The organism is Duncaniella sp. (genome assembly GCF_029056165.1).
Lineage (GTDB): Bacteria > Bacteroidota > Bacteroidia > Bacteroidales > Muribaculaceae > Duncaniella.
The window spans coordinates 106,703-148,565 of record NZ_JAIDBW010000034.1 but is presented as its reverse complement, the minus strand read 5'-3'; the positions used below and the strand labels follow the sequence as shown (position 1 = coordinate 148,565).

The 41,863-nt window shown below is 51.5% G+C and carries 37 protein-coding genes (1 of these 37 only partly in view); 16 read left to right on the top strand and 21 right to left on the bottom strand.

Translation table 11 applies throughout. From position 1 onward, the window contains the following. The 4 genes from K2G41_RS07460 to K2G41_RS07445 all read right to left on the bottom strand — a co-directional run. Nucleotides 1-637, bottom strand: a 637-nt coding sequence (locus K2G41_RS07460; RefSeq protein WP_300116895.1) for an ABC transporter permease, incomplete at its 3' end; no start/stop codon positions are given. 217 nt (nt 638-854) lie between these two features. Next, nucleotides 855-1,190, bottom strand: coding sequence for a 30S ribosome-binding factor RbfA (rbfA, locus tag K2G41_RS07455; RefSeq protein ID WP_300116894.1), 336 nt, complete (start codon nt 1,188-1,190; stop codon nt 855-857). 175 nt (nt 1,191-1,365) lie between these two features. Next, nucleotides 1,366-2,637, bottom strand: a complete 1,272-nt coding sequence (serS, locus tag K2G41_RS07450; protein WP_300116893.1) for a serine--tRNA ligase — start codon at nt 2,635-2,637, stop codon at nt 1,366-1,368. A gap of 28 nt (nt 2,638-2,665) precedes the next feature. Next, complete coding sequence (locus tag K2G41_RS07445; protein WP_300116892.1) at nt 2,666-3,118, bottom strand: GatB/YqeY domain-containing protein; 453 nt, start codon at nt 3,116-3,118, stop codon at nt 2,666-2,668. A 671-nt stretch (nt 3,119-3,789) separates the two neighbouring features. Here K2G41_RS07445 and K2G41_RS07440 point away from each other — a divergent pair. Beyond that, on the top strand, nt 3,790-4,275 hold the full coding sequence (locus tag K2G41_RS07440) for an Lrp/AsnC family transcriptional regulator (RefSeq protein WP_300116891.1): 486 nt from the start codon (nt 3,790-3,792) through the stop codon (nt 4,273-4,275). Between the two features lie 113 nt (nt 4,276-4,388). Here K2G41_RS07440 and K2G41_RS07435 read toward each other — a convergent pair whose 3' ends face one another. The 7 genes from K2G41_RS07435 to K2G41_RS07405 all read right to left on the bottom strand — a co-directional run bounded on the left by K2G41_RS07435 (nt 4,389) and on the right by K2G41_RS07405 (nt 10,255). Next, nucleotides 4,389-4,757, bottom strand: coding sequence for a YraN family protein (locus K2G41_RS07435; protein ID WP_300116890.1), 369 nt, complete (start codon nt 4,755-4,757; stop codon nt 4,389-4,391). Nucleotides 4,758-4,763: 6 nt separating this feature from the next. Continuing rightward, nucleotides 4,764-5,969: a GTPase ObgE gene (obgE, locus tag K2G41_RS07430; RefSeq protein WP_300116889.1), complete on the bottom strand. Its 1,206-nt coding sequence runs from the start codon at nt 5,967-5,969 to the stop codon at nt 4,764-4,766. Nucleotides 5,970-6,115: 146 nt separating this feature from the next. Continuing rightward, complete coding sequence (locus tag K2G41_RS07425) at nt 6,116-7,171, bottom strand: sugar phosphate nucleotidyltransferase (RefSeq protein ID WP_300116887.1); 1,056 nt, start codon at nt 7,169-7,171, stop codon at nt 6,116-6,118. Continuing rightward, complete coding sequence (locus K2G41_RS07420) at nt 7,161-7,880, bottom strand: acylneuraminate cytidylyltransferase family protein (RefSeq protein ID WP_300116885.1); 720 nt, start codon at nt 7,878-7,880, stop codon at nt 7,161-7,163. The genes K2G41_RS07425 and K2G41_RS07420 overlap by 11 nt, the downstream gene beginning before the upstream one ends. Then, nucleotides 7,864-9,033, bottom strand: coding sequence for a UDP-N-acetylglucosamine 2-epimerase (neuC, locus tag K2G41_RS07415; protein ID WP_300116883.1), 1,170 nt, complete (start codon nt 9,031-9,033; stop codon nt 7,864-7,866). Before neuC ends, K2G41_RS07420 begins: the two co-directional genes overlap by 17 nt. Before the next feature lie 49 nt (nt 9,034-9,082). Then, a complete protein-coding gene (locus K2G41_RS07410) occupies nt 9,083-9,757 on the bottom strand; it encodes a YggS family pyridoxal phosphate-dependent enzyme (RefSeq protein WP_300116882.1) in 675 nt (224 codons plus the stop codon). Between the two features lie 51 nt (nt 9,758-9,808). Next, nucleotides 9,809-10,255 (bottom strand): DUF4494 domain-containing protein, encoded by a 447-nt coding sequence (locus tag K2G41_RS07405; protein ID WP_300116880.1) that lies wholly within the window; start codon nt 10,253-10,255, stop codon nt 9,809-9,811. Nucleotides 10,256-10,498: 243 nt separating this feature from the next. Here K2G41_RS07405 and K2G41_RS07400 point away from each other — a divergent pair, with 243 nt between their 5' ends. The 3 genes from K2G41_RS07400 (at nt 10,499) to K2G41_RS07390 (ending at nt 12,446) form a co-directional block, all read left to right on the top strand. After that, a complete protein-coding gene (locus K2G41_RS07400; RefSeq protein ID WP_300116878.1) occupies nt 10,499-10,882 on the top strand; it encodes a DUF805 domain-containing protein in 384 nt (127 codons plus the stop codon). A gap of 203 nt (nt 10,883-11,085) precedes the next feature. Further along, on the top strand, nt 11,086-11,910 hold the full coding sequence (locus K2G41_RS07395) for a DUF3822 family protein (RefSeq protein ID WP_300116876.1): 825 nt from the start codon (nt 11,086-11,088) through the stop codon (nt 11,908-11,910). Then, nucleotides 11,901-12,446, top strand: a complete 546-nt coding sequence (locus tag K2G41_RS07390; protein ID WP_300116875.1) for an RsmD family RNA methyltransferase — start codon at nt 11,901-11,903, stop codon at nt 12,444-12,446. The genes K2G41_RS07395 and K2G41_RS07390 overlap by 10 nt, the downstream gene beginning before the upstream one ends. 257 nt (nt 12,447-12,703) lie before the next feature. On the opposite strand, the gene K2G41_RS07385 is transcribed toward K2G41_RS07390, so the two are convergent. The 4 genes from K2G41_RS07385 to K2G41_RS07370 all read right to left on the bottom strand — a co-directional run bounded on the left by K2G41_RS07385 (nt 12,704) and on the right by K2G41_RS07370 (nt 15,592). After that, nucleotides 12,704-13,513: a hypothetical protein gene (locus K2G41_RS07385; RefSeq protein ID WP_300116874.1), complete on the bottom strand. Its 810-nt coding sequence runs from the start codon at nt 13,511-13,513 to the stop codon at nt 12,704-12,706. Nucleotides 13,514-13,591: 78 nt separating this feature from the next. Then, nucleotides 13,592-14,035: a biopolymer transporter ExbD gene (locus tag K2G41_RS07380; RefSeq protein WP_300116872.1), complete on the bottom strand. Its 444-nt coding sequence runs from the start codon at nt 14,033-14,035 to the stop codon at nt 13,592-13,594. 57 nt (nt 14,036-14,092) lie between these two features. Then, the gene (locus K2G41_RS07375; RefSeq protein WP_300116906.1) at nt 14,093-14,758 is read right to left on the bottom strand and encodes a MotA/TolQ/ExbB proton channel family protein; all 666 of its coding nucleotides are present in this window, start codon (nt 14,756-14,758) and stop codon (nt 14,093-14,095) included. A gap of 120 nt (nt 14,759-14,878) precedes the next feature. Continuing rightward, nucleotides 14,879-15,592: a pyridoxine 5'-phosphate synthase gene (locus K2G41_RS07370; RefSeq protein WP_300116870.1), complete on the bottom strand. Its 714-nt coding sequence runs from the start codon at nt 15,590-15,592 to the stop codon at nt 14,879-14,881. 134 nt (nt 15,593-15,726) lie between these two features. On the opposite strand from K2G41_RS07370, the gene K2G41_RS07365 reads away from it, so the two are divergent. The 8 genes from K2G41_RS07365 to K2G41_RS07330 all read left to right on the top strand — a co-directional run bounded on the left by K2G41_RS07365 (nt 15,727) and on the right by K2G41_RS07330 (nt 28,392). Beyond that, nucleotides 15,727-16,110, top strand: a complete 384-nt coding sequence (locus tag K2G41_RS07365) for a hypothetical protein (RefSeq protein WP_300116868.1) — start codon at nt 15,727-15,729, stop codon at nt 16,108-16,110. A 101-nt stretch (nt 16,111-16,211) separates the two neighbouring features. Beyond that, entirely contained in the window at nt 16,212-17,102 is an 891-nt protein-coding gene (locus tag K2G41_RS07360; RefSeq protein WP_300116866.1) for an NAD kinase, read from the top strand. A gap of 20 nt (nt 17,103-17,122) precedes the next feature. Beyond that, the gene (locus tag K2G41_RS07355) at nt 17,123-17,869 is read left to right on the top strand and encodes a M48 family metallopeptidase (protein WP_300116864.1); all 747 of its coding nucleotides are present in this window, start codon (nt 17,123-17,125) and stop codon (nt 17,867-17,869) included. A gap of 581 nt (nt 17,870-18,450) precedes the next feature. Then, nucleotides 18,451-21,531: a TonB-dependent receptor gene (locus K2G41_RS07350; protein WP_300116863.1), complete on the top strand. Its 3,081-nt coding sequence runs from the start codon at nt 18,451-18,453 to the stop codon at nt 21,529-21,531. Nucleotides 21,532-21,559: 28 nt separating this feature from the next. Then, nucleotides 21,560-23,227 carry a RagB/SusD family nutrient uptake outer membrane protein gene (locus K2G41_RS07345; RefSeq protein ID WP_300116861.1) on the top strand — a complete coding sequence of 556 codons (1,668 nt, stop codon included), beginning with the start codon at nt 21,560-21,562 and terminating at the stop codon, nt 23,225-23,227. A 28-nt stretch (nt 23,228-23,255) separates the two neighbouring features. Further along, nucleotides 23,256-24,560 (top strand): SusE domain-containing protein, encoded by a 1,305-nt coding sequence (locus tag K2G41_RS07340; protein WP_300116859.1) that lies wholly within the window; start codon nt 23,256-23,258, stop codon nt 24,558-24,560. Nucleotides 24,561-24,643: 83 nt separating this feature from the next. Next, nucleotides 24,644-26,113 carry a hypothetical protein gene (locus K2G41_RS07335; protein ID WP_300116857.1) on the top strand — a complete coding sequence of 490 codons (1,470 nt, stop codon included), beginning with the start codon at nt 24,644-24,646 and terminating at the stop codon, nt 26,111-26,113. A gap of 302 nt (nt 26,114-26,415) precedes the next feature. Next, nucleotides 26,416-28,392, top strand: a complete 1,977-nt coding sequence (locus tag K2G41_RS07330; RefSeq protein ID WP_300116855.1) for an alpha-L-arabinofuranosidase C-terminal domain-containing protein — start codon at nt 26,416-26,418, stop codon at nt 28,390-28,392. Between the two features lie 163 nt (nt 28,393-28,555). Here K2G41_RS07330 and K2G41_RS07325 read toward each other — a convergent pair whose 3' ends face one another. Next, complete coding sequence (locus K2G41_RS07325) at nt 28,556-30,004, bottom strand: glycoside hydrolase family 28 protein (protein ID WP_300116853.1); 1,449 nt, start codon at nt 30,002-30,004, stop codon at nt 28,556-28,558. A 259-nt stretch (nt 30,005-30,263) separates the two neighbouring features. Here K2G41_RS07325 and K2G41_RS07320 point away from each other — a divergent pair, with 259 nt between their 5' ends. From K2G41_RS07320 to K2G41_RS07305, 4 genes are all read left to right on the top strand, one after another. After that, nucleotides 30,264-31,997 carry a glycosyltransferase gene (locus tag K2G41_RS07320; RefSeq protein WP_366145408.1) on the top strand — a complete coding sequence of 578 codons (1,734 nt, stop codon included), beginning with the start codon at nt 30,264-30,266 and terminating at the stop codon, nt 31,995-31,997. 185 nt (nt 31,998-32,182) lie between these two features. Further along, nucleotides 32,183-34,741, top strand: a complete 2,559-nt coding sequence (glgP, locus tag K2G41_RS07315; RefSeq protein ID WP_300116851.1) for an alpha-glucan family phosphorylase — start codon at nt 32,183-32,185, stop codon at nt 34,739-34,741. Between the two features lie 350 nt (nt 34,742-35,091). Further along, nucleotides 35,092-35,871 (top strand): phosphatase PAP2 family protein, encoded by a 780-nt coding sequence (locus K2G41_RS07310; protein ID WP_300116902.1) that lies wholly within the window; start codon nt 35,092-35,094, stop codon nt 35,869-35,871. 186 nt (nt 35,872-36,057) lie between these two features. Then, nucleotides 36,058-37,230, top strand: a complete 1,173-nt coding sequence (locus K2G41_RS07305) for a porin (RefSeq protein WP_300116849.1) — start codon at nt 36,058-36,060, stop codon at nt 37,228-37,230. A 100-nt stretch (nt 37,231-37,330) separates the two neighbouring features. Here the strand turns inward: K2G41_RS07305 and K2G41_RS07300 are convergent, their stop codons facing one another. From K2G41_RS07300 to K2G41_RS07280, 5 genes are all read right to left on the bottom strand, one after another. After that, a complete protein-coding gene (locus tag K2G41_RS07300; RefSeq protein WP_300116847.1) occupies nt 37,331-38,614 on the bottom strand; it encodes an L-serine ammonia-lyase, iron-sulfur-dependent, subunit alpha in 1,284 nt (427 codons plus the stop codon). Between the two features lie 288 nt (nt 38,615-38,902). Continuing rightward, nucleotides 38,903-39,787, bottom strand: coding sequence for a GTPase Era (era, locus tag K2G41_RS07295; protein ID WP_300116845.1), 885 nt, complete (start codon nt 39,785-39,787; stop codon nt 38,903-38,905). Nucleotides 39,788-39,901: 114 nt separating this feature from the next. Next, the gene (locus tag K2G41_RS07290; RefSeq protein ID WP_300116843.1) at nt 39,902-40,885 is read right to left on the bottom strand and encodes a beta-ketoacyl-ACP synthase III; all 984 of its coding nucleotides are present in this window, start codon (nt 40,883-40,885) and stop codon (nt 39,902-39,904) included. Nucleotides 40,886-41,029: 144 nt separating this feature from the next. Beyond that, nucleotides 41,030-41,215, bottom strand: a complete 186-nt coding sequence (gene rpmF / locus K2G41_RS07285) for a 50S ribosomal protein L32 (protein WP_107032267.1) — start codon at nt 41,213-41,215, stop codon at nt 41,030-41,032. A gap of 104 nt (nt 41,216-41,319) precedes the next feature. Then, a protein-coding gene (locus K2G41_RS07280; RefSeq protein WP_300116841.1) for a DUF177 domain-containing protein crosses the window boundary here: on the bottom strand, nt 41,320-41,863 show its 3' portion. Its footprint extends 62 nt past the window's final position; only the last 544 of its 606 coding nucleotides appear in the window; its start codon lies beyond the right edge, outside the window; the stop codon is at nt 41,320-41,322.

Below are 41,863 nucleotides of genomic sequence, written 5' to 3'. Positions count from 1 at the left end.
GGAGCGGAAGATAGATCATGGCGTTGTCAAACTCAGGCTGATTTGTCCGATATACTCCGCTGACCATGAGCGTGTCCGTTATAAACGCCGACATGGGGAAGGCCGGATTTATGCGTCCGAGACGGCGGGGGACGGTGAGCTGAAGGTCAGGTATCATCGATGGACGTGCGCCGAGCTGCACGGCTGTACCCACGCCGATCACCGCTCCGCCAAGCTCATTGGTGATCGTGTCCATGACACCGTCGATCATGAGCGAACTCAACGCCGAAACTTCTCCAAATCCGTCAGGCACTCCGGCTATGCGCACCGGTAGCTGTACGCCGTCATAGATGGCAAGTGCCTCGGCCTGAATGGTCGGCACGGCCACGCGCACACCGTCAATATTGCTGATAACAGCCGCAAGCGAGTCGGCATCGGCTATCATATAGTTATTGGCCGGGGTGACTTTTACATCCGGATCCACAAACGAAAGCCTGTCGGAAGCAAGCTCCGTGAAACCGTTGAACACCGAGAGCACACATACCATAGCCATAGCCGCTACAGCTATGCCGGCCATGGAGATGTAGGAAATGATATTGACTGCCGTATGGCTTTTCTTTGCCAGAAGATAGCGGAGGGCAATTCTGAATGCAGGCATTTGTGATCCGATGTGGTTTAATTATATATTAAGAATCCTCCCTTAAACAGCGGGGGAGATGGACGGGGGGATTCCCTGCCCGAAAAAGCGACGGCAGGGACGCTGCCTGAAAGCCTCCACCTGACACCGGGCCGTGATTAAGCCCGAACAGTCAATGGAAACTCCGGAGAGCGTCCCTGCAATCACGCTGAATCAGTTGCTGATTCATTCCTGTCCCTTACTTGGTCAGGAGTTTGTCGATATTGTCAATATAGTCCAGCGAGTCATCCAGATAGAAACTTAATTCAGGACATTTCCTGAGCTGGAAACGTACCCTCTGCGCAAGTTCATAACGGATGGTCTTCGCACTGTCGCGGATACTTTCAAGAAGTTCCTGAGACCGCTCCGAGGGGAAGATCGAAAGATAGACCTTGGCCACACTCAGGTCGGGGGATACACGAACTATGCTGACGGACACGAGAGTGCCGTGGGTCTTGGCCGTCTGCAGACGGAATATTTCACTGAGTTCCTTCTGTAACAGACGCGATATTTTTGCTTGACGTGTTGATTCCATAATTTTATAATAGTTTTAAGTGATCGTGAGGTTGCGGCCAAGGAAAAAAGGTGGAATGCGGATGTCGTCACGGCAAATCCGGAGACCCGTCCATGACCGCTGTCACTTATTACAACGCGCCGACCGCATCAAAGGTTGGCAGGCCGGAATGAATCCGGCCACCAACAGCAAGTTATCAGTCGATTATATCAAAACCGGTGTATTTGCGCAGACATTCGGGGACGACGATGCCCTGCGGAGTCTGGTTGTTCTCAAGCAGCGCGGCCATGATGCGAGGGAGTGCGAGAGCCGAGCCGTTGAGAGTGTGGCAGAGATGGGTTTTCTTATCCTCACCACGGTAACGGCATTTCAGACGGTTGGCCTGATAAGTCTCGAAGTTGGAGACGGACGACACCTCAAGCCAGCGGCCCTGTGCGGCTGAATAGACTTCAAAGTCAAATGTAATGGCTGAAGTGAAGCTCATGTCGCCACCGCAGAGACGGAGTATGTGCCAAGGCAGACCGAGTTTTTCAAGAAGGCCCTGTACATGATCCTTCATTTCTTCAAGAGCTGCATAGGAGTTCTCCGGTTTTTCAATACGGACAATCTCGACCTTGTCGAACTGGTGGAGGCGGTTGAGACCACGGACATCCTTGCCGTAAGAACCTGCCTCACGACGGAAACATGCCGAATAAGCACAGTTCTTGATCGGAAGCTGATCAGCGGGGATGATGACGTCGCGGTAGAGATTGGTGACGGGGACTTCAGCCGTCGGGATGAGATAGAGTTTGTCCTCGTTGATGTAATACATCTGTCCTTCCTTGTCGGGAAGCTGTCCTGTACCGTAGCCGGACGCCTCGTTGACCACGTAGGGGGGCTGAATCTCAAGATAGCCTGCCTGACCAGCCTCATCGAGGAAGAACTGGATGAGAGCACGCTGCAGACGTGCACCCTTGCCGATATATACGGGGAAACCCGGACCGGTGATCTTCACACCGAGATCAAAGTTGATGAGGTTATATTTCTTGGCGAGTTCCCAGTGGGGAAGCGCGTCGGCGGGAAGATCGGGCATCGGTCCACCGGTTTTCTCCACGACATTATCCTCGGCAGTCTTGCCTTCGGGGACTGCGTCGCAGGGGATGTTGGGCATACCGAGAAGAATGTCACGGATAGCATTCTCAGTTGCCGTCAGACGATCGGAAATCTCCTTCTGTTCAGCCTTGATTTCAGCCACCTCGGCTTTTGCCTTCTCAGCCTCGTCGCGCTGACTGGCTTTCATCAGCATACCTATCGAATCGGCCTTCTTCTTGAGTTCGGCTGCGAGGTTATCATACTGGAATTGCAGACTGCGTCGCTGATCATCAAAATCAATCACATCGTTGACTCCCTGCTTTCCGTCAAAGCCCTTGACGGCGAGGCGCGCTATGATGCGTTCGGGATCCTCTTTGATTTGCTGTAGGGTAAGCATTTTCCTTTATTGTATCTATGTCTTAAATTCAATTGTTGAGAAGTTCGCGCACCTTGGCAGAGATGACTTTACCGTCGGCACGTCCGGCGAGAACTTTGGAAGCCACGCCCATCACCTTGCCCATTTCCTTTGCGGAGGTCGCACCGGTCTGCTCGATGATCTTCTTGAGTTCGGCTGTCAGTTCCTCCTCGGAGAGCTGCTTGGGAAGATATTCTTCGATCACGGCAGCCTCGGCAAGCTCATTGTCGCGCAGTTCGGGGCGGTTCTGCTCCTCGTAGATCTGCGCAGTCTCGCGGCGTTGCTTGGCCATCTTTGCGAGAATCTTTGTCGCGGCTTCGTCTGAAAGCGAACCGTCGCCACCCTTGGCGGTCTTGGCTTCAAGAAATTCCTTCTTGATACCACGGAGAGTCTCAAGGCGCACTTTCTCGCGTGCGAGCATCGCACTCTTTATATCGGCGGAAATTTTTTCAAATAAATCCATATCTATCAATATTATTTAGGTTTATTTATTCCGCACAGCCACCCGTAATGAAATTGCGGACCAAACTCCGGCAACGACATAGGCAGTCAGTGCGTATCACCTTGCAAAGTTACAAGATTTTTAAGTATTTTCAACGCAAGGAGCTAATAAAATGAAAGCCTGAGGAGCCCGACCTTATAAATAAATGCTCTCCGGACATGAAGGCATCCCCTCTTCAGGGATCGGCTTCCTTAATCCGGAGAGTATGATAGTCCACTGACAGGTGACTACTGAAGTGATCGGATGAAATCATCGGAATCTTTCCACTTTCACAAGTGAAACGGAGATGCTCAGGCCATCTGCCCTCAATCTCTCCGATTCCGCCGGTAAGACGGACACTCGACATCAATCCTGATGACATTCATGCCGCATTACCGTTAAGAGAAAAATGTGTTTCTGTTAATGTAAGCGAAAACTTAGTACTAATGACTTAATGATTACCTAATGCGTACCTGACTCACACTTTGGTAAGCCTGATACATTCACAAAAGTAATAAAATTTAATGTTTTCCATCTATCTGTTGCATGGATTTAGAAAATATCACTATTTTTGCATCCAAATTAATACTTTTATTCTTATATCACCGGACAGCACCCTCTGTTAAAGAATAATATTCTAAAGCCCGCACACCATGAAGTCATCATCAACATCGCTTGACGCAATCGACATACGCATCCTCAAAGTCCTGCAGGAAAATTCCCGGCTCACCGTAAAGGAACTTGCAGCCGCCGTCCATCTCTCCCCTACCCCAACATTCGAGCGTGTCAAACGCCTCGAACGCGAGGGCTATATCACAAAATACATGGCTGTCCTCGATGCCGAGAAAATCGATTGCGGTTTCCTTGCGTTCTGCTATCTGAAGATGAAACAGCAGTCATACGAAAATGCCATACGGATCATGACCGCAGTCAAGAGCATACCGGAAATAGCCGAGTGCTATAACGTGTCAGGAGATCATGATTTCCTCCTCAAGATCTACACCAAGGACATGAGGTCCTATCAGGAATTCATCCTCCGCATCCTCGGTGAGCTTGACTGCATCGGATCACTCAACAGCTCTTTTGTTCTCGATGAGGTCAAGAACACCCATCAGCTTCCGCTCCCTGACGAAGAATAAAGAGATCGGTGCACATACTCTTATAAAAAGAGATAATCCAAGATTCCGTCATCATGCAGAATCTTGGATTATCCCTTTTTCTAAAATATCATGCCGGATGCTATACCTCCATATCACCTGTTGTTGAGACTTGGCAGGAAAGCATCAGGAATGTGTTCAATCGTATAGGAAGCGGGAGAACCGATGACAAGCACAAGATCAAAACGAGGTTCAAGCGGAACATCGTAGGAACGGATATATGTATCGGCCGCACGCACGATCCTCGCTCTCTTTCGTTTATCAACGGCATCAGCCGGATCTGAAAAATCTGTCGAACGTGTCTTGACCTCGACAAAACAGATCATGTCATCCTTCATGGCTATGAAGTCAATCTCGACACCGGCTATACGGATATTCTCACCACCGATGGCATAGCCCTGCGTCAGCAGATACTCCTTGGCAACCTGTTCGCCCCACTGGCCGAGCTGATTGTGGTCAGCCATGACGGATCACTTTTCGTCTTCGACGTAACCGTCCTCATCGAGCATTCCGTAGTCGAAATCTTCGCCCTCGAAATCCTCATCGTCAAAATATTCTTCCTCCTCGACCTCATCGTCAGGTGCGTCGGGAGCATTCTCGAAGATAAACTCATCCTCCTCGCGCACACGGTGATGACCGTCAAGCGGACGGTGGGTGATGGGGTTGTCCTCGATACGGTTACGCTCATCGGTGATCTCACGCCACAGCATATCCTTCAGTTCCGTAAGGCCCATACCGGTAACAGCCGAGATGAAAATGTGGGGAACACCTTCAGGCAGGGTCGATTCGATTTCCTTCATCAGCTCCTCGTCAAGCATATCGCTCTTTGAGATGGCGAGCACACGAGGTTTGTCGGACAGCTGCGGGTTGAAACGTTCAAGCTCACCGACAAGAATGTCATACTGCGCCTTGATGTCATCCGCATCAGCGGGAACCATGAACAGCAGGACGGCATTGCGCTCGATGTGGCGGAGGAAACGCAGGCCGAGACCCTTACCCTCGCTCGCACCCTCGATGATACCGGGAATGTCGGCCATCACGAAAGATTGGTTTCCACGGTAGGAAACGATACCGAGCTGTGGTTCCATCGTCGTGAACGGATAGTCGGCAATCTTCGGACGGGCTGCGGAGATTGATGACAAAAGGGTGGATTTACCGGCATTCGGGAAACCTACGAGACCCACGTCAGCAAGAAGCTTCAGCTCAAGAATGATGGATTTCTCTATGGCGGGTTCACCCGGCTGGGCATAGCGCGGAGTGCGGTTGGTGGCACTCTTGAAGTGCCAGTTGCCGAGTCCGCCACGTCCGCCGCGAAGGAGCTTTACTTCCTCGCCGTCGGATGTCACCTCACACAGATACTCGCCTGTCTCCGCATCGAAGACCACTGTTCCGCACGGAACGTCAACGATCACATCCTCTCCGTCCTTACCGAACGAACGTCCGCCCGATCCGCTCTGGCCGTTACCGGCAAATATGTGGCGGCGATAGCGCAGCGGAAGGAGTGTCCACATGTGGGAGTTGCCACGGAGGATTATATGACCTCCACGGCCTCCGTCACCACCGTCAGGACCTCCTTTCGGAATATATTTAGCACGATAGAAATGCCGCGAACCGGCACCGCCTTTACCCGAACGGCAGAGGACTTTGACGTAATCTATGAAGTTGGAATCAGCCATACAACAGGGATGATTATAGTGTTAGAATTGATGATTATAATTGCGGAACGTGAGATCCACATTAAATATAACAATGCTTTAGGCCGAATGGATTTATACAGGCCTGATTTCAACAGCGTCGGCAGCCGGCTGAGAGAGCCGCAGCATCATGAATCAAGAGTCTGACGCAGATGGCACATCAGCTCACGCGCATGGGCGAAGTCGGCGGGCGAACCTATGTCGATCCACGTACCGTTGATCGGGAAGTAACACACTCGTTTCTTCCTTGCAATGGCTCTTTCGATCAGATCGGTCGCATCCGTGCGTTCATCCGCGCTAAGAGTATGCAGAAGTTCGTTTGAGAAGATGTATATCCCCGCATTGGCATAATAGGAATATGACGGTTTCTCCTCAAGAGCCGTCACACATTCACCATCGGTGTCGAGTATAGCGTAAGGAACGGAGACATTGTAAGGCACGGCCGCAATAGTGATGTCGGCTTTCTGCGCACGGTGATGGAGATAGAGATCCTCGAATGAGATGGTCGTGAGCAGGTCGGAATTCATCACTATGGTATCACCCGTCGATGGAATATCCACGAGAGCAACAGACCCTATGGTGCCGAGCGGACGATCCTCACGCACACACTTTACGCTGACATCAGCCACGGGTTTTGAGAAATGCTCTTCAAGCTGCTCGGCCAGATAGTTGACAGTCACGGTTATGTCCGTCACGCCTACCGCTGCAAGTGCCTCTATATTATAGTCGATTATGGCTTTGTCGGCTATTTTTAGCAGTGGCTTGGGAGTTGAGAGCGTCATAGGTCTTAACCGTTCGCCCTTACCGCCGGCCATGAGTATGGCACTCACCGGAAGTATGGTCTTGGTCACGCGGGTGTCGATTATCCGGCTTATATGTCCGTTCCTATCGAGCACCGGAATGAGGGCGAAGCTATGACTGCGCAGACGGCGCAGAGCTGCCGGATCAACCTCGTTTTCCAAAAGGTAACGGAACTTGCGGAACATGGCATCCGAGACCGGAGCGTCAAGCCCTACGCCACGCAGAAGCGCACGGCGGACATCTCCATCAGTGAGCGTTCCGACCATACGGCCCGTTTCATCCGTGACAAGGAGAGTCATCACTCCCCCCGAAAGTTCATTAAGTCGGCCGAGTGCGTCGATGAGCCTCGCATTGTCGGCAATCCGATGACGGTCAATTTTCATGTGACATAAGGTGTTCGGTTATAATCCAGTCAAGAGGGGTGTCGAGATCCACGGAACGTGACCGTGGCATCACAGAGGGAATGCGACGGGGAAACTCACCGAGCGTCATGGAGCGGATGGAATCAGGATTGATCACATAGACCGCACCATTGTACTGCCAAGCGGGAGGGGCATCCTGCCGGCGCGTCAGCTTTCCGTCGCCTTTCGATACGTGGAGTGTACCGTCAGCCGCTGTCTCGAAGCAGTCATAATATGGATTACATGATGCCTCGGTCACAGTCACGACCATGTCTGTCCGCGGGGTGTAGAGATCGAGTGCCGACTTTACGTCACCGACCGTACGCAATGGAGAGGTGGGCTGCAGAAGAACCACGCAGTCATATTCGATCCCCGACCGCGAGGCCCAGTCCATAGCATCAAGGATCACTTCGCGCGAACCGATCTTGTCTCCACCCAATTCGGCAGGACGCATGTAAGTGACAGGGAGACCGGTCGCTTCGGCTACATTACGGATCTCTTCATCGTCAGTGGAGACAATGACATGGGTGTCCGGGGCAAGAGCACGGGCCACGTCAATTGAATAGTGTATGAGCGGACGTCCGCACAGAGCTTTGATGTTCTTACGCGGGATACCCTTGCTTCCGCCACGCGCCGGTATGATGAACAGCGGGCGGAGCGATGCGGTGCGGTCGTCAGTCGGTGATGTCATGAAATTTCTTGGTTCTGAGGGTTTCGAGAGGGGTCTCGGCTATTGCCGTGACCATTATTGAAAGAGTTGATGGCTGGAAATAGGGATTTCCGGCCTCACGTGCCATGCACTGACCTTCCGGAGAAAGGGCATAGGCTATGGTATCAGCGATCTCATCAGTCGAATCACCGCAATGAATCACGCTCGGCCCGCTGAGACGTCCGCGCTGACGGATGCCTATATCAACGGTAGGGATATGCATCGACGGGACTTCCACAATACCGCTCGATGAATTTCCGACCACGGCACTGACACAGCGGAGAGCCGAGAGGTAACGGAGCTTACCGAGCGAGGGAATGACACGCACACGCTCCGGATTACGCCTGCCGTAAGCCTCGATACGGTCAATGATCACACGTCCGCGTGAATCATTATTAGGATAAGTGATGATGACGTTGGACGAGGGGAAACGGTCAAGCGCGGCAAGAAGATTGTCGCACAACTCGCCCGGATCAGAATCGTCAAGCGTAGCGGGATGATAGGTGACGAGCATCGAGCCTGCCGGAAGTTTTATTCCCACGGACTTCTCAAGCTCGTCGCGCGACATCAAGGGTTCGTGCATGATATTATAGACCCCTATCGCTCCGGTATTTATGACGCGTGATGGTTCTTCGCCCATCGCTATCACCCTTTGGCGATAAGGCTCGGTGGCTGTCAGATGCAGTGACGACATCTTTGTTATGGCATGACGGATGCTGTCATCGACAGCCCCCTCGGAAATCTCGCCACCGGCTATATGCACTATAGGCACGCGGAGCATCAGGGCGGCTGTGGCAGTGGCAAGCATTTCAAAACGGTCACCGAGTATCACTATCAGGTCAGGCTGGACGGTCGTCAGTGCTTCGGCCATACCCGTCATGCACTCGCTCATCGCCCGGACCGTCCCCAAAGGAGAATCAGTAGCCTCCGACATCGGGATGCACACCGGATGAGTGAAACCATCGGCAATTATCTCGTCAATTGTGTGGCCATAATTATGGCTGAGGTGCATATTCGTAGCCAAGATATCCACACGGCAGTCTGCGTGGGCGGCAAGAGCCTTCGCAATCCCGCTGAGAAGTCCCCAGTCGGCACGTGTGCCTGTGGCTATGGCTATGCGACGTGTTTCTGTCATTGGGCTATCGGCTGATTTTTCAGTCATGCACTTTAAACAATATTCAAGATCAATATTCGCGCTCGCCGAAAATAGATGTTCCGACACGGATCATGTTCGCACCCTCTTCCACGGCCAATGGCCAGTCATGACTCATACCCATGCTGACCACGTTAAAGTCCGGAGAGCCGGCCATCACGCCTGAACGCAAGCTGTCAAAGGCCGCACGGATCTCGCGGAAGTCATCGCGAATGCGCGCGTCATCATCGACATTCGAAGCCATACCCATCACTCCGCGGACATCGACTGCTTTAAGCGACGAGAGAAGTTCGGGAGTCACGAAAGCCAACAGTTCCTCAGGAGTAAAGCCAAATTTGGTTTCCTCCTTTGCGACGTGGAGCTGCAGGAGCACTCCGATCCTGCGACCTGCCTTCTCAGCCTCCTGATCAACGGCTCGGAGCAGACGTTCGGAATCAATGCTATGGATGAGGGAGGCGTGATTGACGACCTTGCGCACCTTGTTTGTCTGCAGATGGCCGATGAAATGCCACACTATATCGGCCGGCAGTTCAGCAGCCTTGGCTTCCAGTTCAAGCGCACGGCTCTCGCCAAACACTCGCTGACCGGCCGAATAAGCTTCCATCAATGCTGATGCAGGATGAAATTTGGACACAGCCACAAGTTCCACCCCTTCGGGAACGGTCTTGCGGAGTTCGATGAGACGCTTGCTTACAGAGCCTGCCATAATTTTATCAGATTATTTTTCCGAATGTAAGATTATGACCGATTTCTTCAATCAGCCTTCCTTGTTTTCGCCACCGAGATTGGCATCATAGACATCCATGATAAGGGTTTCCTGAATGGTGTTGATCTCGAAATCAGCCATCGTACCCTTCATGCCTTCCATGAAATTGTCAAATGCCTCCTTGAAGCTGTCAGCAGCGACAAGAATCTGAGAAATTGATTTTTTCTCCACGGCAGTCTTTTCATCGAGTGTGATGAAAGCCACCTTGACAAGATACCACTTGTCGCCGGTGCGCTCACGGAAAATCTCGGCGATCTTAGTACGCTTGACTGCCGAAACAGAAAATTCGGATGTGAAATGTGAGATCTCCTCCGATATGCGGGCCTCGGCCTCGGTGAATGAAAGCGCGTCCACCATATATGCTTCGGTTACTTTCTTGATGGAACCGTTTTCCATCGTCTTATCGTAGCGGACTTTTGTCTCAAACCAGTTTGCCATTGCTGTATTTATGTGTAATTATTGGATATTGTGATGTTTATTGATAAAGCGGAGTCCGGACTTACGGACTATTCGCCGTCAAGAGTGCAAAATTAGCGAAAATTAGTGAAAAATGTGTTCCTTCAATGAGTGAAATCGTGCAATTCGCTTGGATTTCAGCTGGAATAATAGTATTTTTGCCGTTGACAATAAATCATTTATCTCAACTACCGATTTTACTAACCCAACAAATTCATATCAATTATGTACCAAAGACAAGTTACATTCAGTGAGGCTGTCAAAAATGCGCTCACTGTCAACTATTGCAATTTTCAGGGCCGTGCGTCGCGCTCGGACTACTGGTGGTTTTGTCTGTTCTCATTTGTAGCCAGCTGGGTACTCACCATACTCTTCTGCTGGAGTGATACTGCCGAATACATTGTTTCCGGCCTCTTTTCATTGGCCATCCTCTTACCCAGCTTAGGTCTGTCGGTACGCCGACTCCATGACACCGGACGTTCGGGATGGTGGATCTTCATAAACCTTATTCCTGTTATCGGCACACTGATCTATCTCTACTTTACTGTACAGCCCAGCCAGCCTGTACCCAACCAGTGGGGTGGTGTTCCTAACCTCGTGGAAAGATAAGAACCAACCAATACTACCTTATAAGACAATCCCGCGCATGACCATAGATCATACGCGGGATTGTTCACGTATGAATCCGATATCCACACACATACCGCAGCTGCCGACGACAGTGTGTAAGCGACACTGATTACAAAAACCTGCAGGCCGGTTGCGGAATAGGAGTTTTTTGACTAATTTTGCCTATGGATAATCCATATTGAATGACTACACCCGCACTAAGTGACAAGATAGACCGCCCCGAAATCCGCAATCTGCTATTGCGGATCAGCCACGATGCAATCGACGTGGTTATTTACTCCGTTGTCGAGGACAATTCGCTGATTTATCACCGACTTGAGCTCGACACGACCTCATCCTCACGCCTAAGTGCGATTCAGAACGTGATCTATGACCATCCGGCCATACTGAGCGATTTCCGTCGTGTGTATTGCGTCCTTGAAACGCGCGACTACGCCATCGTACCCGCACTGTGCCGAAATCCGGGTCAGCAGAAAATGCTTTTCGATGCCGCCTTTCCGGGCAACCGGCTTGAAATGACAGCCGATGAGACAGGACTGAACAATGCCACTGTCCTGTGTGGAATAGAGCCGGACCTACGCGGATTCATCAACAGAACCTTCCAGCGCGTAAGTACGGTCAGCCATATCGCCGCGCTGTGTCGCTATGCCGGGATGAATGCTACCCACGGCAACAAAAGAAAGATGATAGCTAATGTGCGCCGTAATTCACTTGACGTTGTCGTGACAGACGGCCACCGGCTGCTGCTCGCAAACACTTTCACCTATGAACGGCCCGACGATGCAGTCTATTATCTCTTATCCACACGTCAGCGTCTCGGTCTTGATCCCCGAAACGATGAAATCATCCTTGCCGGCGATCATGATTCACGTGAGGCCCTGACACAGACATTACGAAACTTTGTGGCACGGGTAATGCCCGTTATCTTCCCGCCCCAGATGTTCAAGGCCGGGAAGGATGCAATGCTCGCGCCATTTGAACTGATAACACTCCCCCTATGCGAATAATCAGAGGTAAATACGGGCGTCGCCGCTTCAGCGTCCCCACAAACATAACCGCACGCCCCACCACCGACTTTGCGCGCGAGAACATATTTAATGTAATCGAAAACTTGGTGGATATCGAAGGGTTGAAATGTCTCGACCTCTTTGCCGGGACCGGAGCTGTGAGCTTCGAACTGCTTTCAAGAGGAGCGGCATCGGTGACATCGGTGGAAAAGTCGGCCACGCAGGCCCGCTTCATTGAAAAAGTGAAAGGCGAACTCAATGACCGCAATCTGCACCTGCTGCGGACTGATGCCTTGCGCTACATACGCGATTCATCATCGGAGTTTGATTTCGTATTCGCTGATCCCCCCTACGATCTTGACGGATTCGGCGACATCCCGAAAATGGTGCTCGAATCCAAGCTTCTGCATCCGGGAAGCATATTCATCATAGAGCATTCAAAAAAATATGACTTTTCCGACCTGCCGCATTTCATTGACCACCGCGCTTACGGTTCGGTGAACTTCTCGATATTCGAAATCCCGGAGGAGGAATAGACGCTGACATTCAGTCAGTGTTTGTAGGGACGCGGCGTGCCGCGTATGCCGGAAGAAATACATCAGCCTGAACCATTAGGCTATACTATTCCATTTGGCATACGCGGCACGCCGCGTCCCTACAAATTTATCCCAAAGTTACGGGATTGAGAGTATTTATCCCAAAGTTATTTGTATATGGGATTGTGAGTATTCATCCCACTGTTTTATATGGGATCGTAGTTATATATCCCACGATTATACGGGGTGGTGATTATTTATCTGAAGTTATATGTGATCGTGCCGGTCTGGCTGGCCGGGGCATCCTCATCGACAGAAAACTGCGAACGCTTTGCAGCTTCGATGCAACTCTGGCGTGCTGACTGACTTGCAGCAGCCGCACCTGTGCCTGACTGATAACTTGCGGCCGTCACCTTACCCTGACGGTTGACGCTGACACGTATGGTGATCGTGCCGAGCGGGGCAGAAGCCGGTCTATGCCAGTCCTCAAGAGTTCGGCCTTTAAGATTGAATCCGGGACTTCCGCTGACAGCACCTACATTGGCATTGCCGTCGGGACTCCCCGCGCTGCCAGTCCCTTTGGTAGAAGTGCCGGTCTGTCCGAACTTCACCTTTCCGGCTATAGCCTGACGTGTCTCCTGCTCGCGCTTGGCTTTTTCAGCGGCGGCAATCTCAGCGGCGGTAGGACCGGTCTTTTCGGGGACAGCTTTTTTCTCAACCTTAGCCGGTGATGGCTGTTCACTGCTCACAACAGGCGACGGCTTGGCCACCTCACCTGAATTTTCAAGTGCCTCCACCTCCGGAGCAGGCACTGCCTCGGCCTCGGTTTCCGCGGGAGCAGGTTCGGAATTGCTTTCGGCTATCTCCGGACGGTCACCGATCATGACATATTCTCCACCGAAAAGAACCTCGGCTGAATCGACCGGCGGCCATGTGCGCTCCGTATCAATAGCGACCGGACGCAGGCAGAGCGTGATCAGTGCCACCACCAACAGGACGTGGAAGAGCACTGTGACGAATAATGCTATCAAATGGTGACGCCGACGGTCACTGCTGGAGTCAGACATGTTGATTTTTGGAATAAGGAAAAGGATGAATGGAGAGATTGAGGGTTACTGTTTGTTTCGCATCCAAAAGAAATACGTTCAGCGATCTTCCGCCGGACGAGCGGATGCAGGCGCAGGCTTGGTCGCAAGGACCATTTTCAGATTGTTCTGCGCACCGAGATCGAGCACCTTCACGAGTGTACCGTAGGTCACCTCCTCGTCGGCATAGACAGCGATATACTCATCCGCACCTTCGGGCTGTGATGCCTGACGGCCAAGGAAGTCAAGGAGAGCAGCCATATCCATGGCCACCGGCTCACTCTCGTCAGCCGTGGCATAGATCATCCCGGCCTTGTCAATATAGACACGTGTGGAGGGTTTGAGAGCCGTCTGTTTTGAACTCTGCGGAAGATTCACTTCAAGTGCGGTCGGAAATACAAAGGTCGATGTGACCATGAAGAATATGAGCAGCAGGAAGATGACATCGGTCATGGATGCCATCGAGAAAGCCGCCATCATGGTGTTTTGTCGTTTCAGTGCCATAGCAACAGGTGGAGCTGTGTTTCAGGTTTGACAGAGATAAATCGGTGAACCGGCGGATCACGCAGGCTCGTTGAGAAGATCCATGAACTCCATGGTTCTTGCCTCAAGGGCATTCATCACCTTATTTATACGTGCCACGAGATAATTGTAGGCAAACATTGCGATGATACCCACGATCAGACCGGCCACGGTGGTCACGAGGGCCGAATAGATACCGTCGGCAAGCACAGCGATATTCGCGCTCGATCCTGCGGATGCAAGGTTGAAAAATGCCTGCACCATACCGATCACCGTACCGAGGAAACCGATCATCGGCCCACCCGCCGCAGTGGTGGCAAGCCAAGGAAGACCCTTTTCAAGATTGGCGATCTCGATATTGCCCGTATTCTCGATCGTGACGAGCACATCATTCATCGGACGGCCGATACGGCTGATACCTTTGCCGATGAGACGGGCGTAGGGAGTGTCGGTCTTGGAGCACAGACGGCGTGCGCTTTCGATCTCACCGTCATGGATATATTCGCGGATACGATCCATGAATGAATTGTCCTCCTTCTGGGCGCGGCGTATCACCAGACAACGCTCCACGAAGATATAGACACACACCAGCGACAGGATGGCAAGCGGTATCATGATCCATCCGCCGCGCATGGTCAGATCCCACACTGAAAGTTCTTGAGCCATGGTCTCGGCCTGTGCCTGAACGGCTTCATTATAGTTCATAGCAGCCGTGGCCACTGTATCGACAAATTCCTGCTGAATCATCTCTTTAGTTTAATTGATAATGTGGTTTTGCCGGACCGGCCGGCCTCTAAACTTTTAAATCCTCGACCTTAAATCCCGTTATTTAAGGCAAGCCTTGTACTCCTTGATGGTCTTTTCGAGACCGAGATAGAGCGCGTCGCAGATGAGCGCGTGACCGATGGACACCTCGCTGAGACGCGGGATTCTCTCATGGAAAAATTTCAGGTTGACAAGGCTGAGATCATGGCCGGCATTCACACCGAGACCGGCCGAGAAGGCAGCCTGAGCAGCCTTGACAAAGGGAGCCACCGCCTGCTCCGGATCTTTCGGGTAAAGATCGGCGTAGGGCTTGGTAAAAAGCTCCACGCGGTCAGCTCCGGCACGGGCGGCAAGCTGAATATTCTCAATATCTGTCCCGACAAAAATCGACGAGCGGATTCCGGCCTCGCGGAGACGATCGACGATCGAACTAAGGAAATCCATGTTCTCACCGACATTCCATCCGGCATTGGACGTGATCGCACCCGGAGCATCGGGAACCAGTGTCACCTGCTCAGGCTTGACCTGCAGCACGAGCTTCATAAATTCAGGCGACGGATAGCCCTCGATGTTGAACTCTGTCTTGACGAGCGGACGCAGACGATAGACGTCGTCACGGCGTATGTGACGCTCGTCCGGACGGGGATGAACCGTGATTCCGTCCGCGCCGAAAGCCTCGCAGTCGGCGGCGACTTTAAGCAGATCCGGGACGTTTTCACCTCGCGCATTGCGCAAAGTAGCTATCTTATTGATATTTACACTTAGATTTGTCATTTTTCCTCAGGATGAAATCTTTTTGTCGGGGTGAGTGGTTCTATATATAAAGTATTATTATTAATTTTGTATCACAATTCCCGACAAGTTTGTGATTGCAAAATTAGGCAGAAAAACTAAAACATCGAAATATTTTGCTCCGAAAAGACGACATATCTGTCCAAAATCCCGCGATTACGGTCTCACCAGAGGCCCGTCTCGGCCACCTCTTCCCTCTCGTCGAGGAAAGCAGCACTCTTTTGCTTGCCTGCAGACGCGGCGACTACAGCGCGTCGCGTATCGCACGTGCGGTGGAGGACTGCGACGCACACATACTTAACCTGAACGTCACGGCCGACAGCGAGGCCGACAGCCGCATCATTGCAGAGCTGCGTGTGAGCCACCGCAATCCCGAATCAGTCAGCCGTTCGCTCGAACGCTACGGCTACGAAGTCATCGACGCCGAAGGGTCACCTCTGGCCGACGATTCACTCATGCGCGACCGTTACGACGAACTGATGCGCTACCTCGGACTCTGACCTCTCCACCCGGATCTCCACATTCCGCCCTCTCCCCCACACATCATATACACCAGTCACATTTCCACCAGTCATCCCCCCACCCCAACAGAGAACCGCTCATGAAAATAGCCATCTTCGGCAAACGCCGTCAGAACCCCGACGACCTGCGCCACATAATCGCCCTGACCGACTGCCTTGCAAAGCTTGATATATTCGTCAGCATCGACCGTCGATTTTTCGAGGCTATGTCACAGGCCACAGGCACTCCCCTCCAAGCCGACGATGTGTTTGAGGGCGATGATTTCTCAGCCGACTTCTGTTTCAGTATCGGAGGCGACGGCACTTTCCTCCGGACGGCGCGCCGCGTGGCAGCAAAGGAAATTCCGATCATCGGTTTCAACACGGGTCATCTCGGCTTCCTTGCCGAGCAGTCCATCGCCGATGCTCCACGGATGGTCGAACGCCTCCTCAACGGTGACTACATTGTCGAGTCGCGCTCGCTTCTCGAAGGCAAAGGCACAGGCGGAAAGGTAAAAGCCGGAGTGTCGGGCTGGGGATTCGCACTGAACGAGATCGCCATACTCCGTCAGGACACCGCATCCATGATAACCGTCAATGCCAATCTCGACGGTATGCCCGTGGCCTCCTATCAGGGCGATGGTCTCATCGTCAGCACCCCGACCGGTTCGACGGCCTACAATCTTTCAGTCGGAGGCCCTATCGTACAGCCCACGGCACCCTGCTGGGTCCTTAGTCCCATTGCCCCCCACTCGCTCACCATGCGTCCGCTCGTGGTGGCCGACAGCCATGTCATCGACATAACCGTCGAATCGCGCACCGACACTTACCGCGTCACCCTCGACGGACGCTCGCTGATACTCCCGATCAACGTCGGGCTGCGCCTCCGCCGCGCGCCTTTCGTCACCAAGATCGTCCATACACCCAATCATAACTTCATCGAAATTCTGCGCGAGAAACTTCTCTGGGGCATCTCAAAACGCGACGAATAATCACCACCCGAACTCCACGCATGGCAACTCTCAGTTTTGACCATCCGCTTCTCGGACCGGTGACGATAGTGGAGCGCAGAGGTTCGCAAAAACTGTCGGCACGCTGGACGAAGGGACAACTGCGAGTCAACGTGCCCGCCGGACTGACGCGGTCGCAGATCTCCGCTGCAATTGACCGCCACATAAGCGATTTCGAAGCCATCCGCCCTGCTCCGCGTTATCATGACGGCCTTGTGATCGACATTCCGGGTGCAAATGCAACGGAAACCGATCCGACATTTGCCATAGCCATCATGACCGACCCGCGCATTGACTCAAAACCACTTGTCACAACATCGACGGAAGGCAATCATCTCCGCTTCAATCTTCTCGTAAGCCCAAAGACTGACTTCCGCGATCCTGCCGTTCAGGAACGGCTCGACCATACAGTAAAACTCGCAGGACGCAACCTTGCCCCGCGCATCATCATCCCACGCGCACGCCTCATAGCCTCACGTCTCGGACTTAGAGTCGATAAATGGGAGACGGCCCACGGCACAAGCGTGCTCGGCACATGTTATCCACGTCAGCGGCGCATACGTCTGTCGTATCTCAACGTATTCCTTACGCCTGAACTCCGCGACTACATAATCTATCATGAACTTGCCCATCTGACAGAGCCGGGCCACACTCCTGCATTCCATGCCCTCTGCGACCGCTACTGCGGAGGCCGCGAACGCGAACTCATAAGGAAACTCCACTCATATCCATGGCCCGTCAACCGCTGAACAGCGGCAATCCGAGGCCGAGGACGGCAATTTATATGTTCTTTAACACATTTGGGATATTTTCTCCAAAACTGTTTGAATAAAACAAAATTAATCTTTACATTTGTCGCGGATTTAACTCACGGCATAGGTCCAAGAGTGAAATTCATTAATACCTTTCCATTGACTGAGGGTTTTGAAAGCCCGCAGATCGTAGAGAACAAAGATTGAAATAAGGGAACATTTATCAGTACACTTTTTGTAGAGATTTTTACATTCAGGCAGAGCTGCAGCATGTTTTAAGATGCTTCAGTAATTATTTTCATTCACATCCTGCCATCAGCAATGAGTCAACTATCCTGACTACAGATCCGGTCACCTTGCGGATCGTTAGACGTGTCAAACCGTGTTTCTCCCGGATTTCTTTCCCCCGCTCCTGCTCCGCTGCGCCTCCTCACCCCCCTTTCAAAAGCACAGTCAGACTTCTCACGTGTATGTGCAATGGCACACCTGAATCGCATTTTTAAGGAACATTATTTTTGAGAATATCATATTTACTAAATTTTCTAAACATTTCGTGCATGAAGAACATTTGTTTTCAAATGACTCGGAAAGTCTGGCTGGTAGCCTTCATGGCTCTGTGTGCAGCTTTCCCCGCTTTCGCGCAGACGATTACAGTCAAGGGTACTGTAGTTGACAAAGAGGGCGAACCTCTGATCGGCGCAAGTGTTGTGGTACAGGGCGAAACCCTCGGCACAGCCACCGATTTCGACGGAAACTTCTCAATCTCCGCGCCGTCCAATGGCACTCTCCTCGTCTCTTATGTCGGTTATGAGACTCAGGAAATCGCCATCAACGGCCGTACAGAGATCAACGTCACACTCCATGAAAACTCAGTCCTCCTCGGCGAGGTCGTAGCCATCGGTTACGGTGTGGTTAAGAAAAGTGACGCTACCGGTTCAGTCGCTGTCATCAAACCCGATGATATCGAAGCCGGTATCGCAACCTCTACTCAGGATCTTCTCGTAGGCGCAAGCCCCGGCGTGGTTGTTACGATGGACGGTGGTAAGCCGACCGGCGGCGCGACCATCCGTATCCGTGGCGGTTCCTCACTCTCAGCCAACAACAATCCTCTCGTCGTGATTGACGGTGTGCCTATGACCGACCAGTCCAATGCAGGCGGAACAAATGCACTTACAATGGTCAATCCGCAGGACATCGAAAGCATGACCATCCTCAAAGATGCATCTGCAACCGCTATCTATGGTAGCCGCGCATCAAACGGTGTCATCATCATCACCACCAAGAAGGGTCAGAGCGGAGCTCCCAAAGTAAACTTCGCTGCAAACTTCCACGTGAATACCGCACGCAAGACCCTCGACATGATGAGTGCTTCGGAACTCCGCCCCTATATCGTGGAATATTACGGTGAGGAATATGCCAACGCCAACATGGGTGATGCCAACACTGATTGGCAGAAGGAAGTGCTCCGCACATCTTTCTCTCAGGACTATAGCCTCAGCGTAGCCGGTCAGGCAGCCGCACTCCCCTATCGTGTCAGCGCATCCTATACCGACAATCAGGGTATCCTCAAAACTTCTGGCATGGAACGTACCACTGCCGGTATCAATCTTTCACCCAAGTTCTTTAACGGCCTCCTCTCTGTCAACGCCAACCTCAACGGAACATTCATCAAGAGCCGTGAAGGCGATACAGGTGCTATCGGAACTGCTCTCAGCTTCAATCCCTCGCTGCCCGTCCGCACATGGTATCCCACGGCAGGTACATCAGGCCTGATCATGTTTGACGGCTACACCAACCTCATCACCGAGAGCGGTGCTCCCAACCAGCTCGTGTCACAGAACCCCGTACAGATGCTTGAAGCAGTCAACAATCGTGGCGAAGTATGGCAGTCAAACGGCAATCTCCAGATCGATTATGCCCTCCACTTCCTCCCCGAACTCCACTTCAACCTCAACCTCGGCTATCAGGTGTCAAAGAACCAGTCTTGGAACGACACTCAGGCCAACTCCATCCAAGCTTGGCGTAACCAAGGTCTTGCCAACTTCGGTGCCCCCGGAGCTGCTACCCACTACAAGTGGTATGAACTCCAGCGCAACACCCTCCTTGATTTCTACATCAACTATCGTAAGAATTTCGAAGAGATCAAGTCAAACGTTGATGTTATGGCCGGTTATTCTTGGCAGAAGTTCGACTATCATGGACGCAGTCAGACATACGTTTCATCACTCGGTTTCAAAGCTAACGGTGTGAATCCCATCTATAAAAACGGTGTCTATACACTTGACTGGGATGAAAACTCAGCTTCACTCATCGGTCAGCCGGTCAACAATGCTCCAATGCAGAGATGGGGTAGCCCAGTGCAGCTGATCTCCTTCTTCGGCCGTCTCAACTATACATTTGACGACACTTATCTGCTTACGTTCACTCTCCGCGACGACGCGTCCTCACGTTTCCACAAAGACAACCGCTGGGGTCTCTTCCCCTCCGTTGCTCTCGGCTGGAAAATTATCAACATGGACTTCATGGAAGGTGTCCGCGGATGGTGGAACGACCTCAAACTCCGTCTCGGCTGGGGTGTTACCGGTCAGCAGGACATAGGTTCCTACTTCCCCTATCTCCCGATCTACACCTCTTCTTATCAGCAGGGCTTCCAGTACATTGATCAGAACGGTAATTGGATTGACCCCCTCTATCCTCAGGCTTACGACAGCAATATCAAGTGGGAGGAAACTACGACTTGGAACGTCGGTCTTGACTTCGCATTCCTCAACAACCGCTTCACTTTAGCAGCTGACTGGTATCGCCGTGAGACCAAGGACCTTCTTTGCAACGCTCCGACAGTCGGAATCAATACCTCAAACTACCTCATGCGCAACGTCGGTTCACTCCGCAACACCGGTCTCGAATTCAATCTCGGCGGTCGTCCTGTTGTCACTAAGGATTTCACATGGAACACAGGTCTGAATATCGCCTACAATGACAATAAGATCACCAAACTCGACGGCGAATCAACCTCAATGCCTCATAACAATACTCCCGGCGGTGTAGGTTCAGCCCTCACTTACTGGGTGGTTGGTGAACCGGCTGACACATATCTCGTATTCGAGCAGGTGTATGACAAGAACGGCAAACCTCTCCCCGGTCAGTACGTCGATCAGGACGGTGACGGCGAGATCACTACCGCTGACAAAATCAAATATCACTCACCCGATCCGAAATGGACATTCTCATGGAACAACACCCTTAACTACAAGAACTGGGATTTCGGTATCGTGCTCCGCGCAAACCTTGGCAACTACGTCTATAATGGTCCTCGCTACAGTGGTACTCAGCTCAATGACCTCTCGACTCAGGGCATCCAGATCAATAACATGCTCCGCGACGAATTCCTCTTCCCGCGCCAGACCTACAAGGATCTCGCCCTCTCTAATTACTGGATCGAGAACGCATCGTTCATCCGCTGTGACAATATCTCACTCGGCTACACTTTCAACAACCTTCTTAACGACAAGCTCAACCTCCGTCTCTTCGGTGTCGTACAGAATCCGTTCGTGATCACCAAGTACAAAGGCATCGATCCCGAAGTCTTCGGCGGTATTGACAACAATGTCTATCCACGTCCTATCACCGTAACTTTCGGTCTTGTCGCTAACTTCTAATATTTACCACGATTACTGAAATAAAAATATGAAAGCTTTAAATAAATTTTTCATCTCGGCAGGCGTGGTGGCAGCCTCTCTCACTATGGGTTCCTGCGTCAATGACCTCGATCTGACCCCGACAGATCCCTCATCAGTGACTGCCGCTGTGTTCGATCAGGATCCGGAAGGATACATGGACAAGGTTCTTGCCGACGTATATCTGAGCTTCTGCGTTCACGGTCCGAACAACAACTCTCAGGTCAACGGTTTCGACGGCGGTATGTCAACTTTCCAGCGCGCCCTCTACAACCTTGAGGAAATCCCATCCGATGAAGCTGACTGGCTCTCGCCCAACGATGCGCCTATCTACGCCCTTCAGTTCGGTGTGGTTTCGGCTGACAATGCCGCCGTATTCGGTGCATACTCACGTCTTATCATCAACGTCGCTCTCTGCAACGACTTCATCCGTACTGTCAACGACGGTCTTTTCAAACTCCCCGACAATCTCAAGAGCAAAGCTGAGGAGAACATCCGTCAGTGCAAGATCCTGCGCTCGGCATGCTACTTCTACCTCATCAATTTCTTCGGCGACGTTCCCTATGCCGACGAGACCGCTCCGATGGGCGCGGTAGCCGCTCAGCTCCCCCGCGCTGAAGTGTTCAGTCTCGTTACAAAAACTCTTGAAGATGTGATTGCAGAATATGGCAACGGTGGCAACAAGGCTGCTGCCTACGGTTATGTCGGTAAGGACGTGGCACAGGGTCTCCTCGCCAAGTTCTATCTGAATGCCGAGGTGTTCACCGGAACTGCCGCTTGGGACAAGTGTCTCGCTGTTTCCAAGGATCTGATCAATGCTCATAAGGGTGCAGGTTTCAAGAACTCAGGTCTTGCCGAGCACTATCACCAGAATTTCGCCGCCAACAATAAGAATGTGACCATCGGTGGAGGTAGCGGTGCTAATGAAGTGCTGTGGATTCTCCCCGAAGACACCCCTAACCTCATCTCTTACGGCGGTGCTACTCTCATGCTGCTCGGATGGCTCAACAAGGATCTCTCGACCGAATACAATGCCGGTAACGGTTGGATCTGTATGACAGCACGCAAGCAGTTTGTAGAAAAGATGGAATGGACTGACCGTCCTACATGCTCACGCTCAAATGACGACCGTCTCTCACTCTGGAAAACAGCTGCTGACGGCTTCTCGATCGAAAACGGCAATCTTGATCAGGCTTCCTATATGGAGAACGGCTATGCTGCTGTCAAGCTCTACAACTGGAACATGAATGCCGACGGCACTTGGGACTACGACAACCGTCCTGCATTCGACGGTGACAAGTCCATCCAGTGTGGCTGGCCCATGCTCCGCCTCTCCGAGATCTATCTCACCGCTGCAGAAGCGGCCATGAAGGGTGCAGGCTCAAAGAGTGAGGCTCTTGAATATGTCAACCTCATCCGCGAACGCGCCGGTCTCAGTCCTTGGACAGACGCACAGCTTACTGAAACCAGTCTTCAGGACGAACGCTGCCGTGAACTCTATACAGAATGTACACGTCGTACCGATCTCATCCGCTATGGTAAATGGATTTCGGGCTACACTTGGAACTGGAAGGGCAACAGCCGCTATGGCACTGACTTCTCTCCGAATTTCAACCTCTACCCCATTCCTGCCACCATCATAGCCCAGTCAAGCTACAAGCAGAATCCCGGTTACTAATTTCATCACTCTGAATCAGAATTAAACAATGAAAAAAGCATCTATATTTCTGACACTCGCCGCAGTCTCAATGCTTGGATTCACAAGCTGCGAGGATGATAAGGAGCCGGTATATCAGGTTCCCACCGAGTTTCACCTCAATACTCCTCCTCTGGCTACTCAGCTTTATGAGCTGACACCATCCGGAACAATTGAGTTCACCTGCTCGCAACCCAACTACGGATATGCAGCAACCCCCGTCTATTCAATCGACATCTCGCTCTCAGAGCAGTTTACTACAAATACAGACGGTTCAACCAACTTCTATACTGTTTCCGGCAATCCCAAGACATCGGCAAGAATCGTTGTCAGCGACAGCGAAATTGCACAGGCCATCTGTGAACTCAAGGGCATCACAGGTTTTGCCGAGTATCCCGAAGAGGGTCTGGAATCCCTTCCGATCTATGTGCGTGCCTATGCATCACTTACCGGTGTTGAATCAAGCGGTATCTATTCCAACAATGTAATCAAGCTTGACAACGTGCTTGCTTACAATCCCTATCCCGAAGCTGGACGTACCATCTATATTGTAGGCGGTCTGACCGGTTGGGGCGTAGATACTGCTACACCTGAATCATTCGCTCAGTGGGGACTTCAGGAAACCGGTGTCGGAACAAATATCTATGTCGGTGCATTCGATGTACCCGCCGGTGATCAATACTTCCGTTTCTACACTACCCTCGGCAACTGGGGTAATGACGGTGAACTTCCCTCGATCGGTCCGAAGCCCAATGACGGTGATAATGAGGAAGTAAATCCCACAGACGATCCTGTCACCTACACAGCTGTACCCGGTAAAGGCTGCTGGTTTACACCTTCGTCATGGGAAGGCGGTTATGTGACGTTCACTGTCGATCTGAACAACATGGATGCAATCACAGTCACTATGCAGAAAGGCAATTGGGACACGAGCAAGCTCAAATTCATCTATCTTGTAGGCGCATGTTCAGCATGGAGTGTTGAAGACGCAAACGCAGAGGAGCTCTACTCCAACTATAAGCTCTATGACTGGGAAAACAATGGTGTCTATACCGGTACGTTCCAAGTCAATGAGGGTGCGGCGACTTTCCGCTTCTATACACAGCTCGGAAGCTGGGGCAATGACGGTGAACTTCCCTCGATCGGTGCGGCAGCAGGTGACAGCAACAACGATGTCACTGTTGACAACGGTACATATTCCGGCACTTGCGTTGAAGGTAAGGGTAACTGGAACATCACCAACTGGACCGGTGGCAAGATGAAGATGACTGTCGATATGCCCAATATGAAGGTGAAATTCGAAGCCGTAGAATAATTATAATCATCCATAATCATAAAATCCATAACTCCGGGAGGGGTTGACGCTCCTCCCGGACATAACGACAAAAAACTGACGATATGAAGAAAATATCTTTAATGTTAACTTTGGCTCTGAGCCTCGGATTTGTGTCATGTGATGATTATGACCTGCCTAATCCTCCAGCCCAGACCAATCCACAGGAGCCGACATTTGAGGCAGGATCACTCAATGTGTCCTCACTCGCCGGATCAATGGTCATTGACCTGACAACTGTCAACGATGCCAATGAGCTCGTCGCACTGGCCGAGGTTACAGCTGTCGAAAATCTCCCCGAAGGCTATGAGCTTTCATTCGTGGGTCAGATGGCCGCAAATGATGCTTTCAGCCCTGCCGTTGAATTCGAGACATCAATGGACGAAACCAAGGTCTTAGCCAACCCCGATGACCTTGATGCAGCTTTCCACGAGGTTCTTAACACAATTGACCCCTCGGCAAAGACTGTCAACATCCGCTATAAGGCTTACGCTGTGCGCGGCACATCCTCAGTCCGTCTCGGTGGTGCTGACGTGTATTACTGTCCGATGACCGCAAGCATCAAACCTTTTGCTCCTGACTTCACCGTCGAGGAGGAGTATTACATCATCGGCACATGCACAAACGGCTCTATTGATGCAAGCAAGGCTATCAAGATGACCAACAGCGGTGCAAGTCCTTACGATGATCCCGTATTCTCTGTTGTGGTTGATATCACTTCCGATGAAGCAGCCGGCGGCTACAACTGGGCCGTAGTTCCCCGCTCGACCCTCTCGGCCGGCAAGGGCACTGTCCTCGCGCCCAGCGATCCCGAACTTGCAAGTGACTTCGAAGGCTATCTTGTCAACCGCGATGCAAGCGAAGGCATCTTCGGTGTGATCAATGCAAGCAACAAGCATCTCATCACAGTGAACGTGCGTCCTGACAGTGATGACCTGTACTCTTACTCCGTACAGCTCGCCATCCCCAACCTCTGGACTCCCGGCCCCGCAAACGGCTGGAATCAGGGTGCATCACAGCTCCTCTACACCAACGACTATAAGAACTATGAGGGCTACGTCCACATCGACGGCGAATTCAAGTTCACCTCTGCTCCCGACTGGGATCACACTAACTTCGGATTTGCAAGCGCAGGTAAACTTTCGACCGATCCCGGTGCAGGCAACCTGAAGGTGACACAGAACGACGAAGCTCTCGGCAACGGTCTTTACTGGTGTACAGCCGACATCGTAGGCCTGACCTATACAGCTACTGCAATCAACACCATCGGCATCATCGGTGACGGTACTCCCGGCGGATGGGACAACGAGACTGTCATGACTCCTTCGGCCGACTTCCTTACTTGGACAGTCAAGACCACGCTTAAAGAAGGTACGTTCAAGTTCCGCGCAAACAACGGTTGGGACATCAACCTCGGCGGTTCACTCGACGATCTCACCCCCGGCGCAGACAATATCCCTGTTCCTGAAACCGGTGAAGTAACCATCACTCTCAACCTCAGCTCGCTCCCCTACACCGCTACGGTGGTTAAGTGAGGTTAGAGTTTAGGGTTTAAAGTTTAGAAAATACTTCGGGCGATTGTATGTCTAAACTTATTAAACCCTTAAACTCCTAAACTAAAACGCCTCCAACCAACCCTGCCCCTTTATTTCAATCTGAATGCCGCCCGGCTGACCTTTACGCAAGGATGCAGCCGGGCGGCTATATTTTGGGGTCTAAGGAGTTTAAAAGTTTAAGAGTTTAAAGAATGAGATTATCGGAAGTATTATCTAAACTCTAAACTTTTAAACTCTTAAACTTTATTCATACCTTTGCATAAATCTAATGCCATCTGCTTATGAATATAAAATCAACAGTCTTTTCACTCCTGCTGATCTGTTCGCAGGGCGTAGCGGCCAATGATCAGCTCATCATCCGTGCCGACAAACCCGGAGCGGAAATACAGCCAACCATGTATGGCCTCTTCTTCGAGGACATAAATTATGCTGCTGACGGTGGCCTATATGCCGAAATGATCAAAAACCGCTCCTTTGAATTTCCTCAGTCACTCATGGGCTGGGAAAGCTTCGGCAAAGTCAGTGTCCGTGACGAAGGAGGCCCTTTTGAGCGTAATCCACACTACGTCCGTCTCCTGCCATCAGGCCATCCGCACAAATTCACCGGTCTCACCAACGAGGGCTTCTTCGGTGTGGCCTTCACCAAAGGTGAGAGCTACCGTTTCAGCGTGTGGGCGCGCGCCGTCAGCGACCGCCCATCCAAAATCCGCGTCGAGCTGACCGATCCCGCCTCGATGGGCGAGACACAGGTGATGGCTTCGGCATCCATAAGCATAAAATCGGCTGACTGGGAGCGTTACACCGTAACCCTTACCCCGGAAGCCACTGTCAGCAAAGGCCGGCTGCGCATATTCCTCGAATCAGACGGCGGCTGCGACCTCGAACATATATCGCTTTTCCCCACCGACACATGGAAAGGCCATGAAAACGGCCTTCGACGTGATCTCGCGCAGAAACTTGCCGATATCCATCCCGGAGTGTTCCGCTTCCCCGGCGGATGCATCGTCGAAGGAACGGATCTCGACACCCGCTATCAGTGGAAAAACAGTGTCGGGCCGGTCGAAAACCGTCCGCTTAACGAAAACCGCTGGCACTACACATTCCGTCACCGCCACTTCCCGGATTATTACCAAAGCTATGGACTGGGATTCTACGAATACTTCCTGCTTGCCGAAGAAATCGGGGCGGAACCCCTGCCGGTGTTGAGTGTCGGGCTCGCATGTCAGTTTCAGAACAAAGATATGGCTGCGCATGTCCCTGTCGATAGCCTACAGCCATATATCGACGATGCACTTGACCTCATCGAATTCGCCAATGGCCCTGCCGACAGCCGGTGGGGAAAACTGCGCGCCGACATGGGGCATCCCGAACCATTCGGACTGAAATTCATAGCCATCGGCAACGAACAGTGGGGTCCGGAATACCCTGAGCACCTTGCCCCCTTCATCGACGCCATCCGCTCGCGCTACCCCGACATCAACATCGTAGGCTCTTCCGGACCGAGCGCGTCAGGCGACAAATTCGATTACCTATGGCCGGAAATGAAGCGTCTCAATGCCGATCTGGTCGATGAACACTACTACGCACCTGAAACTTTCTTCCTCACTCAGGCCGACCGCTATGACAACTATGACCGCAAAGGTCCGAAAGTCTTTGCCGGAGAGTATGCCTGCCACGGCAAGGGAAAAAAGTACAACCATTTCAATGCCGCCCTCATAGAAGCAGCCTTCATGACAGGTCTGGAACGTAACGCCGACATCGTCCACATGGCCACCTACGCACCACTTTTTGCCCACGTTGAGGGATGGCAATGGCGACCCGACATGATCTGGTTCGACAATCTCAACTCAATCCCCACAGCGAGCTACTACGTGCAGCAACTCTACTCCGTCAACAAGGGCACACGTGTCCTCCCGCTCACACTCGACGGCCGGCCCGTCACCGGTGCGGAAGGTCAGGACGGACTTTTTGCTTCGGCTGTCATTGATGAAAACGACGGCCAATATATCGTGAAAGCTGTCAACACCTCAGATTCCCCACGTGAACTCACGCTTACATTCAAAGGGCTGAAACGGAATCAGTATCTGACGGAATGCCGTGCCATCACACTCTCCGCCGATGACCCGGACGCGGACAATACGCTCGACAATCCCTCGCGCATCGCTCCGGTTGAAACACTCATCGCCGTTCCTGACAAAGCTTCGGAAGTAAGCGTCACCCTCCCCGCCAAGACCTTCGGGGTATATATCCTTAAATGAACGGAGCATATCCTCTTAAATGATATTCGTAAACGCAAAAATGGCGCATGAAATCCCGTAGATTTCATGCGCCATTTTTTTCGTTTTTCCAAGGGATCTTGTCCGGATTCAACCGGTTGCAGGACCCACATATCAATTATTCCGACACGGTCTCCCGTATAGATCACATGGCGTTGCCGTTGATCTTGAGATTGGTGAAACGCACGTCGGAAGCCTGACCGTTGAGGAGGAACGCACCCTTCTGCACACCGTCGAAGCTTGAGTTGCGCACCTCTACGTTGTTGACATTGCAGCGGTCATCATAAGCATCAATATAGACACCATACTGGCTCTTCTTGCAGTTCACGTTGTCAAGATAGACATTGCGGACAATAGGTGCATACGCACGGTTGCACACCTCCTTGGGATCATAGATAAGATTGATCTTCAGAACGGCTTCCTTGCACTGACCCACCTCAACGTTGCGGACATAGATATTCTCGATGATACCGCCACGGCAATTGTTGGTCTTGATACGGATCACGCGGTCAAGCAGGGGTGAGTCCATCTTGCAGTTCTCCACGAAGAGGTTACGGTAGCCACCGGAAATCTCACTGCCGACAACCACACCACCGTGACCGTTCTTCATCTGGCAGTTGCGCACGATGATATTCTCAGAGGGACGTCCGTCACGTCCGTCGCGGTTACGTCCGCTCTTGATGGCGATGCAGTCATCACCGGTGTCGAAATAGCAACCCTCGATCAGCACATTCTTGCATGCGTCGGGATCACATCCGTCACCGTTAGGACCTTCGTTCTGAACATGGACGTTGCGGACGGTCACATTGTCGCAAAGCGCGGGATGTATGACCCAGAAAGGTGAACGGAGCATGGTCACGCCCTCGATCAGCACATTCTTACACATCATCGGATTGACGAGCTGGACACGCATTCCGTAGCCGTCGCCAAGACGACGCTGCTCCACAGGGACACCCTTCTCGTTCCATTCGAGGAGGATCGGACGGCCTATGCGCTGTGACACGATGCCCTCTTCCCATCCGAAATGCTTCGCACCACACATGCGCCACCAGTTTCCGAACTCACCGCCACCGTCGAGAGTACCCTTGCCGGTGATAGCGATGTTCTCCTGCTGATATGCATAGACCATCGGCTGATAGTTGTAGCAATCGACGCCTTCCCAACGGGTACGCACGATCGGATATTCTTTCAGATCGGGAGTGAAAAGGAGTGTGGCACCCTCCTCAAGATGGAGGTTGACATTGCTCTTCAGAGTGATCGGTCCTGTGAGCCAAGTTCCGGCAGGAATGACTACACGGCCACCACCTTCACGCGAACAGCGGTCAATCACACTGTTGATAAGTTCGGTGTAGAGATAGCCCTCAGTGTTGGATTTCTTACCGAATTTGAAGATAGGATAATCCTTGTCGCGGAAAGTGGGAGCCTGAATGGCCTTCTCGATTTCCGGATAAAGTTCGTTCCAAGCCTGAGCTTCGGCTTTCGAACGCTCCTCGGCCTTCTGCTTGGCCGATTGTGACTGTGCTGACACGGTGTTGGCAAAGCCTCCGCCTCCAAGCGCACAAACCAGCATTAATGCGATAACTGATTTTTTCATGGTTGGTTTATTGTTAAAAATTCATAAATTACCGATAATTGTTAAAAATTCTTCTGCAAAGATAAGTATAATCGCCCGAAACGCCAAAAGATGGCCTCACGTAAGGGATATTGTAGGAATATTAAGATGTTTTAAGAGCCTGCCATCGCCGTCTGAGGCATTCCTAAGGCCGTTTTTAAAGTCATTTTACATCTATCTTGCTGATATTTACAAAAAAATGCGTAACTTTGCGCCTCGAAAACGTAAATATCTAAGAAGAATGATGGACACAACAACTGCAGTACCTCAGGTCAACCTCTTGTTTGAGGTAAGCTGGGAGGTCTGTAATAAGATTGGTGGCATCTACACCGTCCTGTCCACTAAGGCCAAGACACTCCAGAAACTTTATCCGGATAAAGTAATTTTTATTGGTCCAGATGTCTGGACCTCTGATAGCCCCTCACCTTGGTTCACCGAATGCAAGGTTGACGGTCTCTCCGAATGGGCTTCTTCAGCCAAACTCCCTGACGGAGTTGCCGTCAGAGTCGGTCGCTGGGAAGTTCCCGGCCGTCCCATAGCCGTCCTTGTTAAATTCGACGGAATGTATGCCGTCAAGGATGAATTCTATGGCGAAATGTGGAATCGTTTCGGTGTTGATTCACTGCATGCCTACGGTGATTATGACGAAGGTTGTGCCTTCGCCCACGCATCCGGCATCGTAATCGAATCAATCATTGCAAGCGGCTACGGTGCAAACCTTACTCCCACCGGACGCATTTCCCGTAAGAACCCGACACGCATCATCGCTCATTTCGATGAATGGACCACCGGAATGGGACTCCTTTACGTGAAGTGGAAGCTTCCGCAGGTTGCCACCGTATTCACCACTCATGCAACCAGCATAGGCCGCAGCATCTGCGGCAACAACAAGCCCCTCTATGACTATATGAAGGGCTATAACGGTGACCAGATGGCCCGCGAACTCAACATGGAAGCCAAGCACTCGCTTGAAAAGCAGGCCGCACACGCAGCCGATGTCTTTACTACCGTGAGTGACATCACTGCCACAGAGTGTGAACAGTTGCTTGAGCGTCGGCCCGACGTGGTGACCCCCAATGGTTTTGAAAAGAATTTCGTACCCTCAGCTGCCAAACTTCCTGCAGCACGCCGTCAGGCCCGTGACCGGATGCTAACCGCAGCTTCAGCCCTCACCGGCAAGCGCATGGACGACAACACTTTCATCGTCATCTCCAGCGGACGCTGCGAATACCGCAACAAGGGACTTGATGTCTTCCTTGACGTGTGTGACCGTCTCCGTCACTTGGACACCTGCCGTAATGTAGTTGCTTTCGTGATGGTTCCCGCATGGTCAAAGGAGGCCCGCGAGGATCTGAAAGCGCGCATGAGCACCATGAACGATACTCCGTTTGTCAATGATGAGTCACCTCTTGCCGATCCGGTCCTCACCCATTGGCTCAACAATCCGGACTCAGATGCCGTCAACTGCCGCATCCATCAGCTCGGCTTCGCCAACCCCGACGGCAGAGTCACTGTAATTTATGTCCCCTGTTATCTCAACGGGACTGACGGAGTGTTCAATCTCTCCTACTATGATCTCCTGCCGGGAGCTGACGCCACAGTGTTCCCCTCCTACTATGAGCCGTGGGGCTACACTCCTCTTGAAAGCGTTGCCTTCGGTGTCCCGACAGTCACGACCTCACTATCCGGTTTCGGCCAGTGGGCACTCAAGACTTCGGAAAATTACTTTGACGAATGCGGCGTGAATGTCATCGGCCGTGGCGATTCAAACTACAGCAATGTTGTCGAAAATATCGCTCATTCGATCCAATATCTGACCTGCGCCAGCGAGAAGGATATCAAAAAGATCCATAAAGCAGCCATGCAGACCGCCTCAGAAGCAGCTTGGGCAAAATTCATGAGGTATTATGATGAAGCATATCACCTCGCTCTGGAGAAAGCAACCAAGCGCATGGAGCAGTCCAAGAATATCTGACCCGACCATGAACGGAATGCCGGAAAGCCAACCATGATCTTTCCGGCGTCCGCACCACTTATATAATTCCAAACGGATTTTCAATAATACTTTAACACACTTATATCATCAATCCGATGAAATGGCCGATCAGAAAAAACAGCGTCATTCCATCGGCAATCAAGAAAACATAACTTTTAAAGAATATGAAACTGCCCGTAAGCAAAACTAATGCCCCCGTGTGGCGCGACCTAACTGTAAAATCAGTGCTCCCAGAGGCATTGAAACCCCTCGAAACACTCTCACGCAACCTGTGGTGGGTGTGGAACAGTGCAGCAAAGAACCTCTTCCGTGACCTTGATCCCGATCTCTGGCGCGCAACCGGTGAAAACCCCGTAATGCTCCTCCAGCAGCTCTCCAACGAGCGTCTCGAAGAAGTGATGAGGGACGAGGAAATGATGGAACGCATCCAGAGCGTCTTCGCCATGTTCAATGAGTACATGGCAAAGCCCATGCGCACCGACATTCCTTCCGTTTCCTACTTCTCTATGGAATATGGTCTCTGCAACTGCCTCAAGATTTACTCCGGTGGTCTCGGTGTACTCGCAGGTGACTATATCAAGGAAGCTTCCGACAGCCGCGTCGATATGACAGCTATCGGTTTCCTCTACCGCTATGGTTACTTCACCCAATCACTCAGCGTCGATGGCCAGCAGATTGCCAACTACGAACCGCAGAACTTCAATCAGCTCCCCATCGAGCAGGTAACCGATGTCAACGGCCATCCCATGATCCTTGAAGTGCCCTTCCCCGGCCGCATCATCTACAGCCACATCTGGCGTGTGAACGTAGGCCGCATGAAGCTCTATCTTCTCGACACCGACTTCGACATGAACAGCGAGTGGGATCGTTCGATCACTCACCAGCTCTACGGCGGTGACTGGGAAAACCGTATCAAGCAGGAATACCTCCTCGGTATCGGTGGTGTGCTCGCCCTCAAGAAACTCGGCATCCACAACACCATCTACCACGCAAACGAAGGCCATGCAGCCCTCCTCAACCTCCAGCGTCTCGTTGACTATGTTGAGAAAGGTCTCGACTTCAATACCGCTCTCGAACTCGTACGTTCGTCAAGCCTTTATACCGTCCACACTCCTGTCCCCGCAGGTCACGACTACTTCGACGAAGGTCTTGCTTACAAGTACCTCAATGAATTCCCCGCTCGTCTGGGCATCTCTTGGCAGGATCTCATGAACATGGGCCGCGAGAACCCCGACAGTCAGGACCGCTTCTCGATGAGCGTGTTCGCACTCAACACCTGTCAGGAAGCCAACGGTGTGAGCTGGCTCCACGGCGAAGTGTCCAAGAAAATGTTTGCCGGCGTTTGGAAGGGATACTCTTGGGAAGAAAGCCACGTAGGCTACGTCACCAACGGTGTCCACATGCCCACTTGGGCCGCAAGCGAATGGAAGGCATTCTACACCGAGAAACTCGGCGAACAGGTGTTCAGCCACCAGAGCGATCCCAAGGCTTGGGAAGGCATCTTCAAAGTGAAGGATGAGGAGATCTGGAACATGCGCACCACGATGAAGAATAAGTTCATCAACTTCGTGAAGCGTGATTTCAAGGCCAAGTGGCTTGCAAATCAGGGCGATCCCTCTGCTGTGATCAAGATCCTTGAGCGCATCAACCCCAACGCTCTCATCATCGGCTTCGCACGCCGTTTCGCAACATACAAGCGCGCACACCTTCTCTTCACTGACCTTGAGCGTCTCGCTCGCATCGTCAACAACGAGCAGTTCCCCGTGCAGTTCATCTTCTCCGGTAAGGCACACCCCGCCGACGGCGCAGGTCAGGGCCTCATCAAGCGCATCATGGAGATCTCACGCATGCCCCAGTTCCAAGGCAAGATCATCTTCCTTGAGGACTACAACATGATCGTGGCCAAGCGTCTCGTGACCGGTGTGGATATCTGGCTCAACACCCCGACCCGTCCTCTCGAAGCATCCGGTACATCAGGCGAAAAGGCCGAGATGAACGGTGTGCTCAACTTCTCAGTGCTCGACGGATGGTGGTACGAAGGCTACAAGCTCGATGAAAAGGCCGGCTGGGCTCTCACCGACAAGCGTACGTTCACCGATCAGAGCCAGCAGGACAAGCTCGACGCAGCTACCATCTACTCTATGCTTGAAAACGAGATCATCCCCCTCTACTTCGCCAAGAACTCGAAGGGCTACTCTCCTGAATGGATTCAGTACATCAAGCGTTCTATCGGTCATATCGCACCCCAATACACCATGCAGCGCATGATCGAAGACTATATCGAGCGTTTCTATGAACCCGAAGCCAAGCGTTTCAACAAGCTCTCTGCCGATGACTACAAGCTTGCCAAAGAGATCGCCGCTTGGAAGGAGAAAGTGGCAGCCGCTTGGGATGGTATCAAGGTGCTCGACGTGACAACCGACCGCGATGTAAGCCAGCAGGGCAACAGCGGTGACAAGTTCGTCACCACCGTCAAGATCGATGCCAACGGCCTTGCCGATGATCTCGCTCTCGAACTTGTCTGTGACAAGCTCCATGACAATCAGGAAGCACGTCTCGGCTCTGTTCCCTTCAAGGTGACTGCAAAGGATGGCAACATCGTTACATTCCAGCTTGAGGACAAGTTCCGTGATCCGGGCGTGTTCCGCTACAGCTACCGTCTCTATCCCTCGAATCCTGCACTCCCCCACCGTCAGGACTTCGCATTCGTCCGCTGGATCTAATCCACCCCGACGGATTCCAAATAACAGACTCCGTGAAGGATTCGCATCACCGCGATCCTTCACGGAGTTTTTTCTTCAGCCAGTCAACCTGATTTTATCGACGATTTTACTATTGTTAAAGAGATTTGTTAAATCCCGGTGGATATGTCTAACAACATATAAAATTCCGCAACTATTATTAACCGGGCTATGTTTCTTTGATATATCGGTCACCACTCCACACCATTTCATGCGGAGCGACGCTCCCGATTCAGAAATCTTCTTACTTATTTCATCTAATCTACAAACTACACACACTTATGGAGACGACACACATTTCAGCACTCCGCGCCACCGCCTGCGCTCTGTTAATGACCGTGACAAGCGCGTTCGCATTTGGTCAAACCGAGACCACAGCGAAGACAATCAAGGATCACCGCACGAATCCCGACGTGTTCTTCCTTCAGGAAGGTGATGCCCCCAACAGCTATCTGCTCCTGCCACCTCCACCGGACGGTGCATCAATCACATTCCTCAACGATCAGGCTCGCTACACTTGGGGCAAGACCATGCGTGACACCCCCAGAGGTGATCAGGCTGTAAGTGACGCCCGCGTCGAGGGCAACGGTGTACCCGAAGCTTTCTCAGAAGCTTTCGGCGTAGAAATCGATGAGGCGACCGCACCTGAGATCCTTAAACTCGTGATTGGAATGCGTGAAGATGCCGGAGATCTCGGCACCCGTGAGGCTAAGAATTATTACAACCGCCAGCGTCCCTTCTCCTTCTACAACGAGGACACGTGTAATCCCGAACAGCAGGAAGAACTCTCGACCAACGGTTCATATCCCTCAGGACACACTTCAATCGGCTGGGCAACCGCACTTGTTCTTGCAGAAATCAATCCTGAACGACAGAATGAAATCCTGAAGCGCGGTTATGAAATGGGCGAAAGCCGTGTCATCTGCGGTTACCATTTCCAGAGCGATGTCGATGCAGGACGCATCACGGGAGCTGTGACAGTGGCCCGTCTGCATGCCGATCCCGCTTTCCAGAAGCAACTTGAAAAAGCGAAAAAAGAATTCAAGGAACTCAAAAAGGCCGGCAAGGTGGCCAAAGGAACTCCCGTACCGACCCCTACAACCACTGACTGAAAATACGTTTCACACACTCAAAGTCCGAATGTCGGACAACAAGAACACACATTATATTCATAGCTCATCTCCTCTCTCCCAATCACTCCTTTATCCTCACGCTTCACTCACCAAGCTCCTCTCCCTGTTTTACAGGGACATCAGTCTTCTTACTTTATTTAATCACTACTGAAAAATTTCACCGCTATGAAATATATACTCACATCACTCGCTGCTGCTTCAATGTGCATTCTTCCCGTCTTTGCTGAAGATTCCGGCTCACAGCCCAAGCTCTCATTCTCTCCCACCGGCCGAATCCTTATGGATGGAGCAGTCTATCTCGGTGGCAACGGTAATGTCACTGATGAGAATGATACGAAATTCGTCAACGGTGTGGCTATCCCCGACGTTCGTCTTGGAGCGAAAGCCACCTACGGAAAATGGAAAGCAAAAATAGATGTCGGTTTCTCATACGGTAAGGTAGGTCTTAAAGACACCTATTTCGAATATGATTTCAATCCTGCCAATCTCGTCCGCGTAGGTTATTTCGTCCCACAGTGGGGTCTGAACTCAGAGACCAGCTCATCAATGAAACAGACATACGAAGAGCCGACGTCAAATGAATTCTTCTATGCCAATCCCCGCCTTCTGGCCGCCATGTGGGTCTATGATAAGGACCAGTATTTTGCGGGTACATCAATCTTCGCCGAGCAGGGAGTCATGACACAGAACGCTTCGGAAATGGGCAAACAGGCATGGGGCGCGGAGACACGTCTCGTATGGCGTCCGCGCCACAGCGACGGAGACGTGTTCCAGATCGGATCTTCATTCAATTATTCGACTCCGACGGCGGATGACCATACAGGTTTCGATTATTCCGCCAATTTTCCCTCCAGAGTATCAAAAGTCACTCTCCTTGAAGCAAATATCGACAATGCTAGAGGACTCTTCAAAATGACACCCGAACTCCTTATCATCAAAGGAAACTGGGCTTTGGAGGCTCAATACTATTACATGAACGTAAGCCGCAAGGATGGCTTCAGAAATTATCAGGCACATGGAGCATACGGTATCGTGCGCACCCTCCTGATCGGTTCACGCTACAACTACTCCCATGCAGATGCAGGCGTAGCAACCCCGGCTAAAGGATCTCTTGAACTTGTGCTCGGCTACAACTATACCGACGCTTCCGACAAGAAGGCAGGTATCCGCGCAGGTATAATGAATGACATCAACTGTACTCTCAACTACTATATCAATTCATGGATGCTTGCCCGTCTGCGCTACTCCTACACCAATGTCCATGACCGCGATGTGGAGAACCTTCTGCCAAAACGCCACGTCAACACCATCGAAGCCCGTCTGCAAGTCATTTTCTAAACCTGACTTCAAACCATATAGTATGTGAGTGCGTGTCAGCCATCATGACGACTGACACGCACTCACAGTGTAATGTTATTTTCAATAATTCCTTACCCGATCATTTGGAGGTCATGATTCGGAGCACAAGGCGATCTGTCTCGTTCATTGCTTCGCGGCCTATGGAGGTAAGATTGTGTATGGTAGCATCCACATCATCGCTTATAATGCCCTCGGTGGAGGTCACGCATTTGCCGTTCATAGCAAGCATGGCCGACATCATGGCCGTCGATACGCCAGATGAAATCTTCAACGAGCATGAGGGCTTCGCTCCGTCACAGATCATGCCGGTGAGGTTAGCGACCATATTTTTCACCGCCGCACAGACCTCATTATAGCCACCGCCCATGAGATAGACAATAGCAGCCGACGCACCGGTCGAAGCAACGACACAGCCGCAAAGAGCCGAGAGGCGACCGAGACTCTGCTTGATGTAAATGCTCGTGAGATGACTGAGAATCAGAGCACGTATGGTCTGCTCCTCGGTGGCCTCCATGTCAGCGGCGAAACTTACCACAGGCATTGTTGCCGTGATACCCTGATTGCCACTACCCGAATTGGACATGACAGCGACAGGCGCACCGCTCATGCGGGCATCGCAGGCGGCCGAAGTATAGGAAATCATGTGTTCGACAGGGGTATCGCCGTAATATTTCAGACCATATTTACGGATGGTGGAACCAAGCGAATGGCCGTAGTCACCCGAAAGAGCTGTCTCCGCAGCAGCCATGTTGAGTTCCTTGGCCTCAAGGATAAAGGAAATCTCATCCAGCGGTGTCTCTGTAGCAAATTCATAGACAGTGGCGAGATCAAGAGCTATATCATCCTCATTTTCCGCCGCATCACCTGCCGATTCTTCCTTGAGAACCACTTCTCCGTCCTTCTGAAGAAGAATGAAATGAGTGTGCTCACACGAAATTACTGCACGCGACGTATGCCCGTCATCGTCAGCGACCCTCACATCCACATGCAGTTTCGAGGGAGCGGCTTCATCGTGCGAGATGGCCACACGTCCTTCCGAAATATAATTTACCCCACGCTCAACGGCTTCCGGAGTTACATCCTTGAGCACTTCAAGACCATAAGCAGATTTTCCGACAAGCGCACCGAGAGCCATCGCAATCGGGAGTCCGATCATCCCTGTGCCGGGGATACCGACTCCCATAGCGTTTTTAAGCATATTGCCACTAAGCGCACATTCGATGCGCGCGGGAACTGAGCCTAACAATTCTGTGGCCTTAGCCACACAGAGAGCCACTGCAACGGGTTCAGTACAGCCGATGGCAGGTACGACCTCGCGTTTGATAAGCGCGATTATCTTCTCTCTTTTGGATTCACTTACCATATTCAGATGTGAGTTTTGGTATTCGGATATTTGGTATATCAAGGTTAATATCTACAAAATTACTCTATTTGAGAATGACAAACAAAATAATCGTGTTAATTTCCCCAATAAAGAATTCCGGAATCATCAATCCGGTCAAATTTTCCTACTACTGTAAGCTGAATAGTAGAAAAAAGCGACAGCAATGCTCCTTACGGGCATTGCTGTCTGTCAAACAGTAATATTTCTAAAGGATATCCGCGCCGATAAGATGACGCGGACTGTTAAACTATGGGCTGTTGTTGAGGCTTATTCGAGATAGCCGAATGAACGGAGCTTGTTCTCACGGTTACGCCAGTTAGGCTCGACCTTGACAAAGAGTTCAAGGAATACGCTCTTGTCAAAGAACTTCTCGATATCCTTACGGGCTTCCATACCGACTTTCTTGATCTTACTGCCCTGATGGCCGATGATGATACCTTTCTGCGAATCACGCTCGACATAGATCACGGCCATGATGTGGATAGACTTCTCCTTTTCCTCGAATTTCTCCACAACCACCTCCACGGAGTAAGGTATCTCCTTGTCATAGATGGTCAGGATCTTCTCACGGATAATCTCGGTGACGAAGAATCGGGCAGGCTTGTCAGTCAAGGCATCCTTTCCGAAATATGGTGCGGAAACAGGGATAAGCTCCACGATACGTTTGAGCAGGTTATCGACATTGAATCCTTCCTTGGCTGAAATCGGGAAGATCTCCGCATTCGGCAGGAGTTTCTGCCAGCGGTCCGTAAGCTCTTCGAGTTCGATCTGCACCTTCACGAGATCAATCTTGTTGATCACGAGCAGTACAGGTATCTTCTCCTTGGCCACTTTGGCAAGGAAATCGGCATTCTTCGACGGATCTTCCACCACATCGGTCACATAGAGAAGCACATCGGCATCAACGAGAGCACCCTCGCTGAAATTAAGCATGCTTTCCTGAAGTTTATACTTCGGCTGAAGGACTCCCGGAGTGTCGGAGAACACTATCTGGTAATCCGGAGTGTTGACTATACCGGTTATGCGGTGGCGCGTGGTCTGTGCCTTTGAGGTTATGATACTGATGCGTTCGCCTACGAGGTCATTCATAAGCGTCGATTTTCCGACATTCGGATTACCGACAATATTGACAAATCCTGCTTTATGTTCCATATCGCTGATTTTCGTATATTTTGATGATTATAATTTCTGTACTTATATATAAACAAAAATAGCACCCAAAAAGATGCTATTTCCGTTAAATTTAATTGTCAGGACGACAGAAAATCAGAGATCCCAGATGATATACATCGCTCCCCAAGTGAAGCCTGCACCGAATGCAGTGAGGATAAGACGGTCACCCTTTTTCAGACGATCCTGATATTCGTCAAGACAGAGGGGGATCGAAGCGGCCGACGTATTGCCGTACTTTTCGATATTGACAAGTACCTTCTTTTCATCTATTCCGAGGCGTGAACCGACGGCTTCGATGATGCGGAGATTGGCCTGATGCGAAACGAACCAGTCAATATTATCGACAGTGAGATCATTGCGCTTCATAACCTCAAGCGATGATTCAAGCATATCGGTGACAGCGTTCTTATAGACGTTGCGGCCGTCCTGAATCACGTAGTGCTGCTGTGCATCCACTGTCTCGTGAGATGCGGGGAGCACTGAACCGCCTGCGGGCATCCAGAGATGTTCGAGACCTTCGCCATCGACATGGAACACACCGTCCATCACACCGACATTCTCCTCGGTGGGTTCGAGAAGCATTGCTCCTGCACCGTCACCGAACAGCGGACAAGTGGCGCGGTCCTGATAGTTGGTCATCGACGACATCTTCTCGGCGGCAACAACAACCACTTTCTTGCGGAGACCTGAACGGACATAGGCCGAACCGTCCTCAAGAGCAACGAGGAAACCGGCACAGGCAGCCTGAATGTCATAGGCGTATGCATTCTTGAGGCCAAGCTGATGAGCTATGACCGAACCGGTCGAAGGGAAACGGTAGTCGGGGTTGGAGGTTGCGCAGATGAGAAGATCCACTTCCTCAGGCTTGGTACCGGTACGTTCGAGCAGTTTCTCGACGGCCTTGATGCCAAGATATGACGAACCCTTGCCGGGTTCGCGGAGGATACGGCGTTCCTTGATGCCTACGCGGGTGGTGATCCACTCGTCGTTGGTATCGACCATCTTCGAGAGCATTTCGTTGTCGAGGATGTCGTCAGGCGCATAGGAAGCCAATCCTGAAATTCGTGCGTGAAGCATAGCAAAATTTCTTTAAAAATGAGAGAATATTCAAATCCACGCGCGACCCTGACAGGACCGCCGTGGATGAACATTCCTGATAAATAAATTCATCCCGCAAGTCTGCCAGAGCCGCGCGAGATTTAAAAGCCGGCTTTAGCGTCCTTAGACTGCTGCTGTCTTTTCAATAGCGATGCGTCCGCGATAGTAACCGCATTCACCGCATACTGTGTGATAAAGATGCCATGAACCGCAGTTGGGGCAGAGGGCGAGAGTGGGGACTACAGCCTTATCGTGAGTACGACGCTTTGCTGTACGGGTCTTTGATTGCTTGCGTTTAGGATGTGCCATGATCTATTATTATTTTTTGTTTTGCAGATGAAATGTGAAAACAGATATGTATATATTTCTTCTTTTATTATCAAAATTCATGTCGCTCGGCGGAGAGCCGTAAATCAAGCTTCAGAGCCGGACTCGTCGGGCGAGAGTTTCTTCAAAGCATCCCAACGTGAGTCGGTAGGACGCTCATCGGCCGCATCGGGGGCGGAATCCATCGAATCCATCTCGTCCATGAGCTGATCGGTCAGCTCAGCATCCTCATCATCCACCTTAGTGGCGCGGTGCTTGCGCAGAAGCGCGCTCATCGCACGGTTGCACTTGCCCAACGGATGGACATGCTTGACAGGTATTGCGAGCGAAGCCGTATCAAATATCATGTACGATACGTTGAGCCAGTTATCGCTCTCAGGGATGATGAGAAGTTCATCAGTCTCTGAATAGTCATCGCCATACTTGACCGCTATATCGTAAGTAGCGTCGATCGGCTGGATGAGATCATCGAGACAACGGTCACAGATGAGTGTGACAGTACCGGTGACGTGGAAAGCAAGATCATAGATATCATGCTTGTGAGTCACTGTCAGTCTGACGGTTAGGTCAGCATCATGTATGTCAGCACTCTCCATGTTCACGAAAAACTGCTTACCGAGATGGTATTCA

What these genes read in the sequence shown, in the direction of transcription:
- K2G41_RS07445 (WP_300116892.1), bottom strand. Translation starts at nt 3,118, where the DNA reads ATGGATTTATTTGAAAAAATTTCCGCCGATATAAAGAGTGCGATGCTC.
- K2G41_RS07390 (WP_300116875.1), top strand. Translation starts at nt 11,901, where the DNA reads ATGCGAATAATCAGAGGTAAATACGGGCGTCGCCGCTTCAGCGTCCCC.
- K2G41_RS07440 (WP_300116891.1), top strand. Translation starts at nt 3,790, where the DNA reads ATGAAGTCATCATCAACATCGCTTGACGCAATCGACATACGCATCCTC.
- K2G41_RS07305 (WP_300116849.1), top strand. Translation starts at nt 36,058, where the DNA reads ATGAAATATATACTCACATCACTCGCTGCTGCTTCAATGTGCATTCTT.
- K2G41_RS07410 (WP_300116882.1), bottom strand. Translation starts at nt 9,757, where the DNA reads ATGGCAGGCTCTGTAAGCAAGCGTCTCATCGAACTCCGCAAGACCGTT.
- K2G41_RS07375 (WP_300116906.1), bottom strand. Translation starts at nt 14,758, where the DNA reads ATGAACTATAATGAAGCCGTTCAGGCACAGGCCGAGACCATGGCTCAA.
- K2G41_RS07370 (WP_300116870.1), bottom strand. Translation starts at nt 15,592, where the DNA reads ATGACAAATCTAAGTGTAAATATCAATAAGATAGCTACTTTGCGCAAT.
- K2G41_RS07345 (WP_300116861.1), top strand. Translation starts at nt 21,560, where the DNA reads ATGAAAGCTTTAAATAAATTTTTCATCTCGGCAGGCGTGGTGGCAGCC.
- K2G41_RS07380 (WP_300116872.1), bottom strand. Translation starts at nt 14,035, where the DNA reads ATGGCACTGAAACGACAAAACACCATGATGGCGGCTTTCTCGATGGCA.
- K2G41_RS07335 (WP_300116857.1), top strand. Translation starts at nt 24,644, where the DNA reads ATGAAGAAAATATCTTTAATGTTAACTTTGGCTCTGAGCCTCGGATTT.
- K2G41_RS07420 (WP_300116885.1), bottom strand. Translation starts at nt 7,880, where the DNA reads ATGACATCACCGACTGACGACCGCACCGCATCGCTCCGCCCGCTGTTC.
- K2G41_RS07340 (WP_300116859.1), top strand. Translation starts at nt 23,256, where the DNA reads ATGAAAAAAGCATCTATATTTCTGACACTCGCCGCAGTCTCAATGCTT.
- K2G41_RS07290 (WP_300116843.1), bottom strand. Translation starts at nt 40,885, where the DNA reads ATGCTTCACGCACGAATTTCAGGATTGGCTTCCTATGCGCCTGACGAC.
- K2G41_RS07405 (WP_300116880.1), bottom strand. Translation starts at nt 10,255, where the DNA reads ATGGCAAACTGGTTTGAGACAAAAGTCCGCTACGATAAGACGATGGAA.
- K2G41_RS07355 (WP_300116864.1), top strand. Translation starts at nt 17,123, where the DNA reads ATGGCAACTCTCAGTTTTGACCATCCGCTTCTCGGACCGGTGACGATA.
- obgE (WP_300116889.1), bottom strand. Translation starts at nt 5,969, where the DNA reads ATGGCTGATTCCAACTTCATAGATTACGTCAAAGTCCTCTGCCGTTCG.
- K2G41_RS07425 (WP_300116887.1), bottom strand. Translation starts at nt 7,171, where the DNA reads ATGAAAATTGACCGTCATCGGATTGCCGACAATGCGAGGCTCATCGAC.
- era (WP_300116845.1), bottom strand. Translation starts at nt 39,787, where the DNA reads ATGGAACATAAAGCAGGATTTGTCAATATTGTCGGTAATCCGAATGTC.
- serS (WP_300116893.1), bottom strand. Translation starts at nt 2,637, where the DNA reads ATGCTTACCCTACAGCAAATCAAAGAGGATCCCGAACGCATCATAGCG.
- K2G41_RS07360 (WP_300116866.1), top strand. Translation starts at nt 16,212, where the DNA reads ATGAAAATAGCCATCTTCGGCAAACGCCGTCAGAACCCCGACGACCTG.
- K2G41_RS07300 (WP_300116847.1), bottom strand. Translation starts at nt 38,614, where the DNA reads ATGGTAAGTGAATCCAAAAGAGAGAAGATAATCGCGCTTATCAAACGC.
- rbfA (WP_300116894.1), bottom strand. Translation starts at nt 1,190, where the DNA reads ATGGAATCAACACGTCAAGCAAAAATATCGCGTCTGTTACAGAAGGAA.
- K2G41_RS07325 (WP_300116853.1), bottom strand. Translation starts at nt 30,004, where the DNA reads ATGAAAAAATCAGTTATCGCATTAATGCTGGTTTGTGCGCTTGGAGGC.
- K2G41_RS07310 (WP_300116902.1), top strand. Translation starts at nt 35,092, where the DNA reads ATGACCGTGACAAGCGCGTTCGCATTTGGTCAAACCGAGACCACAGCG.
- K2G41_RS07320 (WP_366145408.1), top strand. Translation starts at nt 30,264, where the DNA reads ATGATGGACACAACAACTGCAGTACCTCAGGTCAACCTCTTGTTTGAG.
- rpmF (WP_107032267.1), bottom strand. Translation starts at nt 41,215, where the DNA reads ATGGCACATCCTAAACGCAAGCAATCAAAGACCCGTACAGCAAAGCGT.
- K2G41_RS07395 (WP_300116876.1), top strand. Translation starts at nt 11,086, where the DNA reads ATGACTACACCCGCACTAAGTGACAAGATAGACCGCCCCGAAATCCGC.
- K2G41_RS07435 (WP_300116890.1), bottom strand. Translation starts at nt 4,757, where the DNA reads ATGGCTGACCACAATCAGCTCGGCCAGTGGGGCGAACAGGTTGCCAAG.
- K2G41_RS07350 (WP_300116863.1), top strand. Translation starts at nt 18,451, where the DNA reads ATGACTCGGAAAGTCTGGCTGGTAGCCTTCATGGCTCTGTGTGCAGCT.
- K2G41_RS07385 (WP_300116874.1), bottom strand. Translation starts at nt 13,513, where the DNA reads ATGTCTGACTCCAGCAGTGACCGTCGGCGTCACCATTTGATAGCATTA.
- neuC (WP_300116883.1), bottom strand. Translation starts at nt 9,033, where the DNA reads ATGACAGAAACACGTCGCATAGCCATAGCCACAGGCACACGTGCCGAC.
- glgP (WP_300116851.1), top strand. Translation starts at nt 32,183, where the DNA reads ATGAAACTGCCCGTAAGCAAAACTAATGCCCCCGTGTGGCGCGACCTA.
- K2G41_RS07400 (WP_300116878.1), top strand. Translation starts at nt 10,499, where the DNA reads ATGTACCAAAGACAAGTTACATTCAGTGAGGCTGTCAAAAATGCGCTC.
- K2G41_RS07330 (WP_300116855.1), top strand. Translation starts at nt 26,416, where the DNA reads ATGAATATAAAATCAACAGTCTTTTCACTCCTGCTGATCTGTTCGCAG.